This is a genomic window from Streptomyces sp. UW30, from assembly GCF_008042075.1.
Lineage (GTDB): Bacteria > Actinomycetota > Actinomycetes > Streptomycetales > Streptomycetaceae > Streptomyces.
This window is the reverse complement of record NZ_RDBN01000049.1, coordinates 68133-125535: the sequence shown is the minus strand read 5'-3', so window position 1 is coordinate 125535 and position 57403 is coordinate 68133. Positions and strand designations below refer to the sequence as shown.

Annotated in this window: 53 protein-coding genes (2 of these 53 only partly in view); 20 read left to right on the top strand and 33 right to left on the bottom strand. The window is 71.5% G+C overall.

Annotation, left to right across the window (positions count from 1 at the left end):
- Positions 1-670, bottom strand: partial view of a sigma factor-like helix-turn-helix DNA-binding protein gene (locus EAO75_RS33720; protein ID WP_147998960.1) — the 5' portion only. Its footprint begins 395 nt before the window's first position; the window shows 670 of its 1065 coding nt (coding positions 1-670); it begins with the start codon at positions 668-670; the stop codon falls past the left edge of the window.
- 209 nt (positions 671-879) lie between these two features.
- Between EAO75_RS33720 and EAO75_RS33715 the strand changes: the two genes are divergently transcribed.
- The 3 genes from EAO75_RS33715 (at position 880) to EAO75_RS33705 (ending at position 3372) form a co-directional block, all read left to right on the top strand.
- Complete coding sequence (locus EAO75_RS33715; protein ID WP_147998959.1) at positions 880-1395, top strand: SigE family RNA polymerase sigma factor; 516 nt, start codon at positions 880-882, stop codon at positions 1393-1395.
- Positions 1385-2101 carry a hypothetical protein gene (locus EAO75_RS33710; protein ID WP_147998958.1) on the top strand — a complete coding sequence of 239 codons (717 nt, stop codon included), beginning with the start codon at positions 1385-1387 and terminating at the stop codon, positions 2099-2101. Before EAO75_RS33715 ends, EAO75_RS33710 begins: the two co-directional genes overlap by 11 nt.
- 71 nt (positions 2102-2172) lie before the next feature.
- Positions 2173-3372 (top strand): cysteine desulfurase-like protein, encoded by a 1200-nt coding sequence (locus EAO75_RS33705; protein WP_147998957.1) that lies wholly within the window; start codon positions 2173-2175, stop codon positions 3370-3372.
- A 42-nt stretch (positions 3373-3414) separates the two neighbouring features.
- Here the strand turns inward: EAO75_RS33705 and EAO75_RS33700 are convergent, their stop codons facing one another.
- Positions 3415-4101, bottom strand: a complete 687-nt coding sequence (locus tag EAO75_RS33700) for a DNA alkylation repair protein (RefSeq protein ID WP_147998956.1) — start codon at positions 4099-4101, stop codon at positions 3415-3417.
- Positions 4102-4186: 85 nt separating this feature from the next.
- On the opposite strand from EAO75_RS33700, the gene EAO75_RS33695 reads away from it, so the two are divergent.
- A complete protein-coding gene (locus EAO75_RS33695) occupies positions 4187-5017 on the top strand; it encodes an alpha/beta fold hydrolase (RefSeq protein WP_147998955.1) in 831 nt (276 codons plus the stop codon).
- Between the two features lie 51 nt (positions 5018-5068).
- On the opposite strand, the gene EAO75_RS33690 is transcribed toward EAO75_RS33695, so the two are convergent.
- The 7 genes from EAO75_RS33690 to EAO75_RS33660 form a co-directional block, all read right to left on the bottom strand.
- Complete coding sequence (locus EAO75_RS33690; protein WP_147998954.1) at positions 5069-5356, bottom strand: SCO5918 family protein; 288 nt, start codon at positions 5354-5356, stop codon at positions 5069-5071.
- A 59-nt stretch (positions 5357-5415) separates the two neighbouring features.
- Positions 5416-5826 (bottom strand): CBS domain-containing protein, encoded by a 411-nt coding sequence (locus EAO75_RS33685; protein WP_187284689.1) that lies wholly within the window; start codon positions 5824-5826, stop codon positions 5416-5418.
- Between the two features lie 80 nt (positions 5827-5906).
- A complete protein-coding gene (locus tag EAO75_RS33680; RefSeq protein WP_147998953.1) occupies positions 5907-7490 on the bottom strand; it encodes a DEAD/DEAH box helicase in 1584 nt (527 codons plus the stop codon).
- 146 nt (positions 7491-7636) lie between these two features.
- Positions 7637-7840 (bottom strand): cold-shock protein, encoded by a 204-nt coding sequence (locus tag EAO75_RS33675; protein WP_007383480.1) that lies wholly within the window; start codon positions 7838-7840, stop codon positions 7637-7639.
- A gap of 230 nt (positions 7841-8070) precedes the next feature.
- Positions 8071-8409, bottom strand: coding sequence for a MerR family transcriptional regulator (locus tag EAO75_RS33670; RefSeq protein WP_147998952.1), 339 nt, complete (start codon positions 8407-8409; stop codon positions 8071-8073).
- A gap of 215 nt (positions 8410-8624) precedes the next feature.
- Entirely contained in the window at positions 8625-9059 is a 435-nt protein-coding gene (locus EAO75_RS33665) for a DUF5994 family protein (protein WP_147998951.1), read from the bottom strand.
- A 132-nt stretch (positions 9060-9191) separates the two neighbouring features.
- Positions 9192-9395 carry a cold-shock protein gene (locus EAO75_RS33660; RefSeq protein ID WP_147998950.1) on the bottom strand — a complete coding sequence of 68 codons (204 nt, stop codon included), beginning with the start codon at positions 9393-9395 and terminating at the stop codon, positions 9192-9194.
- Positions 9396-9742: 347 nt separating this feature from the next.
- Here EAO75_RS33660 and EAO75_RS33655 point away from each other — a divergent pair, with 347 nt between their 5' ends.
- Positions 9743-11080 (top strand): VanZ family protein, encoded by a 1338-nt coding sequence (locus EAO75_RS33655; protein ID WP_147998949.1) that lies wholly within the window; start codon positions 9743-9745, stop codon positions 11078-11080.
- Here EAO75_RS33655 and EAO75_RS33650 read toward each other — a convergent pair.
- On the bottom strand, positions 11074-11589 hold the full coding sequence (locus tag EAO75_RS33650; protein WP_147998948.1) for an SRPBCC family protein: 516 nt from the start codon (positions 11587-11589) through the stop codon (positions 11074-11076). The two genes, EAO75_RS33655 and EAO75_RS33650, sit on opposite strands and share 7 nt — an antisense overlap.
- A gap of 138 nt (positions 11590-11727) precedes the next feature.
- Here EAO75_RS33650 and EAO75_RS33645 point away from each other — a divergent pair, with 138 nt between their 5' ends.
- The 4 genes from EAO75_RS33645 to EAO75_RS33630 all read left to right on the top strand — a co-directional run bounded on the left by EAO75_RS33645 (position 11728) and on the right by EAO75_RS33630 (position 16205).
- Entirely contained in the window at positions 11728-12639 is a 912-nt protein-coding gene (locus tag EAO75_RS33645; RefSeq protein ID WP_147998947.1) for a helix-turn-helix domain-containing protein, read from the top strand.
- Between the two features lie 88 nt (positions 12640-12727).
- On the top strand, positions 12728-13693 hold the full coding sequence (locus EAO75_RS33640; protein WP_147998946.1) for an SMP-30/gluconolactonase/LRE family protein: 966 nt from the start codon (positions 12728-12730) through the stop codon (positions 13691-13693).
- A gap of 53 nt (positions 13694-13746) precedes the next feature.
- On the top strand, positions 13747-14652 hold the full coding sequence (locus tag EAO75_RS33635; protein ID WP_222724009.1) for an MBL fold metallo-hydrolase: 906 nt from the start codon (positions 13747-13749) through the stop codon (positions 14650-14652).
- Positions 14653-14690: 38 nt separating this feature from the next.
- Positions 14691-16205 (top strand): carboxylesterase/lipase family protein, encoded by a 1515-nt coding sequence (locus tag EAO75_RS33630; protein WP_147998945.1) that lies wholly within the window; start codon positions 14691-14693, stop codon positions 16203-16205.
- 37 nt (positions 16206-16242) lie between these two features.
- On the opposite strand, the gene EAO75_RS33625 is transcribed toward EAO75_RS33630, so the two are convergent.
- The 8 genes from EAO75_RS33625 to EAO75_RS33590 form a co-directional block, all read right to left on the bottom strand.
- Positions 16243-18204 carry a protein-arginine deiminase domain-containing protein gene (locus EAO75_RS33625; protein WP_410092507.1) on the bottom strand — a complete coding sequence of 654 codons (1962 nt, stop codon included), beginning with the start codon at positions 18202-18204 and terminating at the stop codon, positions 16243-16245.
- Positions 18205-18406: 202 nt separating this feature from the next.
- Entirely contained in the window at positions 18407-18988 is a 582-nt protein-coding gene (locus EAO75_RS33620; protein ID WP_147998983.1) for a hypothetical protein, read from the bottom strand.
- Between the two features lie 212 nt (positions 18989-19200).
- Entirely contained in the window at positions 19201-19776 is a 576-nt protein-coding gene (locus EAO75_RS33615; protein ID WP_147998944.1) for a hypothetical protein, read from the bottom strand.
- On the bottom strand, positions 19773-21164 hold the full coding sequence (locus tag EAO75_RS33610) for a hypothetical protein (protein WP_147998943.1): 1392 nt from the start codon (positions 21162-21164) through the stop codon (positions 19773-19775). Before EAO75_RS33610 ends, EAO75_RS33615 begins: the two co-directional genes overlap by 4 nt.
- Entirely contained in the window at positions 21161-21970 is an 810-nt protein-coding gene (locus EAO75_RS33605) for an ABC transporter ATP-binding protein (protein WP_187284688.1), read from the bottom strand. The genes EAO75_RS33610 and EAO75_RS33605 overlap by 4 nt, the downstream gene beginning before the upstream one ends.
- 20 nt (positions 21971-21990) lie before the next feature.
- Positions 21991-22809 carry a zf-HC2 domain-containing protein gene (locus EAO75_RS33600; protein ID WP_147998941.1) on the bottom strand — a complete coding sequence of 273 codons (819 nt, stop codon included), beginning with the start codon at positions 22807-22809 and terminating at the stop codon, positions 21991-21993.
- A complete protein-coding gene (locus EAO75_RS33595; RefSeq protein WP_147998940.1) occupies positions 22806-23366 on the bottom strand; it encodes an RNA polymerase sigma factor in 561 nt (186 codons plus the stop codon). Before EAO75_RS33595 ends, EAO75_RS33600 begins: the two co-directional genes overlap by 4 nt.
- Positions 23367-23458: 92 nt before the next feature.
- Entirely contained in the window at positions 23459-24673 is a 1215-nt protein-coding gene (locus tag EAO75_RS33590; protein ID WP_147998939.1) for an Ig-like domain-containing protein, read from the bottom strand.
- Between the two features lie 218 nt (positions 24674-24891).
- Between EAO75_RS33590 and EAO75_RS33585 the strand changes: the two genes are divergently transcribed.
- The 5 genes from EAO75_RS33585 to EAO75_RS33565 are packed head-to-tail and all read left to right on the top strand — an operon-like array spanning position 24892 to position 30545.
- Positions 24892-26103: a lipid II:glycine glycyltransferase FemX gene (locus EAO75_RS33585; protein ID WP_147998938.1), complete on the top strand. Its 1212-nt coding sequence runs from the start codon at positions 24892-24894 to the stop codon at positions 26101-26103.
- Positions 26100-27746: a murein biosynthesis integral membrane protein MurJ gene (gene murJ / locus EAO75_RS33580; RefSeq protein WP_147998937.1), complete on the top strand. Its 1647-nt coding sequence runs from the start codon at positions 26100-26102 to the stop codon at positions 27744-27746. The genes EAO75_RS33585 and murJ overlap by 4 nt, the downstream gene beginning before the upstream one ends.
- Before the next feature lie 23 nt (positions 27747-27769).
- Positions 27770-28453 carry a response regulator transcription factor gene (locus EAO75_RS33575; RefSeq protein WP_147998936.1) on the top strand — a complete coding sequence of 228 codons (684 nt, stop codon included), beginning with the start codon at positions 27770-27772 and terminating at the stop codon, positions 28451-28453.
- A complete protein-coding gene (locus tag EAO75_RS33570; protein WP_187284687.1) occupies positions 28450-29928 on the top strand; it encodes a sensor histidine kinase in 1479 nt (492 codons plus the stop codon). Before EAO75_RS33575 ends, EAO75_RS33570 begins: the two co-directional genes overlap by 4 nt.
- A complete protein-coding gene (locus EAO75_RS33565; RefSeq protein WP_261989533.1) occupies positions 29925-30545 on the top strand; it encodes a hypothetical protein in 621 nt (206 codons plus the stop codon). The genes EAO75_RS33570 and EAO75_RS33565 overlap by 4 nt, the downstream gene beginning before the upstream one ends.
- Positions 30546-30622: 77 nt before the next feature.
- Here EAO75_RS33565 and EAO75_RS33560 read toward each other — a convergent pair whose 3' ends face one another.
- A complete protein-coding gene (locus tag EAO75_RS33560) occupies positions 30623-30940 on the bottom strand; it encodes a hypothetical protein (protein ID WP_147998934.1) in 318 nt (105 codons plus the stop codon).
- A 279-nt stretch (positions 30941-31219) separates the two neighbouring features.
- Between EAO75_RS33560 and EAO75_RS33555 the strand changes: the two genes are divergently transcribed.
- Entirely contained in the window at positions 31220-34561 is a 3342-nt protein-coding gene (locus EAO75_RS33555) for a S8 family peptidase (RefSeq protein WP_147998933.1), read from the top strand.
- Positions 34562-34664: 103 nt separating this feature from the next.
- On the opposite strand, the gene EAO75_RS33550 is transcribed toward EAO75_RS33555, so the two are convergent.
- The 7 genes from EAO75_RS33550 to EAO75_RS33520 form a co-directional block, all read right to left on the bottom strand.
- Entirely contained in the window at positions 34665-35438 is a 774-nt protein-coding gene (locus EAO75_RS33550; RefSeq protein ID WP_147998932.1) for a polysaccharide deacetylase family protein, read from the bottom strand.
- Between the two features lie 556 nt (positions 35439-35994).
- Positions 35995-36216, bottom strand: coding sequence for a hypothetical protein (locus EAO75_RS33545; RefSeq protein ID WP_147998931.1), 222 nt, complete (start codon positions 36214-36216; stop codon positions 35995-35997).
- A 165-nt stretch (positions 36217-36381) separates the two neighbouring features.
- Positions 36382-37548 (bottom strand): DSD1 family PLP-dependent enzyme, encoded by a 1167-nt coding sequence (locus tag EAO75_RS33540; RefSeq protein ID WP_147998930.1) that lies wholly within the window; start codon positions 37546-37548, stop codon positions 36382-36384.
- 69 nt (positions 37549-37617) lie between these two features.
- Positions 37618-38037, bottom strand: a complete 420-nt coding sequence (locus tag EAO75_RS33535) for a RidA family protein (protein WP_147998929.1) — start codon at positions 38035-38037, stop codon at positions 37618-37620.
- Between the two features lie 10 nt (positions 38038-38047).
- Entirely contained in the window at positions 38048-38677 is a 630-nt protein-coding gene (locus EAO75_RS33530) for a transcriptional regulator (protein WP_147998928.1), read from the bottom strand.
- Positions 38678-38796: 119 nt separating this feature from the next.
- A complete protein-coding gene (locus EAO75_RS33525) occupies positions 38797-39372 on the bottom strand; it encodes an NADPH-dependent F420 reductase (RefSeq protein WP_147998927.1) in 576 nt (191 codons plus the stop codon).
- A 183-nt stretch (positions 39373-39555) separates the two neighbouring features.
- Complete coding sequence (locus EAO75_RS33520; protein WP_147998926.1) at positions 39556-40218, bottom strand: TetR/AcrR family transcriptional regulator; 663 nt, start codon at positions 40216-40218, stop codon at positions 39556-39558.
- A gap of 98 nt (positions 40219-40316) precedes the next feature.
- On the opposite strand from EAO75_RS33520, the gene EAO75_RS33515 reads away from it, so the two are divergent.
- Together EAO75_RS33515 and EAO75_RS33510 are read left to right on the top strand one after the other, a co-directional pair.
- A complete protein-coding gene (locus EAO75_RS33515; RefSeq protein WP_261989532.1) occupies positions 40317-41366 on the top strand; it encodes a medium chain dehydrogenase/reductase family protein in 1050 nt (349 codons plus the stop codon).
- Between the two features lie 57 nt (positions 41367-41423).
- Positions 41424-42077: an SRPBCC family protein gene (locus EAO75_RS33510; RefSeq protein ID WP_147998925.1), complete on the top strand. Its 654-nt coding sequence runs from the start codon at positions 41424-41426 to the stop codon at positions 42075-42077.
- Between the two features lie 23 nt (positions 42078-42100).
- Here the strand turns inward: EAO75_RS33510 and EAO75_RS33505 are convergent, their stop codons facing one another.
- From EAO75_RS33505 to EAO75_RS33495, 3 genes are all read right to left on the bottom strand, one after another.
- The gene (locus EAO75_RS33505) at positions 42101-44263 is read right to left on the bottom strand and encodes a protein kinase domain-containing protein (protein WP_147998924.1); all 2163 of its coding nucleotides are present in this window, start codon (positions 44261-44263) and stop codon (positions 42101-42103) included.
- Positions 44264-44766: 503 nt separating this feature from the next.
- Entirely contained in the window at positions 44767-45159 is a 393-nt protein-coding gene (locus tag EAO75_RS33500; RefSeq protein ID WP_147998923.1) for a nuclear transport factor 2 family protein, read from the bottom strand.
- A 42-nt stretch (positions 45160-45201) separates the two neighbouring features.
- Positions 45202-46425: an alpha/beta hydrolase family protein gene (locus EAO75_RS33495; protein ID WP_147998922.1), complete on the bottom strand. Its 1224-nt coding sequence runs from the start codon at positions 46423-46425 to the stop codon at positions 45202-45204.
- 102 nt (positions 46426-46527) lie between these two features.
- On the opposite strand from EAO75_RS33495, the gene EAO75_RS33490 reads away from it, so the two are divergent.
- The 3 genes from EAO75_RS33490 (at position 46528) to EAO75_RS33480 (ending at position 49834) form a co-directional block, all read left to right on the top strand.
- Complete coding sequence (locus tag EAO75_RS33490) at positions 46528-47121, top strand: TetR/AcrR family transcriptional regulator (protein ID WP_261989531.1); 594 nt, start codon at positions 46528-46530, stop codon at positions 47119-47121.
- A gap of 299 nt (positions 47122-47420) precedes the next feature.
- Positions 47421-49085: a serine/threonine-protein kinase gene (locus EAO75_RS33485; RefSeq protein WP_147998920.1), complete on the top strand. Its 1665-nt coding sequence runs from the start codon at positions 47421-47423 to the stop codon at positions 49083-49085.
- The gene (locus EAO75_RS33480; protein ID WP_147998919.1) at positions 49082-49834 is read left to right on the top strand and encodes a hypothetical protein; all 753 of its coding nucleotides are present in this window, start codon (positions 49082-49084) and stop codon (positions 49832-49834) included. The genes EAO75_RS33485 and EAO75_RS33480 overlap by 4 nt, the downstream gene beginning before the upstream one ends.
- A gap of 11 nt (positions 49835-49845) precedes the next feature.
- Here the strand turns inward: EAO75_RS33480 and EAO75_RS33475 are convergent, their stop codons facing one another.
- From EAO75_RS33475 to EAO75_RS33465, 4 genes are all read right to left on the bottom strand, one after another.
- On the bottom strand, positions 49846-52650 hold the full coding sequence (locus EAO75_RS33475; protein WP_261989537.1) for a SpoIIE family protein phosphatase: 2805 nt from the start codon (positions 52648-52650) through the stop codon (positions 49846-49848).
- 144 nt (positions 52651-52794) lie between these two features.
- Positions 52795-56064 carry an FG-GAP-like repeat-containing protein gene (locus EAO75_RS33470; RefSeq protein ID WP_261989530.1) on the bottom strand — a complete coding sequence of 1090 codons (3270 nt, stop codon included), beginning with the start codon at positions 56062-56064 and terminating at the stop codon, positions 52795-52797.
- A gap of 215 nt (positions 56065-56279) precedes the next feature.
- The gene (locus EAO75_RS46165; protein WP_187284686.1) at positions 56280-56642 is read right to left on the bottom strand and encodes a hypothetical protein; all 363 of its coding nucleotides are present in this window, start codon (positions 56640-56642) and stop codon (positions 56280-56282) included.
- Positions 56643-56742: 100 nt separating this feature from the next.
- Positions 56743-57403: the 3' portion of an SDR family oxidoreductase gene (locus EAO75_RS33465; protein WP_147998917.1), read on the bottom strand. It continues 107 nt past the right edge of the window; the window shows 661 of its 768 coding nt (coding positions 108-768); its start codon lies off the right edge, out of view — the gene reads right to left on this strand; its stop codon occupies positions 56743-56745.

Below are 57403 nucleotides of genomic sequence, written 5' to 3'. Positions count from 1 at the left end.
CCGGCCCGGCGCTCACCCGCTCGCCGGGCGCCACGACCCGCATCGGGCTCGCCGCCGACGACGCACGGCCCCCGGCCGCGGACGCCTCGTCCCGCTCGCCCCCGCCCCCGATCCGGTCGGCGGCGAACAGGGCGCCGGGCGTGAGCAGCGCCGCGCAGACGGCCGAGACCACGGCGACCCGGCGCCGCCGCAGCACACGGCCCCGGGCCTGGACTTCGGCCAGCGGCACCTCGGACGGCACGACGTCCAGGGCGGCGCCGGCATACACCTCGCGCAACCGCGCCGCGTCGGCGCCGGACGCCCGCAGCCCTTGCCGGACCTGGGCCCGCACCGCACCCACCGAGCAGCCCAGCACCTGGGCGATCTCCGCGTCCGTCAGTCCCTCCCAGAACCGCAGCACCAGGACGGTCCGCCGCCGCGCGGCCCGCCGTCCGCGCAGCCGGCGCAGATGGCCCCGCACCAGGCAACGCTGTACGTGGAAGTCCACGTCGTCGCGCGGAACCCGCCGCCACCACGCGCACATCCGCGCCAGCGTTCTGCGCACCAACTCCTGCGCCGCACCGGGTTCGTCGGTGAGCAGTCGCGCCGTCACGACCAGCCGGGGCCAGTGCGTGCGGGCGTAGGTGGCGAAGTCGTGGCCGGCGGGGTGTGCGTCGTGAGTCGGGGGCACGTGGGGCTGTCCTTCGGCTCGGGAACTGGGTCGGTGGTGCGGGTAGGTTGAACAGCCGAGGAGCCAACACCGTTGAGGAAAAGGGAGCCTGGAACCCCTGTGCGCCGTCTTACGGGTGGGTTGCGCTGCGCTGGATGCGACCTACGGGACCTGTACGCACGGCGGAGGTGGCCCGGTTGCACGGCAAGGGCAGGGAATCCGGTGGGGGCATGACCGAGGACGAGTTCGACGCGTTCTACGCGGCCGCGTTCCCCCGGCTGACCGGACAGCTCTACGCCTTCACCGGAGACCACGGCGAGGCCCAGGACGTCGTACAGGAAGCGTTCGTACGGGCCTGGGACCGGCGCCGGCAGTTCCTGGCGGACAGCGCACCCGAGGCGTGGATCCGCACGGTGGCCATGCGGCTGGCGGTGAGCCGCTGGCGGCGCGCGAAGCGCTGGCTGGAACTGGTACGGCGTACTCCGCCGCCCGACTCCACCCCGGGGCCGGGCCCCGAGTACACCGCGCTCGTGGCCGCCCTGCGCGAACTGCCCGAGGTTCAGCGGATGGCGATCGTCCTGCACCATTTGTGCGACCTGAGTGTCGAACAGGTAGCCTCCGAGACCGGTGCTCCCGTGGGGACCGTCAAGGCGAGGCTGTCCCGGGGGCGAGCGGAACTGGCGAAGCGTCTTGCGGGGGACGAGGCCGACGGGCCGGTCCGGAAGGAGAGCGGCCGTGTCCGATGAACTCTCCGCCGCGCTGCGCGAGTTGGCGGCAGGGCAGGCAACCGCGCCGGTCGTCGACGGCGCCGGGATCCGGGCCCGCGCGATGCGCCGCAGACGCCGTCGTCGTACGGCCGTCACCCTCGGCGCGGGGACCGTGGCCCTCGCCGTCCTGGGCTTCGCGCTGCACCTCAACCTCGGCGCAAGCCCGGATCACCCGCCCGGGAACCGGATCCCGCCCGCGACGCACTCCTCTTCCACCCCGCCGCCCACGGTCACCCCGTCGCCCGCCTCCGCCACGCTCGACCTGCCCCGGCACTCCCTCACCGTCGACGGCCGGGTCCTGCGGGTCCTGTCGGACCTCGACGGCCGCACCGGGTTCACGGGCCCGCTCACGGTCACCGCGAAGCACGCCTCACTCGTCCTGGGCGTCGAGTTGGCCTCCAAGGGCCCCGTCAAGGTGAAGGTGCCCTACGTGGTCGAGCTCCGCGACACCCGGGACCAGCCCCTCTACGTCGGTGCCCTCGTCGAGCCGCCGGCTCTGGGCAACCTGGACACCACCGGCGACTGGATCGGCCTGGAGGCCAAGGACGCCGCGTGGTTCCAGGCCCGCGTCCGGGCCGGCGAGGCCATCGCGGTGACGACCGCCATGAGACCGCCCGCGCCGCCGTCGCAGACTTCACCGGGAGCGCAGCCCTCGGTATCCGCGCCCGAGGAACTCTCTTCTTGATCCACCGCTTTACGTGTCTCGTCCGCGGATGCCAGAGTCTAGGAACTCCCGACCGAAAGCCGAGGCAGGCCATGGCCATCGACCTGACCGCCCTGCGGGCCCAGTTCCCCGCCCTCGACCAGGGCCTCGCCTTCTTCGACGGCCCGGGCGGGACCCAGACCCCGCGCCCCGTCGCCGACGCCATCGCCGCGACGATGACCCGCCCCCTCTCCAACCGGGGCACCGTCAGCCCGTCCGAGCTCAACGCCGAGCGCGCCGTGACGGACTTCCGCACCGCCTACGCCGACCTGCTCGGCATCCCCGCGAGCGGCATCGTCCACGGACGCAGCGCCACGCAGCTCACCTACGACTTCTCCCGCCACCTGGCCAAGGGCTTCGAGCTCGGCGACGAGATCGTCCTCAGCCGCCTGGACCACGACTCCAACGTCCGCCCCTGGATCCAGGCCGCCGAGCGCGCCGGGGTGACGGTCCGCTGGATCGAGATCGACGCGGAGACCACGGAGCTCGACCTCGACTCGTTCGAGCGGGCGCTGTCGCCCCGGACGCGGCTGGTCGCGGTCACGGCCGCCTCGAACGTGCTGGGCACCAAGCCGCCCGTCCGCCGCATCGCCGACGCCGCGCACGAGGTCGGCGCGCTGCTGTTCGTCGACGGAGTCCACTACGCCGCACACCACCTGGTGGACGTACGGGCCCTAGGCGCCGACCTGTTCGTCTGCTCGCCGTACAAGTTCCTCGGACCGCACTGCGGTGTGCTCGCCGGGGCGCCCGAACTCCTCGAAACGCTCCACCCGGACAAGCTCCTGCCGTCCCCCGACAACGTGCCGGAGCGCTTCGAGTTCGGCACCCTGCCCTACGAGATCCTGGCGGGCGCCACCGCGGCCGTGGACTTCCTGGCCGCTCTGGCCCCGAGCACCGCGCCGACCCGCAGGGAACGGCTCGCCCACTCCCTGGCGGCCCTGCACGAGCACGAGCGGACACTGCGCACCAGGCTGGAGGACGGCGTACGCGCACTCGGCGACGCCGTCACCGTTCACTCCAGGGCGGCCGACCGCACCCCGACCCTGCTGATGACTCTCGAAGGCCGCGACGCCCGCGAGGCCCAGGCACACCTCGCCGCCCGCGACGTGGTCGCCCCCGCCGGATCCTTCTACGCCTACGAGCCCTTCACGGCGCTGAAGCTTCAGAGCCCGGCGCTGCGGGCGGGCCTGGCGCCGTACAACACGACCGAGGACGTGGACCGTTTCCTTCAGGGCCTGTCCTCGTTCCTGTGATCCGCGTTCCTGTGATCCGCGGCGCCGCCGCCCCGGCTCGCCCTACGTGCCGTCCTGCCGGCGCACCATCTCGTTGATCCAGGCGGGAGCGAAGGGAGACGTGCAGCCCGGCGAGGTCGGATAGTCCTTGAGCACCTCCAGGCGTTCACCGATGGCGAGCGCACGGGCGCGGTACTCGGCGTGCTCGATGCCGATCTGCGCCAGGCAGTGGTTCATCGCCCACTGCAGGCGCTGCGGGGCGTCCTTCATCTCCGTCTCGATGACGTCGAGCAGTCCCGCGAGGTCGAGGCCCTCCGGCTTCTTCGCCACGCGTTCGGTGGTCAGCGCCCACCCGGCGCTCGCGACCACCGGGTCCGGATCGGCGAACCAGGTCAGGCGCAGCTTCTCGGCGTGCGGGTTCTTCTTCACCACGTAGTTCACGAGCCAGTCGTGCACCTTGGGCGTACGCGCCTCACGCACCATGGCGTCCAGCTCGTCCCGTTCGAATGCCTTGGGGCGGCAGATCAGCAGTGCCAGCAGCCGCGCCGCGGTGTCGTCCGTCTCCCAGAGCCGGCGGGCGAGTTCCTGCTGCTGCTTCAGCCGCTTCGCGAGCGCGCGGAGCTTGCCGAGGTTCACACCGTGATCGTCACCGTGCTTCTCGTTCACCGCCCGCGCCTTCGGATCCTCCAGCCCGGCCAGCTCCTCCAGCACCTCGGCCACCGTCGCCTCGGTCGGTGTCGTCCCGGCCACGTCGGCCTCCTGTCGGTCGTGTGCGCTGCGGATGTGCCGTGCACGGCCCGAGCGTAATGTGGTCCGGACGAGCGGAGGATCAGCGATGGGCACAGTCACGACCGACGACGGCACCACGATCTTCTACAAGGACTGGGGTCCCCGCGACGGGCAGCCTGTCGTCTTCCACCACGGATGGCCGCTGAGCGCCGACGACTGGGACAACCAGATGTTGTTCTTCCTGGCGCAGGGCTACCGGGTCATCGCCCATGACCGTCGTGGGCACGGCCGCTCGACCCAGACCCCGACCGGCCACGACATGGACACCTACGCCGCCGACGTGATCGCGCTCGCCGACGCGCTCGATCTGCACGGCGCCTTCCACATCGGCCACTCCACCGGCGGCGGCGAGGTCGCGCGCTACGTCGCCCGCGCCGAGCCCGGCCGGGTCGCGAAGGCGGTGCTGGTGGGCGCCGTGCCGCCGCTGATGCTCAAGACGGAGTCCAACCCGGGCGGCCTGCCCATCGAGACCTTCGACGCCTTCCGCCGGGGTGTCGCCACCAACCGCGCACAGTTCTTCATCGACGTCCCCTCGGGGCCGTTCTACGGCTTCAACCGCCCCGGTGCGAAGGTGTCGCAGGGGCTGATCGACAACTGGTGGCGGCAGGCCATGATGGGCGCCGCGAACGCCCACTACGAATGCGTCAAGGCGTTCTCCGAGACCGACTTCACCGAGGACCTGAAGCAGATCGACGTACCCGTCCTCGTCGCCCACGGAACCGACGACCAGGTCGTCCCGTACGAGGACTCGGCGCCGCTGTCGGCGGGGCTCCTCAAGAACGGCACGCTCAAGAGCTACGAGGGCCTCCCGCACGGGATGCTGTCGACGAACCCGGACGTCCTGAACCCCGACATTCTCGCGTTCCTGAAGTCCTGAGGAGCTCGCCGCGGGGACCGGCGGGCAGGCTCCGTGCCTACGCCGGCGGCGTCACCAGCCCAGCAGTCCCTCGCCGGCCCGCGCGTCCTGGACCGGCGCGGCCGGAGGGACGTCGTGGCAGGTGAAGCCGAGCCGGGTCAGCGCCCGGCGCATCTCGCCCGTGGTGAAGTCGCGGCGGTCCTGCCGGGTGAGCACCTCCCCGACCTGCATCACGGGGTAGACGCGGCGGCCGATGGTCACGGCCACTCCGGTGACGGGTTCGGGCGTGACGCCCTGCATCGACTGCTCGACCTCGCTCTTGATCAGGTCGAAGGGGAAACCGGCGATGACACAGCGCATGGATGCCTCCACAGACTCGGGGGGAAAGGACCGGAGGGGGTCGACCGCGCGAACGGCGGTCAGCAGGTGAGGGCGAGGACGCCCAGGGCGTAGCCGTGCTCGTCGATCACGGGGGACACGTCCTGGGCCCGGGCCCGTATGGCCGCTTCCGCTTCGCTGAGCACGGCCACGGACGACGTGAACGGTCCGCGGTCGAGGGGGATGTCCCGCAGCCGCGTCCGGTCGCTGTACCAGGTGCCGCCGCCGCGGTGCTCGGAGAGCTGGGCCCGGGTGACCAGTCCCGTGCATCGCCCGTCCGCGTCCTGGAGGAGCAGGTGCGGGACGCGGGCGCTGATCAGCACGGACAGAGCCACGTCGACGGTCATGTGGTCGTCGACCTGGGGCCCGGGGGCGTGCATGGCGTCGCGGGCGGTCAGGCCGGTGCCTTCGGACTGCTCGGCCTGCCGGGTGCGGTACGGAGTCGGCGTCAAGGGATGCTCCTCTTCGTGGGTGCGGTCGGGACGGGTGACGGCTTCGTCCCGACCGCTGTGAGTGAGTCCCGTTGCCTTGGCTATGGGTTGTTCCTCGGGGCGGACCGACGGGTCCGGCCGGAGCCTCGCCCGCTCCCACCGCGGCCATTGGCCCCGGCGCTGCCACCGCGGCCGTTCGCCCCTGCGCTCCCGCCGCCTGTCCGCCTCCTGGAGCCCCGGCCCGCGGACCCCGTGCGTTCGGGTTGTTCGGCGACCGGTACAGGGATGGTGACGGGCACGCCGGACGGGGGCCGGGCGCCGGTGATCCGGTGCAGTTCGTCCTCGCCGGGGCGAACCCGGGCGGTCCGCGCGGTGACGCCGGCATCGGCCATCAGGCGGTCCATCGATCGACGCTGGTGCGGCAGGACGAGGGTGACGACGGTGCCGGACTCGCCCGCGCGGGCGGTACGGCCGCCGCGGTGCAGGTAGTCCTTGTGGTCACCGGGCGGATCGACGTTCACGACGAGGTCGAGGCCGTCGACGTGGATCCCGCGGGCGGCGACGTTGGTGGCCACCAGGACCGTGACACGGCCGTCCTTGAACTGGGCGAGCGTCCGGTTGCGCTGCGGCTGGGACTTGCCGCCGTGCAGGGCCGAGGCACGCACACCCACGGACAGCAGGTGCTTGGCCAGCCGGTCCACCGCGTGCTTGGTGTCCAGGAACATGATCACCCGCCCGTCGCGGGCGGCGATCTCGGTCGCGGTGGCGTGCTTGTCGTCGTCACGCACGTGCAGCAGATGGTGCTCCATGGTGCTGACGGCGCCCGCGGACGGGTCGACGGAGTGCACCACGGGGTCGCGCAGGTAGCGGCGCACCAGGAGGTCGATGTTGCGGTCCAGGGTGGCCGAGAACAGCAACCGCTGGCCACCGGGACCGACCTGGTCGAGCAGCGCGGTGACCTGCGGCATGAAGCCCATGTCGGCCATCTGGTCGGCTTCGTCCAGGACGGTGATGGCGACCTGGTCCAGTCGGCAGTCGCCCCGCTCGATGAGGTCCTTGAGGCGGCCGGGCGTCGCCACGACGACCTCGGCGCCACCGCGCAGCGCACTGGCCTGCCGGCCGATCGCCATGCCGCCCACCACGGTGGCGAGCCGCAGACGCAGGGCGCCGGCGTAGGGGGTGAGCGCGTCGGTGACCTGCTGCGCCAGCTCGCGGGTGGGGACCAGGACGAGGGCGAGCGGCTGTCGGGGCTGGGCCCGCTGTCCGTCCAGCCGGGCCAGCACGGCCAGGCCGAAGGCGAGCGTCTTGCCCGAGCCCGTGCGCCCGCGGCCCAGGACGTCCCGGCCGGCCAGCGCGTTCGGCAGCGTGGCTGCCTGGATCGGGAAGGGGACGGTCACGTCCTCGGCGGCCAGCGCGGTCAGCAGACGTGCGGGCATGTCCAGTTCGGCGAACGTCCGGACCGCCGGCAGCGGCTCGGTAAGCGTCACGGGCAGGGCGAATTCCTGCGAACGGGTGGTGGAGCGTGCTCCAGGGCCGCTCCTTCGTCCGGCGGCCGGACGGGGGTTCTGCCCACCATTGCTCTGCGCGTGAATACGGCCGCTGCGGGGGTTGTCCGCCGAGCGCGTGGAACTTCTGTCCGCGCGAAAGCGACCCGGATTTCCGCCGGTGCGGCGGGTGCGGTTCATGGAAGGAACCTTCCTCGATGCGGCGTATCGAGGAATTCCGACCGGCGGCGCCGAGCCGCACACGGATTCACAAGAATGAGCCGAAGAAATACGAAAAGGCCCGCACCCCAAAGAGTGCGGGCCTCAGTCGAACGGTCGCGTCAGCGTCAGGCGGGAACGATGTTCTCGGCCTGCGGGCCCTTCTGACCCTGCGTGACGTCGAAGGTAACCTTCTGGCCTTCCTGAAGCTCGCGGAAGCCGCTGGTGGCGATGTTCGAGTAGTGGGCGAACACGTCAGCGCCGCCGCCGTCCTGCTCGATGAAGCCGAAGCCCTTTTCCGCGTTGAACCACTTCACGGTGCCAGATGCCATATTGAATCTCCCTAGGGGGGCAGTGCCGGAATCCGCACTTTACGGATCCGAGTCGCCGCGATGATCACCCCTCCGGAAAGATCCGGAAAGCTGTGCAAAGAAACAAGTCTCTGGCAATCAAAACTGCAACTTCTATTACGCTAACACAGGTCGGGCCGAAGTTTCATGCCTTTTTTGGGTCGGACCGAGAATCCTCGTCCGTGCCGACCCGTATTTCTGTACCGGCGGCACTAGGTATCCGTGCCGCGCTCGGCCAGCTTCCGGCGCATGTCCCGGTTCAGGCGCAGCGCGTCGTCGAGCTGGTCSWCCAGGGAGACGATGCGGCAGGCGGCCTCGATCGGGGTGCCCTGGTCGACCAGCTCGCGGGCCCGGGCGGCGATGCGCAACTGGCGGCGGGAGTAGCGCCGGTGGCCGCCCTCCGACCGCAGCGGGGTGATGAGCCGGGCTTCGCCGACGGCCCTCAGGAAGGCGGGGGTGGTACCGAGAACGTCGGCTGCTCGCCCCATGGTGTAGGCGGGGTAGTCGTCGTCGTCGAGGTTCCCCGCGACAGGGGCGTTCTCAGCGGGCATGGCACCTTCGTTCCGGGGGCGGGCGACGGGCCCGGGCGGTCGCGGCATGCGCGCTGCGAAGGACTCGGTACCGTCTGCCTCGTGCGACAACCCTAGCGCCGTCGGCCGGGAAAATGTGGCTTCGCTGCTACAGACTTTTCCCTGGCCTCCCGCGCGGGCCGAGAAGGGCCGGCGCACGGGCATCCACGAACGCGCCGGAACCGGTCATGGATCGTTCACGTGGTGGTCACGCCTGGCGGAACGGGAGGCTCCGCACCGGTGTCGAGGAGGATCTGCTCGGCCCCTTTGAGGTTGTCGGCGCGCACCGCCTGGGCCATCGCCGCCCGCGCCGCGGTGGGCGACGCGTCGCCCACCGACGAGGCGTCGAGGTGCACGACCTGGCCGTCGACGACCAGGCGCGTAGGCAGTCCGTCCCAGGCGGCGGAGTCCAGGCCGACCCGGGAGATCGGTCCGAGGTGTTCGGACAGCGTGCGAATCAGACCTGGCAGTTCGGTGGCGACGTCACGGGAGCGCGGCCACCACGCGCCGTCGAGTACTCCCGTGCGCTCCTGTGTCGTCTCCAGCCGCAGGAGGGCCGTACCGGGGCGGACGGATTCGTGTACGCCGTCCGGGAGGCGTCCCACGGCGGGTGGCGGATCGGTACCGGCCACTGTGCTCACCTCCTGCGCGTCCTGCGAGGAATTCTGGTGGCAATATGAACGGCGCGGAAAATCGTGAGAACGAGTCGGGGCCCGCACCTCATGGTGCGGGCCCCAGCTGCGAAGTACGCGTCAGCGCCGGTGTCAGGCGGGAACGATGTTCTCGGCCTGCGGGCCCTTCTGGCCCTGCACGATGTCGAACGACACCTTCTGGCCTTCCTGCAGCTCACGGAAGCCCTGGGTCGCGATGTTCGAGTAGTGGGCGAAGACGTCGGGGCCGCCGCCGTCCTGCTCGATGAAGCCGAAGCCCTTTTCGGCGTTGAACCACTTCACGGTTCCGGTGGCCATTCTGTTTCTCCTTCGGGAGACGGTGTTCGGAGCCGCCCTGTGCGGAATCCGGTCGCCGTGATGATCTCCCGTCGGAAAAATCTTCCGGGAACCACACCTGCAACTGTTACCGAGACTAGCACGGGCCGATTGACCACGCGTGTTAAACAATTCCAGCAAGTTCGCTGATCAGGGAATATTCCTCGCACGCCCCACGGAAATCCCCCGTACCGCCGTCAGGGATTGCTCCGTCGGGGCGATGCGCCGCGCCACGATCCTCGGTCCGGTCGGGCCGAGGGGTGGCCGGCGGAGGTCTATACACCACCTCTATACATCATGCGTATACGCGCTGTGTATAGTGAGGCGCCATGACGGAGACCTACCTCCTGCCGATCCGTACGGCCGCGCTGATCTTCCCCGCGCTGGCCTTCGTGATGTTCGTGCCGACGGCGATCGTCCTGTACCGGCGGCACGGTGTCATGACCCGGTGGCGGGTGCTGTCTCTGTACGGTGGCGTGTTCTACGGGCTCACCGCCTTCTGCATGACGATCGTGCCCCTGCCGAGGCGGTCGATGGACGTCTGCAAGGCCTATCCGACCTTCGCCGAACCCCAGCTCACACCGGGCGTCGCCTTCTCCGACATCTGGAAGGAGGCGCACCACCGCGTCACCCTCGACGCGCTGGTCCTGCACAACCCCGCCTTCTGGCAGACCGTGTTCAACCTGATCCTGCTGGTGCCGCTGGGAGTGTTCGTACGGACGCACTTCCGGCGCGGCCTCGCCGCGGCCACGGCGGCCGGGTTCGCGGGATCCCTGTTCTTCGAGCTGACCCAGTACACCGGGCTGTGGGGCCTGTACTCGTGCCCGTACCGCCTCTTCGCCGTCGACGACCTCATCGTCAACACGGCCGGTGCCGCCTTCGGGTGGGCGCTCGCCGGACCGCTGGTCCGCGCGCTGCCCGAGCTGTACGCCCTGGACGGCCGCGCGCTCGCCCAGCTCGCCGCCGGCCGGATCCCCTTCGGGCGCCGTCTCGTCGCGCTGCTGCTGGACGTGGTCGGCGTCGTCCTGCTGACCCTGGTCGCCGGGGTTGTCGCGCACGTGGTGACCGGCGGGGAGGGGGACCTGCTCGTGCCGCCGGCCGTCCTCGGACTGTGGTTCGTCGTCATTCCGTGGCGGACGGGTACGACGCCGGGCAAGCGCGTCCTGCTGCTGCGGCTGGCCACGCCGGACGGAGAGCGGCCGGGCCTCGCCGGGCTCGCGCTGCGTGCCCTGGCCCTGAGCCCCGTCCTGGCGCTCGCGTGCCTCGCCGCGGGCGGTGTCCTCGCCGGCGGGACGGTCACCCTTGCCATGCCGTCCGTGCTGACCGCGATCGCGGACGGCGCGGTGGACTACAGGAACGTGGCGTACCGCCTCGCGGCCGACCCGGTGCTCGGGCTCTTCCTGCTGCTGCTCCCGGTCCTCTGCCTGCTCCTGATCGGTAGCTACGTGAGGGCCGTACGGCGCCATCCGCAGGGCCTGGGCCCGCACGAGCTCCTCTCCGGCGTCCGCAACCAGGCCCTCCCGCACTCGCGAGCCAGGACCCAGCCGCAGTCGCCCGCCCCCAACGCCGCACCGCCGATCGCCACGGTCGTCGGGCCGAGCTCGGCGGCGTCCGAGGGCCCGACCGCGACCGCGCGTCGCCCCGAGTACGAGCACGCCTCTCACTGACGCCCGGAGCGCTCTTCGGTGAGCCATTCGGCGAGGGCGGTCAGGGTGGCCTCGACGCTGTCCGTCATGTACCGGCGGAGCGCGTCCAGGTCGGCGCGGGTCGTGCCCAGCACCGGGTCGAGGCGCAGCAGTTGCCAGGACTGCTGGACGACGGTGCCGCGCCCCTGGGGGCGGAAGGTCCAGCCCCAGCGCACGATGCCGTCCTCGGCGCCACCGACGACGAAGCCGAACGCGGTACCGGGGTCGGCCCGCACGACCTGGGAGCGGGTGGTCCACTCCTTGCCGTCCCTGCGGTTGCGGCCGCTGAACCAGGCGCCGACCCGGGGCCCGGCACCCTTGTCGAAGGCGACGTCGGTGGCGTGGGGACTCCAGCGGCCGATCGCGGACACGTCGCTGATCACTGCGTAGACGCGGGCCGGTGCGGCGTCGACCCATGCGCACCTGGTGAAGGCGAAGTCGGCTGCGTCCAAGGCCTCGAAGGGGTCGTGTCGGGTGCTGGTGGCGCTCAAGGCGTCCTCCTGGGTGCGTGCGGGATGCCGGATCGGCGGCCCCACTCAACCGACGGCGGGACCGGTCGGCCAGACCCGCCGTTGCCTATCCACACCTGGGTCAGGCTGTGTGTTCCCGGTCGCCGGATACTCGGATCCATGAACGGAAAATCGCAGCTCGGCGACTTCCTTCAGACGCGGCGCGGACAGCTGCGCCCGGAGGATGTCGGGGTGCCCACCTACGGGGAGCGCCGGCGTGTGCCGGGTCTTCGGCGCGAGGAACTGGCGCTGCTGGCCGGCGTGAGCGCCTCCTACTACACCCGGCTGGAACAGGGGCAGTCACTGAGCGCATCGCCCGAGGTGCTGGACGCGATCGCCGGTGCCCTGCGGCTGGACGAGTCCGAGCGGCGGTACCTGCACGACCTGGCCCGAGTGGACAGGCAGCGCAGCCGGGGCCGGCGTCCCGCGCCGGAACGGGTGACGAGGGCGACCCGCCAGTTGCTGGACGTGCTGGCGGACGTTCCCGCGATCGTGCTCGGCCGACGCAGTGATGTGCTGGCGTGGAACCGCCTGGGCCACGCCCTGTTCGCCGGTCACCTGGACCCGGACGGTCCCGACCTGCCGGCCCGGCGTCCCAACATGGCCAGACTGGTCTTCCTCGACTGCCACACCCGCGACCTGTACACGGACTGGCCGGGCAAGGCCAGGGCGGTGGTCGGGAATCTGCGCCTGGTGGCGGCCCAGCACCCGCACGACGCGGCACTGCACGCCCTCCTGGGCGAACTGTCCGCGAACAGCGCCGAGTTCGCCGCGATGTGGGCCGACCACCGGGTCAAGGCCTGCACCGTCGCAGCGTACGAGATGCGGCATCCGCTGGTCGGCCCGCTGACCGTCATCCAGCAGACCCTGAGCAACGGGTCGGGCCCCAGCGTCGTGGTCGCCACCACGGAAGCGGGCTCGCCCTCGCGGGCCGCGCTGGCCCTGCTCACCCAGGCCACCGGCCGGCCCACCACGCAGGCCGACTCCTCGGCGGCCCCGGCGCGGACGCTGCCCCGCGCAGACAAGGGCTGACCCCTCACACACACCGCCATCCCACCCACGTATCCCCACCCATGCGTCGYCGTGCCGCTGCCGCATGCCCGAAAACAGCGAAGGAACCATGTTCAAGAAGCTCAAGAGGTCCGCAGTGACGGTGGGCGTCCTGGTCGCGGCCGTTGCGGCTGCCGCGAATCCCGCTCCCGCCTCGGCCGTCTCCCCGCCGCTGAGCGGCGCCCGGATCGCCGCGCACTTCGACCTGGCCAAGGGCCGGACACCGGAGAACGTCGCCCTGGCACCGGGCGGCGCCGCGTACGTCACCTTCGCCAAGGCCCGCCAGGTCGCCGAGGTCTCGCCCAAGGGCGCTGTCCGGATCCTGGCCACCCTGCCCGAACCCCCCGACGGCGGCGTCCACACCCCGGCCCTGGGCTTCCCGCTGACCACCGGCCTGGTCCGCGCCCCCGACGGCACGCTGTACTTCCTGTACGCCACCGGCACACCCGACCTCACCGGCGTATGGCGCCTGCGCCCCGGCGGCACACCGCGGCGGATCGCCCCGCTGCCGGCCAATGGCCTCCCCAACGGCCTGGCGCTGGACCCCTGCACCGGCACCCTCTACGCAGCCGACTCCGTGCTCGGCACCATCTGGAGCGTGCCCACCACGGGCGGCGCTCCCACTGCCTGGTCCACCGCACCCGAGCTGGCCTCCGCCGGCTTTCTCGGCGCCAACGGCCTGAAGATCCACAACGGGGCGCTCTGGGCCACCAACTTCGACCAGGGCACCGTCCTGCGCATCCCCGTCCGCCGGGACGGACGCGCCGGCGATGTCCGCACCAGGGCCACCGACCTCCCGGGGATCGACGACATCGCCTTCACCGGCCGCGGCGACCAGCTGCTGGCCGCCCTCGACGGGCCGAACGAAGTCGCGCTCGTCCAGTCCGACGGCAGCCACTCCACCGTGCTGACCTCGGCCGACGGCCTGCAGAACCCGACCTCCATCGCCCTGCGCGGCGCCACCGTCCATGTGCTGAGCGCCGGCTGGCTCACCGGCAAGGACCCCAACCTGATCCGCGCCCGCCTGTCCCGGTAGGGCCGCAGGCACAAGAACCCACCCGAGAAAACCGCACCGTACGGAGAAACACCATGCAGGACGCATACGAGATCACTCTGGGCGAGGTCACCGTCACCCGGATCGAGGAGATGCACGGGCCGATCATGCCCGCGGACCAGTTCTTCCCGGACCTGCCCGAGCAGGCCTGGCGCGACCACCGCGAGACGCTCGTGCCCGACCACCTGGGCGCCGAGGACGCCATGGTCCATGTCGCCATGCAGACCTGGCTGTTGCGCAGCGGCGGCAGGACCATCCTGGTCGACACCGGTGTCGGCAACGACAAGGCCCGCCCGGCCGTCGCCGCGTGGGACCACCTGCAACTCGACTACCTCGGCAACCTCGAACGGGCCGGCGTGCGGCCCGAGGACGTCGACCTGGTGGTCAACACGCATCTGCACGTCGACCACGTCGGCTGGAACACCCGTCTCGTCGACGGCGTCTGGGTGCCCACGTTCCCCAACGCCACCTACCTGATGCCCAAGGCCGACTTCGACTTCTGGAACCCGGCGAACAACCCGGACATCGCCGGAGGCGTCAACGAGAACGTCTTCGAGGACAGCGTCGCGCCCGTGCACGCCGCGGGCCAGGTGCGGCTGTGGGAGACGAGCCACCCCATCGACGCGCACCTGCGCCTGGAAGCAGCCCCCGGCCACACTCCCGGGTCCGGCGTCGTCAAACTGCACTCCGGCCCCGACCGGGCACTGTTCGCCGGTGACCTGCTGCACACCCCGCTGCAGGTCACGCACCCGGAGCACAACAGCTGCTTCTGCGAGGACCCCGCGCAGGCCCGCTGGACCCGCCGCAGGCTGCTCGGCTGGGCCGTCGACAACACCGCCCTCGTGCTGCCCGCGCACTTCAGCGGCCACAGCGCCCTGGAAGTCGAGGACATGGGCAGCGGCTTCGCGATCAGGAAGTGGGCACCGTTCGCCCGGTACTGACACCGCCCCTGAGCCACGGCCCGTAGAAGGGAATGCTCGTGCACCACCATCGCAACCCGGTCGTCACCACCGCACAAGGAGCGGTCCGCGGCCTCGGCCGGGGCGACACCGCCGTCTTCCTGAACATCCCCTACGCCGCCCCTCCACAGGGCGCCGCCCGGTTCGCCCGGCCGCGGCCGCACGCCTCCTGGGACGGCGTACGGGACGCCACCGTGCCGGGACCCACCGCGCCGCAGACCGAGCGCAGGCTCGGCAGCGTGGACATGTCCCCCTACTTCGGCACCGGTTGGACCCGCGGGGAGGACTACCTCACCGTCAACGTCTTCACCCCGGCAGCCGCGGGCGGCGGCCTGCCCGTCATGGTGTTCGTCCACGGCGGCGGGTTCGTCGCCGGCTCGACGCGGTCCGAGATGTACGACGGCTCCGCCTTCGCCCGCGACGGCGTCGTCCTGGTCACCCTCAACTACCGCCTCGGCATCCCCGGGTTCCTCCACCTGCCCGGAGCACCCGCCAACCGCGGCCTGCTCGACGTCGTCGCGGCGCTGGCCTGGGTCCAGGAGAACATCGCCGCCTTCGGCGGCGACCCGCACCACGTCACCCTCTTCGGCCAGTCCGCCGGGGCGACCCTCGTCGGCGGCGTCCTCGCCACCCCCGGGGCCACCGGCCTCTTCCACCGCGCGATCGTCCAAAGCGGCAGCGGCCTGGGCGCGTTCACGAGCGAGCAGGCCGAGCGCGTCACCAGGGCGGCGGCCGAAGCCCTGGCCATCGAGCCACGCGTCGACGCCTTCGCGGAGGTCTCCGACGAGCGCCTGCTCGATGCCGCGTCCCGGCTCGCGGGCATCGACCTGCGGACCGAGACGCACAGCGACCCACTGGCCGGGCTCAGCCCCTTCGGCCTGTGCCTCGACACACAGCCCGCCCGATCCGTGGCCGCCGGCCTCGGCGCCGGCATCGACCTGCTCATCGGGACCAACACCGAGGAGGGCAACCTCTACCTGGTCCCCCTGGGCAGGTACTCCACCTCGACCGCCGCCGACGTCGACGCCGAGGCAGCGCGCTCGCACCCGGATCCGGGCCGGCTCGTCCGGGCGTACAGGAAGGAGCGTCCCGAGGCGTCCTTCGGCGAGCTGCGCTCCGCCGTCATGGGCGACGCCCTGTTCGGCGCGGGCAGTTGGGCCCTGGCCGAAGCACATGCCGCCCACCCGGAGTCCGCCACCTTCTGCTACGAGTTCGCGTGGCGCTCCCACGCCCTGGACGGACAACTCGGCGCGGCCCACACGATGGAGCTCCCCTTCGTCTTCGACCTGGCCCATCTGCCCCGGCTGCACGGACCCGCCGGCCTGCTCGGCCCCGACGAGCCTCCCGCGGACCTCGCCGCCCGCATGCACCGGACGTGGGTCCGGTTCGCCAGGACGGGCAACCCCGGCTGGGACCCGTACGACAAGGAGCGCCGGGCCACGATGCGGATCAACGCCGAATGGACCCAGCTCGACGACCCACGCGCCCGGGAACGGCTGGCGTGGGCCGGGGCCGGCCGGACCGGCCGTACGTGACGGCCGGTCCGGCCCATGGACGGACCGGAGTCATCGGCTACCGGTTACCGGCTTCCGGCTGGCGGAGCCGCCACCACGCGGCCGACGCGTCGCGCAGGGTGTTGGTGCCGCAGTGCACCTCGCCCATGCCGAGGTGGTACGTGTACCAGTCGTCGATGTACGACACCTTCAGGCCGACCTTCCGGTACACGGCGGTCACCGCTTCAGTGAAGAGGTCCTTGCCGCCCACGACAGGGCCCCACTGACGCGGAGCGAGGTAGCGGTCGCGGCCCAGGAGCACGCCGTTGACGGCGCCGGGGACGTATGCGCTGGTCATGACCGTCGCGGGAGCCGCCGCGCGCGGGGCGGCCGGGTTCTCGGCGAGCCACTTCTGCTGGCCGCGGTCCTCAAGGGTGTCCACGAGGGGGGAGCCGGCGCCCATGCGCGTCAGGCGCGGCACGGGGATGGCCTGTCCGCCGTCGGTCGGTGCCTCCGACTCGCGGGTGTACAGGGCCGGAACCCGCACGATCTCGTCGTCGGTGACGCCGGTCTCGCGCTTGAGGATCTCCAGGTTGGCGGTGATGCGCCGCGCCGCCATCTCGTTGTCTGCGACGAGGTGCCGGGAGGCTAGCGCCTGGTCGATGGTCTCCTTCGGGGCCGGGGCGCCGGCGCGGCCCGGGACGGAGAACATCTTCGTCCTGCCATGCCCGTCGCGTGCGGCGTCGCGCAGCAGCCGCAGTCCGGCCTGCGGGTCGGCGACGCCGATACGCCAGCCACGCGGGGTGTTCGCGGGCAGGAACTGCACGAACTCGTCGACGTGCCCGACGCCCAGCCAGGAGGTGTCCAGCAGCAGCGGGTCCTGGAGCCCCTGCGACGTGAGCAGCGTGCGCATCACCTTGGACGGGCGGGCCCCGCCGTCCCCCCGCTCGCCCATGATGACGCGTCCGGCCGGGAAGGAGCGCCCGCCGTGCGCGTAGGGCGGGATGGTCTCCAGGTTGCCCATGGAGTTGAGCGACCAGTCGTCCGGCTGAACGGAGTCGGTGACCTGTACGACGCCGACGTCCCGCCCGCGTACCTTCTCGAACAGCTCCCGGCCCGCCTCCCGGTCCGGCTGGGCGGAGCGCAGCATCACGCGCATCACCTGCCGGTGGCCGCCCGGTCCGGTCATGCTGACGTAGGCAGGCTCGACGAAGTCCTGGGCCCAGGGGTCGCCGTACTTGTCGAAGGTGACCAGCGGCTTGGTGACACCGGCCGCCTTGACCTCCTTGTCCAGGTCCTTGACGAACTTCCGCTGCAGGCGCCCGTACTCTCCGCCGCCGCGGACCTTGGTGACCATCACCTGCTGGGTGTTCTGGAGGTGATGCTGGGTCAGCAGCGGTGCGACGCGCAGGGTGACCGAGTCGGACGTGGTCCCCTGGGCGGAGTCCACGGTCAGACGGATCACCGCACGCCCGTCCCACTTGGCGCTGTCCCGGACGACGTCGGTCGCCTCGACGCCGAGCTCCGCACCCGAGCGCAACTCGGCGGCGGTCAGCCGGGTCCGGGACGTCACCGGCAGCCACTCGCCGGCGCGCTTGAGGAAGAGGTGGGTGTGCTTGCCTCCGGTGGTGACCTGCAGGCTGCCCTTGGCGTCGGCGGGCAGGCCGGGCAGGGGCACGGACCGGATCCGGGCGAGGTCGGCGGCGTCCGCGCTGCCGTTGACCACGGTGTCGGAGGCGTCGTTGCAGGCGGCCAGCTTGGCGTCGGACAGCGGTCTGCCGCCGGGACCGGTGACCGGGCAGCGCTTGGTGTCGTCGTCGATGTTGGGCAGGGTGAGCGCACCGCGACCGACGGACCAGCCGTCCTCACCGGTCGCGTCGGTGTCGCCGGTGACGTCGACCCGCCCGTCGCGGTTCACATCGGCGCGCAGATCGGCGTGGCCGGACGGTCCGGTGGCGGGGGCCGACCAGGCCGGGCCCGCCAGCGCGGATCCCGCGGCGGCGAGCGCCAGCACCAGGGAGCCGGCGGGGTACAGGCGTATGCGTGCCCGAGCACGCGTAGGTGTACGTGAACGCACGGCGCGTTCCTCTCGGTTGGGGGGTGTCGCCGTGCAAGAGGAGGAACTGTGCGTGGTGCGTTCACTGTGAGGCGGGACTTACCACCTGGGTCTGACGACGTCAGGCGCAACGGCGGCACGGACCGGACGGTCGGGGGATTGACGCCGGCGCGGCGCGGGGTGCGGTTCAGTGGTCGTCGCGGATGGTGGTCGCGATGCCGTTGCTGATGACCACCTCGGCGCTGAAGCCCTTCTTGGCGGCCGTCTCCAGTTCGGCCTCGGTGCACTCGGTGCCGCCCTGGCCGCCCTCGCCGGTGTTCGCGTCACCGCAGATGTCGCCGTAGCCCCAGATCTTCGTGTCCTCGGCGAGAAGGAACTGCTGCTCGACGCCCTTCATGTCGGAGACCGTGTACTTGCCCGGCGCCAGGTAGGAGACGTTGCCGAACCAGGTTCCGTTGACGCCCTTGCCCTTGTTGATGCCTTCGACGACGGTCTCGCCGGAGCCGGAGCCGGTGTCCTGCTGGGGGGCATTGGACGAGCCGTTGACGCCCTCGGAGCCCTCGGAGCTCTCAGAGTTCTCGGAGTTCTTGGAGCTCTCGGAGTTCTTGGAGTTCTTGGAGTCCGGCGTCTTCTCCGCGACCGCTGTCGCGCCGCCCGTTCCGCTCTTGTCGGCCGAGCCGGCTTCGGTGCCGCTCTGGCACGCCGTCATCAGCAGCCCGGCGGTGATCGCGGCGGTGGCGAGGACGGCCTTGCGCAGGTGGCGGTGCATCACGGGAGGTTCCTTCCGAAGCGGCGGTAGTGGGAAGCCGGCGGCCTTCTCCGCCGGTTTCCCGCTCTGTGCTGACTAGGAGGAACCCCAGAGCCCTCAGGTCACGCCTGTCCTTCGTTCAGGACACCGCCGTGGCGCGGCCGTGACACGGCAACACATCGGCACTGGACGGTGGTTCGCCGTCGCGCCGCCTTGCGCCGCACCCGGTCCTGCTACCGCCTCGGCCCCGTGAAGGCGTAGGTCGTGGTGCCGGCGATCGTGAGGGCCAGGGCCGTCCAGGTGGCCGCCGGCGTGCCGGGCGGCAGCAGCATCCAGGTCGCCACCTGCGTCGGCGTACTCGTGGCGGGCGGGGCGAAGAACGACAGCGAGAGCCAGGCGAACGGCAGCGTCCATGCGTACTGGCCGCCCGAGAGCGCCGCGCCCAGGGCGGCCAGTCCCATCAGGCCCGCGCTGTCCCGGACGACGAACGCGGTGGTGCCCATGTCCGCGCCCATGGCCCGCACGGCGAGCAGCATCGCGCCGACGACGGCGGCGGCGAGCAGCACGTGCGCCGCTCTGCGGGGCACCCAGCGGATCGCGGCCGTCCGGTCCAGCGCGACGTCCTGTCCGCCGAGCCCGATCGAGGCCGCCATCGCCCCCATGGCGAGGACGAGCACGGGCAGCCGCGGATCACCGGGCCCCTCGCCGCCGTCCCGGGCGAGTGCCGCCACCGCCACCGTGCTGATCACCAGCGCGGCGAGCGACGCGGGCACCTGACGCGAGCGCGCGTACAGCGTCAGCCATCTCACCGGGACGCACCGCCGGACAGTACGTCGAACGCGTCGCCCTTGCAGGAGAGCGCGGTGGCGTGCGCGGCGTTGATCCGCGAGAGCTGCTCGGCCCGCGGGAGCGCCTTGAGTTCCTTCCACGCCGGGCGGGCCAGGGCGATCTGCGCACCCGAAGCGGGGCCGGGGTCGCCGAGCGGCTCGAGGTCGCCGAGGACCCAGGCCGCCGCGACGACCTGCGCGGCGTCGTCGCCGCCCGTGCCGCTCCAGCCGGCGGGGGAGCACCCGGGCACCAGGCCCTTGGCGACCAGGGCACGGGTCAGCTCCTTGTCCTTCGCGGCGGCGATGATGTCGTCGTCGAAGTCGAAGAGCACGGTCTCGCGGGACCACTGCGGCGTGGCGCCGTAGGGAAGTAGGGCGGTGTTCTCCCGCATCGAGACCGGCGCCCGGTCGCCCAGGGCGTCGTGCAGCAGACGCAGCGCTTCCTTGCCGGGACCCGCCAGGTCGGCGAGTCGCTCCTTGTGCGCCTTGGTCACGCACACCGGGCCGTCGCACACCGGCGCCGCGGCGGCCTCGTCGACGACGTACATCCGGCGCGGGTCGGAGGGAAGGACGAGCAGGGCGAGCGCAGCGCCCGCCAGGACGGGCGTCAGGGCGACCAGCCGGGTGCGCGGGGTCGCGGCGACCAGCAGCGCGAAGCCGGTCGCGGCCATGCCGAGCAGCCAGATCGTCTGCCCGAGGTGCACGGAGGCGGAGACGGTGACGAACACGTCGCGCACCTCCTGCACCTCCGGTGACAGCAGCGAGACCAGGTTCGGCTCCGAGTTCGTGATCCCCTCCGCCGTGGTCGTCCGCGTCCGGCCCAACGACATGTGCATCAGGGCCGTGAACGCGAAAGCGCCCATGGCCAGCGCGGGCGGGGTGAGCACGGACGGCAGGGCCCGCCCGGCCCCCATCCCCAGCACGGCACCCGCGACGAGGAACAGTGCCCCCACCAGCGAGATCGGCAGCCACCCGAGGTGTGTGTAGTCGGTGTTGGCGAACACCTGGACGCCGCCCACGAGGACGAGGAGCGCGTAGGCCGAGGCCAGCGTGATCGCCGTCGCGCCCGCCAGTGCGGCCGCGCGGTGCCGGGCCGGCCTCGGTGTGCTCGTCAGCAGCTCGGGCATCTTCGAGCGGCGGTCGCGCAGGCCCTGCAGCGCCCCGAGCCCCACGGCGAGCGGCCACAGGTAGAACAGCAGGGAGCGGGTCCACATGGCCAGGGACGTCCACTGGGCCGTCCACGCCGTCGTGCCCCGCCACCACCCGGCGTTCAGCAGGTACAGGAACGCCAGCGCGCTCGTCAGGACCACGGCGCCGGCCCACGGGGCGACGGAGCGCTTCAGCTCGATGCGCAGAACGCGGATGTTCACCAAGTCCCCTTTCCCTGGTTCGGGTTGAGCAGCATGGCCGAATAGCCGCGCTCCAGCGGACTGTCACCCACGTGCTCGGGGCCGCCCACCGAGGCCAGTTCGTCCGGAGGCCCCTGGAAGACCAGCCGCCCCTCGGCGAAGAGCACCACGTCGGTGCAGGCGGCGGCGACGTCCTCGACCAGGTGGGTCGAGACGACCACGCAGGTGTCCGTGCCCAACTCCTGCAGCAGCTCGCGAAAGCGCAGCCGCTGCGCCGGGTCGAGGCCGACCGTCGGCTCGTCCAGCAGCAGGATCGTCGGATCGTTGACGATGGCCTGGGCGATGCCCACCCGCCGCACCATGCCGCCCGACAGCGTCTTCATCCGTGAGTCGGCGCGGTCCGCCAGACCCACCCGCTCCACGGCACGCTGCACCGCCGCCGGTATGTCCGCCTTGGGCACCTCTTTCAGCCACGCCATGTACTCGACGAACTCGCGCACGGTGAAGCGCTTGTAGTAGCCGAACTCCTGCGGCAGATAACCGATCCTCCGGCGCAGCGCACGGTGTTCGCCCCGGCCGCCCACGGACTCGCCGAGCAGCTCCAGGGTGCCCTCGGTGGGCCGCAGTACGGTGGCCAGCGTCCGGATGAGGGTGGTCTTGCCCGCCCCGTTGGGGCCGAGGACGCCGTGCACACCGGTGCCCAGCGACAGGTCGAGCCCGTCGACGGCCATCCGCTTCCTGCCGACCCTGACCTTCAGCCCGGTGGCCCGGATCTCCCAGGCGTAGGCCGTCGGTGCGATGTCGGCCGCGCTCACCGCGGGCATCATGTGGTGTTCCTTTCCGGTGGTCAACGGTGGGTTCCCAGCACGGAGTACGCGCCCCTGCGGGCGATCACGACACCGATGCCGAGCGTGAGGATCAGCCCCCACACGGGCAGGCCGACCGCCTGCAGGGCGAAGGTCGTACGGCTGGTGGCCAGGGTCGGCGCCACGACCACGGCGGCCCATACGGCGGCCAGCACGACCGCGGCGCGGGTCACACCGACGACACCGCCGAGCGCCAGGGTCGTGGAGGTGAAGGCCAGACAGGGCAGCAGCCATTGAGCGGCCGTCACCCCCGTCACCCAGCCGGCCACCAGCAGCGCGGGAACGACCACGGCGAGCACGGACGCTGTGCGCCGCAGCACCAGCTGGAGCCCGGCCCTGGGCACCGACGCCGTCAGCTCGTACGCCGGGTCGAGACCGCGCGACCACGATGCCGCGACGCCGAGCACCGGCAGGACCGGGGCGAACAGCAGCACCAGCGACACCTCGCCGGAGTCGATGTCGACCAGGTCGAGCAGCAGCGCGAGCAGTGTCACGCTCACGACCATGCCCAGCCACGGCACCATCGTGGGCGTCAGCCAGCTCGACAGCCGCGCCGACCGGTGCCGTCGGCGCGACACCGGTGTGCCGGCGGCCAGTTGGGGTTCGAGGCCGGACCACACGGTGTCGACCAGTGCCGTGACGGCCGGCGTCTGCGCCGCGACGGCGGCCGACAGCCGGTCCCGGCAGACCCGGCACACCTCCAGATGGGCCTCGACGGCCCACACCTCGTCGGCGGCGAGGTCCGTGCCGCCGCGCGCGTAACCGTCGATGATCCGCATCGACGCGTGCTCCACGCTCATGTCAGCGCCCTCCGCATCGCGATCCGGGCCCGGCGGGCACGGGTCTTGACCGTGCCCTCGGGCAGCCCGAGCAGGAGAGCGGTCTCCCGGACGGACAGCCCGTCGAGGACCATGGCCTGCAGTACCTGCCTGAGTTCCGGTGCCAGATGCCGCAGCGCGTCACCGACGTCCCCGCCGACGGTCACCGCGAGCGCCTCGTCCTCGGCGGCGGGCGCCGCGTCGGCGAGGGCGGCGGCCGGCGGCGGCTCGGCATGGTGGGCCCTGCGCCGGAAGGCGTCGACGAGGCGGCGCGCCGCGATCGTCCACAGCCACCCGACGGCCGTCCCGCCCACCGAGGCCCCCGCGAACGCGCCCGCCGCGCGCCACACCGCCAGATACGTCTCCTGCATGACCTCGGCGACGATCTGCTCGTCGGCACAGCGCCGGCGCAGCCGCACCGCCATCCACGGCGCGGTGCGCCGGTACAGCTCCTCGAACGCCGCGCGGTCACCCGTGGCAACGAGCTGGACGAGACGCTCCTCGTCGAGCTCGCCCGGTGCCTTCCTGACTGATCTCACACCCGCTAGACGCCGGGCCCGGACCGCCGGTTTTCCCCTTTACGTGATCCCCGTCACATGTCTCGGCGTCACATGTCTCGGCGTCACATGGCTCAGCGCAGCGCGCTCTTCTGCTGCCACTCGCTCCACGAGACATTCCACGCCCCGAACCCGTTCCCGGGCGCGACCACGCCCTTGGTGTCCTTGCCGGTGATCTCGAACGGGTCGCCCGGCCGCACCTGCCCGTAGAACCAGGCCGCGTTCGCGTCGCTCATCCCTATGCATCCGGAACTGTGGTTGGTGTTGCCGAAGTAGCGGGCGTTCCACGGGGCGGCGTGCGCGTACATGCCCGACCAGGTCAGCCGCATCGAGTAGTCGACCATCTTGTCGTAGGCGTCGGCCAGGCCCACGGTCTCGGAGTTCATGTTGATCGTGCCCTCCTTGGCCATGAGGACGGCGGTTCCGCGCCAGGAGCGCTTGTCGCCGCCGGGCGTGCCGCCGGAGACCGGTATGCGCCGGACCGTCTCGCCGTCACGGACGAGGGCGAGCTGGTGGCTGTCGAGGTCCACCTTGACGATCTGCCGGGCGCCGATGGTGAAGGTGGTCGTGTAGTCGCGTACGAACCAGCCGCCGTCCGCGCCCGAGTCGGTGCCGTTCAACTCGGCCTTCAGCGTGACCTTGGTTCCGGGCTTCCAGTACGTCCTGGGCCGCCAGTCCACCCGGTCCAGGCCCGACCAGTCGCGCATCCAGCCCCAGGAGCCCTCGGTGTCGTTCGAGGTGGTGATCTTGAGCTGCTTCTCGACCTCGGCCTTGTTCTTGACCGGATGGTCGAAGACCAGGGAGATCGGCTGGGCGACGCCGACGGTGGCGCCGGCGCCCGGTCGCCAGTCGACCTTGTTGACCTTGGCTGCCTCAGCCGTGGAGAAGGCGGCCTTGCTGGTCCCGGCGGCTGCGCCCGCGGTCCGGGTCGCCGCCGTCACCTCGTACGACGCGCCGGGTACGGTCTTGCGGTCGGAGACCCACGAGCGCCCGTCGGCGGCGACCTTGCCGGTGAGCCGGTGGCCCTCGGTGTCGGTGACGGTCACCGAGGTGAGTGTGCCGCCCGCGGCCGTGACCTTCACAGGCTCGCCCGCCGGAACCCGTTCTCCGCTGGGCGAGACGGTGACCGTGACAGGGCGGTCGTCGGCGCTCGGCTTCACCTTGTTGTCCGGTGCGCTGGGGGAGCCGCTCGACGAGCAGGCGGCGAGCGGCGCCAGCAGGGCGGCCGTGGCGGCGGTCACGACGACGGCCCGGACGCGGGCATGGGCGAGTACACGTGTGCGCGACAACGGGACCTCCGGGAAGGGCGACTGCGGGGTGGGTGAGTCGGCGATGTCGTGACTGTAGAGCCGGAAAACCCGAGGTCAGCCGCTCCGGAGCGATGTGACGGCGACTGGTGAGGAACGGTCATGGTCCGGTCACATTCGCCGGACGGAGCGGTCATGGGCCGCTGTGAATCTCCTTTGTGTCCCCGCGACAGGCCCGGGGAGAAGGAGAGGCTCAGACTGTGTCAGCGCTGCTCGTGCCGCCCAGCCGCGTGCCCCAGGCACGGAACCGGGACGTGGCCCTGCGAACCATCACCGCTCAGACCTACCGCGCCTTCCTCGCGACCCCCGCCGGTGCGGCTCTCGGCGCCGGATTCCTTCAGTGCCCGTCCTGGGCAGAGGTCAAGGAGGGCTGGCGCTCCCAACTGCTCGGCTGGGGGCCGGATCCCGAGGCAGGCCGGCTGACGGGCGTGGCCCTGGTGCTGCTGCGGCAGTTCCCCGGCACCCGCAAGTACTTCGCCTACCTCCCCGAAGGGCCCGTCGCCGACTGGAGCGACCCCGACGTCGACGGCTGGCTCGGTCCGCTGCTGGAACACCTGCGGCGCGCGGGCGCCTTCGCCGTACGCATAGGCCCGTCGCCCGCCTACCGGCGCTGGGACGCCGCCCTGCTCAAGCCGCTCACCGGCCCGGGCCGACGCCTGGGTGACGTCCTCGCCAGTGAGGTCGACCCGCTCGGCACCGCCGTCGCCGAGCGGCTGCGGGCCCGGGGCTGGCACCGCTGCGGTGGTGACGGAGCCGGAGGGGAGGGGACAGGAGGGGACGGGGACGCCCAGCCCCGCCACGTCTTCCACGTGCCGCTCGCCGGACGCACCACCGAGGACCTGTGGTCCGGGCTCAACCAGGAGTGGCGACGCAATGTCCGCCGATCCCAGAAGGAGGGCGTGGAGGTGGTGGTGGGCAGCGCGGCCGAACTCCCGGAGTTCTACCGGCTGCTCGGCATCACCGAGCGACGCGACGGGTTCCGGCTCGGCCGTTCCCTCGCCTACTACGAGCGTCAGTACGCGGCGCTCAACGCCGAGGAACCGGGCCGGATGAAGCTGTACCTCGCCCGGCACCGAGGAGAGATCCTCGCCGCCCACACGATGATCACGGTGGGCCGCCGGGCCTGGTACCAGACCGGCGCCTCGGCCGACCACCGCCGCGAGGTCCGCCCCTCCAACGCCCTGCAGTGGCGGATGTTGCAGGACGCCCACGCGCTCGGCGCCGACGTGTACGACATGCGCGGGGTACCCTCCACACTCGATCCAGACGAACGTGCGTACGGACTGCTGCGGTGGAAGCTCGGCACCGGGGGACAGGTCGTCGAGACGTTGGGGGAATGGGAGAAACCCTTGGGCGGCAGCGCCAACCACACGCTTTACCGCGCCTTCCAGGCGTACTTGAACCGCCGATGAAGCAGACGACGCCGGCGACACCGACCAAGCCGGCCGGCACGGACAGCCCGAAAGCGACGAACGCTGCCCGCGGCAGTGCCGTCATGGCCGCCGGATCCATTGTCTCCAGGGCCACCGGTTTCGCCCGCTCCGCCGTGGTCGCGGCAGCGCTGGGCACCATCGGGCCGACCGCCGACGGCTACGCGGTCGGCAACGCCCTGCCCACCATCGTCTACGTGCTGCTCCTCGGCGGCGCGCTGAACGCCGTCTTCGTGCCCGAGCTGGTCAAGGCCGCCAAGGAGCACGACGACGGCGGCGCCGCGTACACCGACCGGCTCGTCACCGTCTGCGTCGTCGCCCTGCTGGCGATCACCGCGACCGCGGTGTGGGCGGCCCCCTCGATCGTCGACGCGTACACCGACTACACCGGCGAACAGGCGGCCATGACGACCGCGTTCGCCCGCTACTGCCTGCCGCAGATCTTCTTCCTCGGACTGTTCACGCTGCTCGGGCAGGTGCTCAACGCCCGTGGCCGGTTCGGCGCGATGATGTGGGCGCCCGTCCTCAACAACCTCGTCGTCATGACCGTCTTCGGCCTGTACCTGGCGCTGGCCATGGGCGGCGGGGACACGCTCACCGCGACCGAGACCGCCGTGCTCGGCTGGGGCACGACCGCCGGTATCGCCGCCCAGGCACTCGCCCTCGTCCCCGCGCTGCGCGCGGCCCGCTTCCGCTGGCGGCCCCGCTTCGACTGGCGCGGCAGCGGACTGACCCGCCCGCTGCGCGCGGCCGGCTGGCTGGTGCTGCTGGTCCTGGCCAACCAGGCCGCCTACTGGGTCACCACCCGGCTGGCCACCACCGCGGGCCTCGACGGCGGCCCCGGATACGGCGCGTACAACAACGCCTATGCCCTGTGGGTCGTACCGCACGGCATCATCACGGTCTCCGTGGTGACCGCGCTGATGCCCCGGATGAGCGCGGCCGCCGCCGACGGGGACACCGCGGCCGTGCGGCGCGACGTCTCCCACGCCCTGCGCGTCAGCGCCTCGGCCGTCGTACCCGCCGCCTGCGCGCTGTTCGCCCTGGCCCAGCCGGTGATGACCCTCGTCTTCGGATACGGCAGGACCAGCGCCGACGACACGGCCGCCATGGCCGGGATCCTGATGGCCTTCGCGCCGGGACTCATCGCCCTGTCCGGCCAGTACGTCCTGTCCCGCGCCTTCTACGCGCTCTCCGACACCCGTACGCCGTTCCTGCTCAACCTCGTGATCGTCGCCCTCAACGCGGGACTGTCCCTGGCCGCCGCGCACCTGCTGCCGGCCCGTTGGGCCGTGACGGGCATGGCGGCGGCGTACTCGCTGGCGCTGTGCGCGGGCTGGGCGCTGACCGGCCTGGTGCTGAGCCGCCGGCTCGCCGTCGAACGCCCCCTGCGCTCGTCCGCGGTCGGCGCCCATGTGCGGCTGGTGGTGGCCGCCGTCCCGGCCACCGTGCTGGGCCACTTCGCGGTCCTGGGAACCGCACCGGCGGGGGCGGTGGTCTCCACGGTTGCCGGCGCCATCGCCGTCATCGTCACCTTCGCCCTGCTCGCCCGTCCGCTGCGGCTCGCCGAACTCGACGCGCTGCTCTCCGGAGTACGCCGGCGATGGACCCGGACCCGGACCTGACCATCATCGAGGGAGAACCACCGATGCCCCGCGTGCTCCTCATCGAGGACGACCCCTCCGTACGCGAGGGGGTCGAACTCGGTCTGCGCCGCCGCGGCCACGAGGTACGGGCGGCCGCGACCGGCGAGGCCGGCCTGGCCGCGATGGCCGAGTTCCGCCCCGATCTGATGCTGTTGGACCTGATGCTGCCCGGAATGAACGGCGTGCAGGTCTGCCGCCAGGTCCGCGAGCACAGCCAGCTGCCGATCATCATGCTCACCGCGCGCGGCGACGACTTCGACGTGGTCATCGGCCTCGAAGCGGGCGCCGACGACTACATCGTCAAGCCCGCCCGCACCGAGGTGATCGAGGCCCGGATCCGGGCCGTACTGCGCCGCCTGGACGACGGCGGCGCGGGCCGACAGGCCATCGAGTTCCACGGCGAACTCGCCATCGACCGGGTCGGACTGACCGTCACCAAAGCCGGCCGCCCGCTCGCGCTCGCCCCCTCGGAGCTCAAGCTCCTGCTGCATCTCTCCGGCGCCCCTGAGCAGGTGTTCAGCAGGCAGCAACTGCTGGAGCACGTCTGGGATCACAGCTACCACGCCGACGCCCGGCTGGTCGACGCGTGCGTCGCCCGTCTGCGCGGCAAGATCGAGGACGAGGTCGGCAGCCCCCGCTACGTCCAGACCTTGCGGGGCTTCGGCTACCGCTTCGGGCCGCTGTGACCGCCGGTTCCCAACGGTCGCGCTTCAGGGCGTTCGGGCTGCGTACGCGATTGTTGTTCGCCTTCCTGCTGGTCGCCGCCGTCAGCGCCGGCACCACGGCCGCGCTGACCTACCGTGAGGCCCGCACCGCGCTGCTGGAGACGGCCCAGGACACGGCGGTCACGTCGTTCCGTGACCAGGTGCAGCAGACAGCCTTCGGGCTGCCCGTGCAGGGAGGGGAGGACCTGGAGTCGGTCCTGCGTGACATCGCCCGCAAGGGCAAGCCGCATCCCTGGGTGGTGTTCGCCGAGTACGGCTCCGTCCGCGCCTCCTCGGGCGAGAACCCCGTCTCCACCGTCATCACACCCGAACTGCGCCGGGCCGCACGGGCCAACCCCCACGGCAGCTTCGAACGGGTCGTCAAGGACGGCGTTCCCTACCTGACCATCGCCATGCCCATGGTCTTCAAGACCAGCCCCGACAGCGTGCTGCCGAGCGGGCTCGTCCTGTACGCCGTCATGCGGATGACCGACGAGCAGGTCAACGTCGACGCCCTCCTCATGGCCGGCCGGGACGGCGCCCTGCCCGGCCTCGCCATCGCGCTGATACCCGGCCTGATCGCCGCACGCAGCGTGCTGCGCCCGGTGCGGGAACTGCGCCAGGCGGCCCGGAGCATGGGCAGCGGCAGACTCGACACCCGGATCGCGGTGCGCGGCAGCGACGAACTGGCGGACCTGGCACGTACCTTCAACGAATCCGCGGGCCAACTCGAACAGTCCGTACGGGAACTGCGCGAGGCCGAGGCCCGCGCCCGCCGCTTCGCCTCCGACGTCTCGCACGAACTGCGCACCCCCCTCGCCGGAATGCTCGCCGTCACCGAGGTCCTCGACGAGGACGCGGATCACCTGGACGCCGACACCGCCCGCGCGGTCCGGCTGGTCAGCGCGGAGACTGGCAAGCTCGCCGTGCTCGTCGAGGACCTGATCGAGATCTCCCGCTTCGACGCCCGCGCGGCCGAACTGAACGCCGACGAGGTGGACGTGGCCGAGGCCATTCGCAAGACGCTGCAGAATCGGCACTGGACCGACAGCCGGGTCCGTGTCGAACTCCCCGACGGCATCCGCGCCCGGCTCGACCCGCGCCGCTTCGACATCGTGATCGCCAACCTCGTCGGCAACGCCCTGCGCCACGGCAGCGAGCCGGTCACGGTACGCCTGCGCACCGAGGCCCGCTCCCCGGCCACCCCCAGCCTGCTGATCACGGAGGTCGCGGACAACGGCCCCGGAATTCAGCCCGCCGTGCTCCCGCACATCTTCGATCGCTTCTACAAGGCCGACGCGGCCCGCACCCGCTCGGCGGGCAGTGGCCTGGGACTGGCGATCACCCTGGAGAACGTGAAGCTGCACGGCGGGACGATCCGCGCGGGGAACCTGCCCGGGGGCGGCGCCGTCTTCACCGTCGAGATACCGCTCCATGCGGAGGAGGCCGGCGGATGAGCGTTGCGCGGACGCGCCGACGTGCGGCGGCCGTCGCCCTCACCGTCGCGGCGACGGCACCGCTCCTCGGCGGCTGCGGTATCCAGGAGACCGACGTCATCGAGGCGGGCGGTCCCGCCAGCTTCCAGGCCTTCCTCAACCGCGACTACGACATGCTGCTCTTCTTCCGTTCCCCCGACGCAGGGCTGAGCGCCGTGATCCGGACGACCGAGCCCTCGAACGGGTCCGCCGACACGGCCGGCCCGGTGCCGACGGAGAAGGTCGTCCTGGCGTTGCTCGCCGGCCCGGGGAAGGAAGACCGAGCCGCCGGCCTGAGCACTGCCCTCCCCGCCGCCCGCCCCGGTGGAACCGTCAAGGTCGAGCCCTCCTCGAACGGCAGGGTCACGACCCGCCTGCCCCTCGCCCTGAAGGGGCTGGACAGCACGGCTCTACGTCAGCTGACCTGCACGATCGCCTACAGTCAGGACGCCGACGGCAAGGTCGTCGTGCAGCTGACGGGCCAGGACGGAGCATCGAGGTCCGACACCTGCCCACTCGCCCCCGGCAGCACCGGTAACGCATCCGCGGAACCCGAGGTCCGCACACGGACCACACCGCCGCCCGGCACGAGCGGCTGAGACGGCATCACCTCCCACCGTCCGAACGAGCCATGGCCGACTCGCCGGCCCGTCTCCACCTTGTGCGACCTGACGCTTTAGTAGAGCGACGGTTTGACCCTGGGCTTCAGCGGGCCGGTCATGAAATCGAGCAGCTCTTCTGCACTCGGAGGCCATCGACTCGGAATGGAATGTGGTTTGACTTTGACCTTCAGTTTGTATCCGTCCCGAACTGCCCTGCGAAGCAGGATCCCACTCAACGTGAGGCATGCTGCAACTATTTTCGAAAGAGTTGGATCGGGAATGAACCCCGCTGCTACGCCTGTCATGTTCGTGGCGTCCGCGATATCCAGCGTTTCTTTGGTGGTGAACTTTATCGTCCAGCCATCCAAATGACTTCCCTTGACTTGAGCCAATTCCCCTCCCGATATCCCGTGCGGCCTGCAACTCTGGGCCTACCCGGATGCCCATTCATGGACACGTTGCTACGCGCGCATTTGAGCTGTGACCTCTGAAGTACCTGCGTCTCACACGTTGAGCGGATAGAAGGTGCCGGGAGAGCCCGGAGGGGATTGTTCCGGGCGGACCGGATTGAAAATGAACGATGTCGACGCTTTCGCCGAGAACCGAACGCCTCCCACGTGCGTGATACCGGAGAAACGTGTTGGCATGCACACGAGGGCGGGGGAACGCGAGTGGGATCCACAGCACGCGCGAGAACGGCGGCATTGGCCGCCGTGATGGCAGGGGCGCTGGTCACGGGAGCGGTATCGGCCGGGGGGCAGCCGGCGCAAGCCGCCGGCGCCGCCGCGGATGGCGGGGCGAAGGCCCCGGCGAAGGCGAAGCCGACCGCGACCGTCACGCTGATCAGCGGCGACCGCGTGGTCGTCGGCTCCGACGGTCGGGTGGTTCGGCTCGTGCGCGGCAAGAGCCGCGAGGGGATCGGCTTCTCGGTGCGGCGCGAGGCCGGCCACACATACGTCGTCCCGCAGGACGCCCTGCGCCTGGTCGTCGACGGCGTGCTCGACCGGCAGCTCTTCGACGTCGCACAGTTGGTCAAGGACGGGTACGACGACGCGCACCGCACCACGCTGCCGCTGATCGTCGGATACCGGCAAGACGGCACCGGAGCAAGGGACTTCACCGCCGCCGGCGACCCGTTCGCGGGCGTGCCCGTCCGGGAGCGCCGTACGCTGCCCGCGGTCGGCGGCGAGGCCTTCGAGGCGCCCAAGGCCGGTGTGCCGGCACTGTGGGCGGCCGTCACAGGTCGCTCTTCGGCCCGCACGTCAGGCGGGCCGGTCGCCCATGTCTGGCTGGACGCGAAGGTCCGGGCCACCCTGGCCGAGAGCGTGCCGCAGATCGGCGCGCCCGCCATGTGGAGGTCGGGCTACACCGGCAAGGGCATCAAGGTCGCGGTCCTGGACACGGGCGTGGACGAGACCCACCCGGACCTCAAGGGCGTCGAGACGGCGCAGAAGAACTTCAGCGAGTCCCCCGTCGTCAAGGACCGCTTCGGGCACGGTACGCACGTGGCGTCCATCCTCGCCGGGAGCGGTGCGAAGTCCGGCGGCCGCTTCAAGGGGGTGGCGCCCGACGTGAAGCTGCTGGACGGCAAGGTCCTGGGCGATGACGGCTTCGGAGGCATCTCGAACATCGTCGCCGGCATGCAGTGGGCCGTCGACCAGGGCGCGCAGGTCGTCAACATGAGTCTGGGCTCGCCCGACACGCCGGGTGTCGACCCGATGGAGGCGGCCATCGCCCGGCTCTCCGGCAAGGCCCTGTTCGTGGTGGCCGCGGGCAACGAGGGCGACGGGCCCCGCACGATCGGCTCGCCTGGCAGCGCCCCCGCGGCCCTCACCGTCGGCGCCGTGGACAAGCACAACGCCATCGCCGACTTCTCCAGCCGCGGCCCGAACCTCGACGGCACGCCCAAGCCGGACATCACCGGCCCCGGCGTGGACATCACCGCCGCCCTGACCACGCAGAGCGAGGAGCCTTCGGGCGAGGACTACATCGCGCAGTCCGGCACGTCGATGGCCTCCCCGCACGTCGCGGGCGCCGCCGCCCTGGTGCTCCAGCAGCACCCGGACTGGAGCGGAGCCCGGCTGAAGGCGCTCCTGACCGGTTCGGCCAAGCCGAACCCGCTGCTGAACGCCCATCAGCAGGGCGCCGGCCGGGTGGACCTGGAGCGCGCCGCCACGGCGACGGTCGTCTCCGAGCCCGGCTCCCTCGGCTTCGGCTTGCATGCCTGGCCGCACGCCGACGACAAGCCGGCCGCCAAGACCCTCACCTACCGCAACTACGGCACCCAGGCCGTCACGCTGCGGCTGAGCGCCTCCGGGGTCGACCCCGCGGGCCGCCCGGCCCCGGCCGGCATGTTCACCGTCAAGGACGCCCAGCTCACCGTTCCGGCCGGCGGCACCGCGAAGACCACCGTCACCGCCGACACGCGCGAGGGCACCGTCGACGGCGTCTTCGGCGGCACCGTCCTGGCGTCGGGAGACGGCCAGGAGGTGCGCACCGGTCTGGTGGTCGAGCGGGAGGCGGAGTCGTACGACGTCACGGTGCGGCACATCGACGCCGACGGGGCGAACCCGCCCGCCTACGCGACGACGATCAACCCCGCGGACGTGGGCGGGAAGTACGTCGAGCTCCCGTACAGCGCGAACGGCACGGTGGTCCAGCGGCTGCGCAAGGGCTCCTACCAGCTGGAGAGCCTGGTCTTCGCCGAGGACAACGAAGTGGGCTTCTTCGTCCAGCCGGTTCTGAGGGTGACCGGGAACGTCACGGTCACCCTCGACTCCCGCAAGGCGAAGCCGTTCGCCGTGAAGGCCCCGGATCCGGCCGCCAAGCTCGTCACCTCGACCGTCGGTTACTACGACGAGGCCCTGGGCGTGAGCAACACCTGGTCCACCAACGGCGTGCCGCCGATGCGCACCGCCGCCCTCGGCCCGGCCTCCGACACGATGCGGGCCCAGTTCAGCGGGGTGTGGAAGACGCCCGGCGCGGCCGGCAGGAACGTCGACTACCGGCTCGCCTTCAACCGCAAGGGGAGCTTCTTCACCGGCCTGACCCGCACCCTCACCCGGGCCGATGTGGCAGAGGTGAAGCTCGGGTTCGGCGCGTCCGTCACCGGGGCCAAGGGACAGGTCGCCATCAGGCCGATGGACGAACGCGGGATGACCATCGACGCATCGGAGCCGCAGGAGCAGAAGCTGCCGCAGGCCACCACGCACTACCTCAGCACGGCCGGCGTGCGCTGGTCCTGGACGGCCGCGCAGCTCAACGCCGGCAGTGAGGTACGCATGCTGTACACAAAGGAGTTGGTGACCTACAAGCCGGGCTCCAGCCACACGCTGAGGTTCAACACCGGTGTGGTCGGCCCCGATCTCGCGGCGGGGAGCCCGCAGGAGCAGGGCGCCGAGCGGACCGGCGACTACATCAGCGCCAGGATCCCGCTGTTCAACGACGGCAGCGGCAACCCGGGTTCCTCGATCGTCACCGGCGGCTTCGCCCGGCTGGAATCCGGCGGGCGGATCCTCGCCGAGGGCCCGGCCACGGACTGGGTGGGCGCCGAGGTTCCCGCCGCGTCAGCCGCGTACCGCCTGACGGTCGAGGCGAGCCGCTCCGCCGAGGACACCTCCACCAGCACGAAGGTGGCAGGGGTGTGGACGTTCAGCTCGGCCCGGCCGGCGTCGGACGGCACGGCCAGGCTGCCCCTGTCCACGGTGCGACTCGCGCCGAAGCTGAGCCTGCAGGGGACGGCTCCGGCGGGCAGCACGCTCACGGTGCCGCTGAAGCTGAGCGGCGCGGCCGCCGCGGCCGGGCAGGTCGCCGCGCTGACCGTGAAGGTCTCCTACGACGGCGGCCGGACCTGGAAGCCGCTCACCGTGACGACCGACGCGAAGGGGGCGCGCTCGGTGAGCGTGAAGCACCCGGCGACCGCCAGGGCCGCGACCTTCCGGGTGGACCTGAAGGACAGAGGCGGCAACACGGTGCGCGAGACGATCACGAACGCCTACCGGCTCGCCCCGTGAGGTGACCCCACGACGGTGACCGCCACCCGGCGCCGCCACAACACACCGGCCTGGTCCCCGCACTTGCGGGAACCAGGCCGGATCCGCGTCCGCTCGCGTCGGCTCAACGCACCGGGAAGCCGCAGGAGTAGCCCTGCTCCTTGAGCCGGGGCAGGATCCGGCGCAGGGCCTCGACGGTCTGGGAACGGTCGCCGCCCGCGTCGTGGAAGAGGAGCGTCGGCCCGTTCGGCAGCTCCCGCTCGACGGTGGCGACGATGGCGTCCGTGCCCGGCCGCTCGAAGTCCTTGGTGTCCACGTTCCAGCCCAGCGGGCGCATCCCGCGGGAAGCGGCGAGCTTGCGGCTGTAAGGGGTGAAGGCCCCGCCGGGCGCCCGGTAGTACACCGGCCGTACGCCCCCGGACGCCTCGGTGATCATGCGTTCGGCGTCGAGTATCTGCTGGGACTGGTAGGCCTCGGACTGCTTGTCCATGGTGGTGTCGTGCGACACCGAGTGGTTGCACAGCAGGTGCCCGGCCGCGACCACCTTCTTCACGAGGTCCGGGTGGGCCTGCGCCTGCGTCCCCACCATGCAGAACGTGGCCTTCACCCCGTACTCCCGCAGCACGTCGAGGACTTGAGGGGTCCACACGGGGTCGGGGCCGTCGTCGATGGTGATGTTGACGCCGCGCGTCCCCTTGTCCGAGGCGTGCACGATGGTTTCTGCGACCGCCTTGACGTCACTGGCCGGCTTGGCCGACGCGGTCGCCTTCGGCGACGAGTCGCCCGCGAGACTGGCCTGCGCGGTCCACACCGAGGCACCGGTGGCGAGCACCGTCACCCCGAGCGCCGCCCCGATCAGCTTGCCGTACCAGCCCCGCCCGCCACCGTGCCGTGCCATGTCCGCCCCCGCTTCCGCGCAGTTCCTCGCCGGTCCCCGGTCGCCTCGCGACCATCTGGCAGGACGAGGAACGGCGGCCACGGGATCCGTCCGTTACCGATCACGGACAATCTCGGGGGCGTTCGCGGACAACTCGGCCGACACCGGCCACGGTTCGGGGTGACGAGGGCCTCGGGCATCGAAGGCCGGGCGCGCACGGTGCCGGCTGAGGGCAGGCGGACGCCTCCAACTGTGTTGGTGGGTGGCCTGCTTACGGGAAGGTCAGGCACAAGGCGCCGGCTGTCGAAACCACCGGGACTGCTGGGAGCTAGGCCGCCTCGGGGCGCGCCGCACGCATGCCCGAGGTGGGCTCCTGCGCGTCGTCGAGCGGGAAGGTCTCGTCCTCCCCGAAGTCCGGAGCCTGGAAGGGGTTCGTCGCCGGAGGCGGCGATGCCGCGGTGGAGCTGCGGGTTTGCCCTTCCAGGGCGGAGAACAGCGACGTCAGATCGATGAGAGTCTCTCTTTCACTACAGGTCCCTGAAGGGGACCTGGTGTGCCGTGACCGGGCACAGCGGTCCTACAGCTTGGTCATCTTGGAGTACGGGCTCAGGATCCGCATCTGCGACGAGCCGAAATCCACGAGTGCCGCGATTCCGTCCTCGATGCCGATGACCCGGCCGAGACCGTACATGTCGTGTGTGACCTGGTCGCCCACGGCGAAGTGCTTGGGAGCCGGGGTGACCGGGGCCTTGAAGGGGCTGGTAGGCAGATGGCGCTTCGGAGCAGCTGGCTTTGTCATTGCCCCCAGTATGCGCCAAGGGCGGTCCCGTTCGCTGTGGTCGTCGGCACAGATCCGAACTGCAACAACCGCTTTGCGAGATCGGTCCGGAAGCGAGACCTGATCCCTCTGGACAGAGAGAAAGGCCCAGGTCTCTGACCTGGGCCTTCTGCGGTCCGTGCCTGATCACCAGCCGCTGACCCGGCCCCAGACGGCCTGGACGGCGGGCGCGTCGTGCGCCGGCCGGGTGCTGTCGATGACGTGGTAGCCCCGGTGCTGGGCCGCGGTCGCGCACGCGTGGTTGGGCAGGATGCGCAGGCGGGTGCCGACGGGCAGGTCGGGCAGGACGGCGCCGTCGCGCACGGTGAGAGTGCCGTGTTCCTGGCTCGCGGCGCTCATCACCAGGCCCTCGACGAGATTCCCGCGCAGGTCGGTGACCAGGCCGTAGCCCTGGTCCTGGGGCTGGCCCGCGGTGCCGCGGTCACGGGACATGGCCATCCAGCCGCCGTCGGTGAGGATCCAGCCGTACTCGGGGCGGTGGCCGATGACGGTGACGACGACCGACAGAGCGAGGTCGTCGATCCGGCAGACGCCCAGTCCGGCCATGACCAGGTCGAAGAAGACGTAGTTGCCGGCGCGCAGCTCGGTGACGCCGGTGAGGTCCTCGACGGCGTGCGCGGTGGGGGTCGAGCCGACGCTGACGGTGTGCACCGGCAGTCCGGCCGCGCGCAGCTTCCCGGCGGCAGCGACGGCGGTGTCGCGTTCGTTCCGCGCGGCCAGCCGCTGCTCTTCGGGGGTGTGGGCGAAGTAGGACTCGCCCGCGTGGACCAGGACGCCGTCCAGGCAGCCGGCGTCGTGCAGGGTGCGGCCGATGTCGACGAGTGCGGGGGCGTCGGTCCTGACGCCGCCGCGGTGGCCGTCGCAGTCGATCTCGATCTGGGTGGGGATGCCGAGGCCGGCCGCGCGGGCGGCTTCCGCGACGCATGCCGCCTGCTCGGTGCTGTCCAGGATGATGCGCAGGGTGACCCCGCGGCGCAGGAGGGCGATCACGCGGGGCAGCTTGTGGGGGTCGATGCCGACGGCGTACGTGATGTCGGTGTAGCCGCCGTCGGCGAACGCCTCGGCCTCGGCGAGGGTGGAGACGGTGACGGGGCAGGGTGTGCCGCCGTGCAGGAGGGCGGCGACGTCGAGGCTCTTGGCCGTCTTGACGTGCGGGCGCAGGGCGACGCCGAGCCGGTCGGCCCTGACCGCGAGGCGCTCGATGTTGCGCCGGGCCTTGTGTACGTCGACGACGGCGAACGGGGTGTCGGGATCGGCCAGGGTCCGTGCGGGGGCGGGCGGGGTGCTGTTCACAGGGCGACTTCCGTGTTCTTGAGAGAGGCCGGGCCGAGGCCGATGTGCGGGAGGTACGACGTGCGGGGGTCAGTCGACGGCGGCAACGGCGTGCACCTCCACGGCCGATCCGTAGTGCAGCTCCTTCACGCCGGCCACCGCGCGCTGGGGGCGGTGAGATCCCAGCCACTGCGCGTAGAGGCGATCGAACGCGGGCCAGTCCCCGATGTCGGTCACGTACACGGTGACGGACACCAGCCGGTCGCGGCTGGTGCCGGCGCCGGCCAGACAGGCGTCGATGTTGCGCAGCACCTGCTCGGCCTGGACGGCGAACGGCTCCCGGGTGAGCTTGTCGCCGTCGGGTGTGACGGGCAGCTGGCCGGAGATGTGGGCGAGACCGCGGTGCACGGCGATGTGCGAGTAGTGGCCGGCCGGCGCTGTCAGCTCCGCACTGTCGATCAGGGCCGGCGCCGCGGGAACGGGATCAGTGGTCGAACCGGCGGTGGTCATGAAGACCCTTTCACTTCGTGTAGTTGTAGACGGTCGCCCGGGACACGCCGAGCAGGTCCGCGATGGCCTGCGCGGCGTCGCGCGAGTCGAAGTAGCCGTCCTGGTGCAGCTGCCGTACGAGCGCCTTCTTGCCCTCCCGGCTCAGCGACCTCGGCGTGCCTCCGCGTTCCGCGGCCAGCGCCTCGACCGTCCGGCGCAGCTCGCGCGCGTTGCGGTTGCGCAGGGTCTCCAGGGGCTGGTCGCGGTGCTCGGTGTCGGTGGCGACCAGGTTGGACAGGGCGAGTGTCACCGGTGACAGCACGGAGACGTCGAGGTTCAGGCACAGGGCCGCGATGTATTCGCCCGCCGCGTTCTTGATGCCGATGGAGGTGCTCTTCGCGGGGCGGCCGTCGGGGAACCGGCCCGGGTAGTTCTGGATGACGCTCGGGTACTGCGGGTCGGCGATGCGGGCGAGTCCCAGCTCGGTCGCGGAATCCCCGACCTGGCGGCCGGAGAGGTTGTTCTCGATCGCCCGGATCGCATGCTGCGGGTCACGCAGATCGTGCAGGACCACTTCGCACAGGCCGGGGAACATCCGGCCCAGGGCCACGGCGATCTTCTCGGCCTCCCGGATGAAGTGCTCGTCCGTGCCGTGGTCCATGGATCCTCTTCCGCTGTGGGCACCCAGGCTGCCTGGGGAACAGGAACGATATCCACGGCTGGCTCAACTGTCCAGATTTGGATTCACAGTCCAAAGTCATCCACGGTCCAAAGTCTGGGTCAGGAGACGACGCCGAACCCGCCGGTCCACGAGATCTTCTCGGCGGCCGCGAGGCTGATCTGCAGGAACGCCATCGCCTCCAGCTCACGGGCTCGCTTCAGCCCGCCGGCGTCCACGGCCCGCAGGCCGGCCGCGCCGACCACGTCGGCCAGCAGTGCCTTGGCGTCCGCGTCCTCGCCCGCGATGAGCACCGTGGTGGGCTGCCCCCCGACGGTGCCGGCGGCGAGGGTGGCCGCGAAGTTGGTGTTGAACGCCTTGAGGACCCGCGCCTCGGGCAGCGCCGCCGCGATCTCGGCGGCGGCCGAGCTGTCGGCCGCAACGGTCAGCCCGTCGAACGTCGCGGAGTCGATCGGGTTCGTGATGTCCACGACCACCTTGCCGACGAGTTGATCACCACGTTCGGCGACGATGTCGGCGACGGCCGGATACGGGACCGCGAGCACCACGATGTCGCCGGTCACCGGCTTGTCACCGGCGGAGGTGTTGAGCTGCTCGACGGTGTGGCCGCCCTTGGCGGCGAGGCCGGCGATCGCCTGGCCCATCTTGCCGGTGCCGATGATGCTGATGTGCGCCACGGTGACCTCCTGTGCTTGTCCGGGCAGCGCCGGATGCCGACAGGTCGGACCTCGGCGAACACGCGCTGCTCGACGACGCGGCCGCCCCGCAATTCAGTGTTGTCCGGATCGGTGAGGGTCACCAGCGGTGGGGTAGTGGGGCGGTGGGGCGGTGGCCTGCGGCGGTCGCCCTGCCTGTCGGCGTCACCCGGGGGAGGGCGCGCCGGTGACCAGGTCGTCCAGCTCGGCGGCGAAGAGCAGTGCGGGGTCGATTCCCATACCGGTGAACTGGCCGGCGAGTTCCAGGGACAGAACGCCGTGCAGCCGGGTCCAGAAACTCAGGGCCCGGTGGAGCGCCGCGGGCGGAGCGGGATGGTCGCCCGCCCAGTCCCGGTGGTCCTCGAGGTGCGCGTCGAACGGTGTCGCCGGTCCGCCCAAGGGCAGCGCGGCACAGGCGTTCAGCAGGGTTGCCATGATCTCCGCCGAGATCGCGGTGGTGTCGTCGGGCGCCTGGTAGCCGGGGACCGGCGTGCCGTAGATGAGGAAGTAACGCTGGGGGTCCTGCAGGGCCCATCCCCGCAAGGCGTGCGCCAGCCCGGCCGCATCCGCTCCGGCCTGCGCGGCCGCGCTGAAGGTGTCGGCGAGGCTTCGGTACGCGTCCCTGACGAGCTCGGTGATCAGATCGTCGCGGCCGCCGAAGTACCGGTACAGAGCGGGTCCGCTCATGCCCATCTGCTTGGCGATCGCGTTGAGGGAGAGTGCGGACGCGCCCGCCGTGGCGATCTGTTCCCACGCGCGCTGCTTGATCTCCGTACGCACCTGGGCGCGGTAGCGCTCACGCGGGGTCTTCGCTTCCGAGTTCACCATAGTTAGAGGTTATCACTGAAGCTATTGACTCTCCCGAATCTGAGTTATAGCTTCTAACTAACGCGAAGCCGAGTAACTCAGACTCTGTGGAGGTCGCCATGAATGCCATGAACGCCGCGAACGCCGAAGGACTCGTCGAGGTCGTTCTGCCGGGCAAGGTCGAGCCCGAAGGGCTTCGGATCCGGCAGGGAGCCGTACCCGCCGCGGGCCCTGGTCAGGTCGTGATCCGGATGGAGGCGACCGGCGTCTCCTTCGCCGAGCAGCAGATGCGGCGCGGCCGCTACTACGACCAGCCCCCCTTCCCGTTCGTCCCCGGCTACGACCTCGTGGGTACGGTGCTGGCGACCGGCGAGGGCGTCGAGCCCGGCCTGGCCGGCACTCGGGTCGCCGCGCTGGTCAAGGTCGGCGGCTGGGCCAGCCATGTGCTCGTCGACGCGGCGGACGTGGTGCCGGTGCCCGACGGGATCGGCGCGGCGGAGGCGGAGACCCTCGTCGTCAACGGCATCACCGCCTGGCAGATGCTGCACCGCAAGGCCCGCGTCCGTGCGGGGCACACCGTCGTGGTGCACGGCGCGAACGGCGGTGTCGGTTCGGTCCTGGTCCAGCTCGCCCAGGCCGCGGGCGCCCGGGTGATCGGCACGGCGTCCGAGCGCCACCACGACGCCCTGAGGGAACGGGGAGTCGCCCCGGTCGACTACCGCGCCGCCGACGTCGCCGCCCGGATCCGCGAACTCGCCCCGCAGGGGGTGGACGCCGTCTTCGACCACATCGGCGGCCGCGGCATCGTCGACTCCTGGCGACTCCTCGCCCCCGGCGGCACGCTCGTCTCGTACGGCAGCGCCTCGACCAGGGACGACGAGGGCTCCAAGCAGTGGCCCGTGCTCAAGCTGCTCGGCCGGGTGTGGCTGTGGAACGCCCTGCCGGGCCGCCGCCGCGCGTACTTCTTCAATGTCTGGGCCGGCCGGGCCCTGGCCAAGAACCGCTTCCGCGCCCGTCTGCGCAGCGACCTCACGCAGGTCTTCGCCGCCCTCCAGCGCGGCGAGGTCACGGCCCAGATCGCCGCGCAACTGCCGCTCACCCGCATCGCCGACGCCCTGCGCCTGGCCGAGTCGGGCACCGTCGCCGGAAAGGTCGTACTGAACCCCTAGCAAGCACCGCACCCGAGTGGCCCGACCCGATCACCGCAACGAATCGAGAGGAACCCCATGTTCAGCACCGGCCCGTCGAAGTCACCCCGCGCGGGTAAGGCCGCGGTCACGACCGCGCTTGCCGTCGCCGCCGTTCTCGCGAGCACCATCCCGACCGCCCAGGCCACACCTCATGGCGGTACGTCGTCCCGGTGCGGCGGGCGAGGCGTCGACTCCGACGCCCTCATCCGCTACGAGTCCGACGTCCTGATCAAGGCGCCACTGAGCACGGTCTGGAAGCTGCAGACCGACGTCGAACGCTGGCCGTCCTGGCAGCCGCCCGTCACCACCGCCGAACGTCTCGACTCCGGCCGTCTGAAGCCGGGTTCGCGGTTCCGGTGGACGACCCCCGCGCCCGCCACCCCCACGACGCCCGCCACCACACTCGCCATCACCTCCACCGTCCAGGAACTGAGGCGCCACGACTGCATCCTGTGGAGCGGACCCGCGATCGGTGAGGGGCTGCGTATCGACGAGGGCGTCCATCTGTGGACCTTCAAGAAGGTCAAGGGCGGCGTGCGCGTCCACACCGAGGAAACCTGGACCGGCGACCAGGTCGAAGCAGACGTGCCCACCGCGACCGCGGCCCTCGCCGGGGGCCTCGAAGCGTGGCTTGACGACCTGAGGACCACCGCCGAGGCCGACGCCGGCGAGCACCCGCGTTCCCACTGACCGGATCGGGCGGCACCGTCCGGTCAGGTGGACCCGTCGGGGCTACGGGAGAAGGCCGTGTCGCCGGCCGTCGCCACGATCGCGTCCTTGACGAGCAGCACGCGCGGCGGGGTGCCCTGAGCCTTGTCCCCAGGGTCGTCCAGCGCGGAGGTGCGCCACACCTCCGCTCCGGTGCGGCTGTCCAGTGCCAGCAGACGGCCGAAGCGGTTGGAGAAATAGACCCGCTTGTACGTCGCCGACACCACGGGCGCGGACAGACTCTCCATGTCCGTCGTCTTCTGCCAGAGTTGCCTGCCGCTGTCCGCCGACACCGCGGTGACCGACCCGTTGGACCGGACGAAGTAGACGACGCCGTCCACCAGCGTGGCCGCGCCGGTCAGCGGACGTGCCAGCGGTATCCGTCTGACCTGCCGGGTCTCCGGGTCCACTCGCAGCAGCGCGTTGTACGGCCGTTCGTACCCGGATTCGTAGACGTCCTTCGCGGTCTGGGGGGCGAGGAACAGGGGTTGCCCGCCCACAGCGCCGAGCGCTTGCGCCTTCCGGGGCAGTGCGGCGGTTTCCGTCAGGCTGCCGGGTTCGAGCTTCATCAGGTCGACCGGGGCCTGGCCGGGCTCGGTGCCGGCCGAGCACAGGGCGTAAGGGGTGCCTCCCAGCACCGACGTGGTGCAGTACTCGTCCAACGAGGGCGCCCGCCACAGTTCCTTGCCGGAAGGACCGTAGGCGACGAACCACGCGTGGTCGTCGGACAGGGTCAGCAGTCCTCCGTCGTACAGGATCGCGTCCTCGGACCCGCTGATGTCGCGTTGCCACCGCCGGTGTCCGGTACCGGCATCGAGGGCCACCAGGCGCCTGGTCGTATCGTCCGGATCCTCGTAGACGTAGACCAATCCGTCGCGGACGCCGATCGGTTGCACCCCCTGAGGGCGGGTGCCGGCTCGCCACAGGGTGCGGCCGGAGGCCGCGTCGATCCTGGCGGCCGTGAAGCCCGTACCGCCGCAGAACAGGGCCGTTCCGTCCGCCACGCATCCGGGGGCCTGGTAGTCGAGAGGGACACCCGGCACGTCGTACCGAAGGGCCGTGCGCCACGGTCGCCAGCCGTCGGGCAGCGACGCGGCACGAGCGGTGGCCGTGGCGGCGGCGTTGTCGGAGGGGGTGGTCGTGTCCCGGCCCGAGACGAAGACGCCCGCCGCGACGGTCAACCCCGCGACGGCAAGCGCCGTGCCGAGGCCGGCCAGCAGCATCCGGGTCCGGCGTCCCTTGCCGGCTCCGGATCCGGTGCGGGTCGCGGCGTGCGCGGAGGCGGTGGCCGCGCCCCAAGGGGCGGGGCGGGGCCGGGGTTTCGCGGACTCTCTGACCCTCTGGGGCGCGGTGGCGTCGGATTCCGGCAGCGCCCGCAGCATGCGATGCAGATCCGCCGGTTCCGGCCGTGCGGCCGGGTCCTTGTCGAGGCAGCGCTCGACGATGCGCAGGAGCGCTTCGGGCACCCCGTCGAGGTCCGGGGATTCGTGCATCACCTGATAGCCGGTCATATAGGGGCTGTCGGCGTCGAACGGCCCTGTGCCGACGGCCGCGAACACCAGCAGTGACCCCAGCGAGAAGACGTCCGAGGCCGGGGTGACCTCTCGGGGAGAGGCCAGCTGTTCCGGCGACATGAAGGGCGGAGTGCCGATGATGCGCCCGGTCACGGTGAGGCTCTGGTTGTCGGAAGCGCGCGATATGCCGAAGTCGATGACGCGCGGCCCGTCCTCGGTCATCAGGACGTTGCCCGGTTTGAGGTCCCGGTGCACCAGGCCCGCCCGGTGGATGTCGCCCAGCGCCTCGGTGAGCCCGAGCCCCAGCGCGCGCAGTTTCCGCCCGCTCAGCGGACCTTCCTTCGCCACGACTTCGGCAAGCGTGGGCCCCGGCACATGGAGCGTCGCCATCCACGGCCGGTCGGCGTCCGGGTCGGCGTCCACGACAGGCGCGGTGAAGGCGCCGCTCACTCTGCGCGCCGCCGCGATCTCCTGCCGGAAGCGTGTGCGGAACTCTTCCTCCTGGGCGTACGACCCGCGCACGAGCTTGACCGCGACCTGCCGTCCCGAGGCGGAGACTCCCAGATAGACGACTCCCATGCCGCCCACCCCGAGCCGACCGAGAAGGGTGTACCCGCCTATGGACTCCGGGTCCCCGGTGCTCAGGGGCGTCATCGCCGATCATCCTTCCCAGCGCCTGCCTGCCTCACGGGGATCAGCGTAGGGCCTGCCGCCCCGGGGGCGGAGCGGCGCCTGTCACGGATCTGCGTCACTGTGCCCCTGAGCCGAGCGAGGGGCATCCGTCCTGTTGGGGGCTCAACTCGGGGCACCAGACGGGTTTCCGCCCCGGCCCCGGCACGCGGTCGAAGAGGTCGTACAGCGGCGCCGGTGACACCAGGCGGTCGCCGTGCAGGCGCCGACGCCAGAACACGCCGGCCGGCCGGGTGCGATGCGGCGGCGGGAGGGAGAGAACGTGCGGCTGCCCCAGACAGGCCGCGTCCCCGTGCGGCTGCCCCAGACAGGCCGCGTCCCCGTGCGGCTGCCACCGCCTGCTGGTGCCGGGCGGCACGAGCCGGATCAGCCGGCCCCGGTCGGGGTCCTCGACGACCGGTCCGCGATGACGGTCGGGTTCTGCGCGACGGTGTTCGCGGCGAAGGCGTTCCGCGGCGTGGGTGGGGTCAGCGGGCGCTGCCGATGGTGCGGTCGGCGTCGGAGCCCTTGAGCATGAGGGTGGTTTCCTCGATGCGCTGGAAGCGGCCGTCGGGGGCGAGGTCGGCGAAGACGTAGACCTCCATCGTGACGGTGGTGCCGTCCTTCTTGGTGATGTGGCAGGTGTGCCGGTCGGCGTACTTGTCGCCGTCGTAGAGCTCTTCGTGGACCTCGACCTCGCCGTCGGCGACGAGCGTGCGCAGGTGGCTGATGTGGTCGAGGAACTGGGCGCGGTCGGCCCACTCGCCGTCGGTGCGCTGGCGGTAGTCGGGGGTGAAGTGGCGGTCGGCGGCCTCGGTCAGGGTGATGTCGTCGTCGAGGAGAAGGTCGGTGAGGGCGGCCTTGATGCCGGTGCGGGTCATGAGAGGTCCTTCGAGGAGATGCGGACGGGAGGGATGCGTGGCTCAGGCGCCGGTGGTGGTGAGGGTGGTGTCGAGCCAGTCGTAGATGCGGGCAAGGCAGAGGCGCATGCCGCCGGTGTGGCAGTGGGCGCCGGCGCCTTCTTCGGCGGTGAACACCATCAGGGTCTTGGGGCAGGTGAGGTGGTCGTAGAGCTGCTCCGGCTGGCCCTTGAAGAACTCGTCCTCGGCGGCGTCGCAGACGAGGGTGGGGCACTGGATCTTCTCGGCGATGCCGCCGCCGAGGGTGTAGTCGAGGTAGGAGGCGCTGAAGGCTCGGGGGGTGTCGACGCCCATGACGTACATGCCGTGGTTGATCGCCCACCGCGCCGTCGCGTCGGTGGCCATGATCCGCTCCATCGCGTCGTCGAGTTCGGGGGCGGAGTCGGCGCGCAGGAGGCGTTCGGCTGCCTCACGGTCGCCGGGGATGTTGCGGACGGATACCTGGCCGAGGTCGTAGACGCCGTCGACGGCTATCAGCGCGGCCAGGCGGTGTTCGAAGGCCGCGGCCCTGGGGGCGAGTACGCCGCCCATGCTGCAACCGAGGAGTGCGATGCGGCTGTTGTCGACCTCGGGGAGGGTTTCGGCGAAGTCGATCACCGGGGTGATGACGTTCTCCCAGTCGGGGCGGAAGACCAGGTCCTGGTGGTGGCGCGGTCCGGGCTGACCGGGGCCGTCGAAGACCAGCACGGTGTAGCCGCGCTCGACGCCGGCCAGTGCCCCGAAGAAGTGCATCTCCTCGGCCGTGCCGTCGAAGCCGTTGTGCATGATCAGGGTCGGCCGCGGCTCTCCTGTGGTGTCGGCCCGGTAGAGGTAGCCGGGCAGGGTGGTGTCCTCGTACGGAATCCCGACCGGTTCGATGACCGGGGTGTACAGCGCCGCCGCCGAGCGGAAGCAGGCCACGGAGCGGTCGTAGGCGTGGTCGTGGCGGGGGTCGCAGGGGTGGCCGTGCAGGAAGAACTCCGCCGAGCGGTAGTAGTTCGACGCCCGCAGGAATCCGTCCCGGGCGCTGATCGTGTGGCCGGCGTCCAGGGCCTTCTGCGCTTCGGCCGACACCCGGTCGGCGGTGGCCAGCCACTCCTTGTGCCAGCTGTCGTAGTCGCCCTCGACGATGCGCTCGCTGGTGGAGACGACCTCGCCGAAGTCGGCGCCGCCGTAGGCGATGTGGCTCATCGAGCGCAGGGTCTCGTACCAGAACTGGGTGTTGTTCGGGAACAGCAGCTGCTTCATGGCGCCCTCCTCGGAACCGCCGCAAGCACGGATCTGTGCTTGCGGAGATGACAGTAGACCCATGAGCGCCGCGAAGCAAACATCTGTGCTTACGATGTGGGGGTGACTTCGAAACAACCGGCCGCCCGCATCCGCAAGAGCTCCGAGCAGGTCCGCTCAGCCGTCCACCAGGCGGTCATCGACCTGCTGTCCGACTCCGAGGGCGCGGACCTCACCATCCCCGCGATCGCTCAACGCGCCGGGGTCAACCACACCAGCATTTACCGGCGTTGGGGTAGTCGTGAGGCTCTCCTGGCCGACGTGGTCACCGCCCGCCTCGAACGGGACTGGCCGCTGAACGACACCGGCACCCTGCGCGGGGACCTCACCGCCTGGGTGGAAGCGGGGGTGGAGAGCATCCGCACCCCCGAAGGCCGGCTACTCGTGCGAGCCGTCGTCCTGTCCATGCCGAGCAGCGCCCACACGCAGGCGGAACGCGCACAGCAATTCCGGCGCCGGCTCGACTCCATCGAGCGCATCCGCGAGCGGGCCGCGGCCCGTGGCGAAACCCCGCCGCCCGTGGAGGAGATCCTCGACCAGCTCATCGCACCGCTCTACCTGCGGGCGATCTTCGGCATCGACCTGCCGGCCTCCGGCTACGCGGAACTCCTCGTGGACAGACTCCTTGCCAACACGGCTGCGCCGGGCTCGGCGTAAGCGTGGCGCGTCCGGTGCGATGCCGCGGCCGTCGGCACAGAAGTAGGCGCGGCAGACCTTGAGGACCAGGTGCATCTCCCGGATACTTCCGGCCACGGCGTGCAAGTCGGGCCCCACCGGCCCGGCAGCGCCATCGCTCCGTGCCGCCCAGCGCCTGCCGCGTCGGCCGGTGCCCGGAGCGGGAACCCGCGGACGCCGCACCGCAACCGCTGTGGCCGAAAATGTGTCTCTCTTCGCGCGTGGCCCGGTCGTTCGGGAGCGGGTGAGGTTGCGGTGGCGCGCAGGCCTGGGGGGATGGAATGAACGCATGGGCAGTGCCCGGATACGCCGAATCACTGGAGCTCGGGTCCGGGGCGAGCGGACGGGTCGTCCTGGCCGTACATGAGGAGACCGGCGTTCCGGTCGCGGTGAAGTACCTCAGCGAGTCACTGCGCACCCGGCCGGGCTTCGTGCACGATTTCAGGGCGGAGGCGCGGCTGCTCGGCGGACTTGAGAGCCCGTACGTCACCGGCTTGTACGAGTACGTGGAGAGCCCGCACGGCGCCGCCATCGTGATGGAGCTGGTGGACGGTGTCTCGTTGCGGACGCTGCTGACCGGACAGGGCCCGCTCACCCCCGAGGCCGCGCTCGTCGTCCTCAAGGGATCACTGCTCGGCCTGGCCGACGCGCACCGCGTCGGCGTCGTCCACCGCGACTACAAGCCGGCGAACGTCCTGGTCGTCCCGGACGGATCGTCCAAGCTCGTCGACTTCGGGATCGCGGTGGACGCGGGCACCAGCGCCGGTGTGGCGGGAACCCCGTCCTACATGGCCCCGGAGCAGTGGACGGGCGCGCCTGCCTCACCCGCCGCCGACGTGTACGCGGCCACGGCCACGTTCTTCGAGTGCCTGACGGGCCACAAGCCGTACGCGGGTGACAATCTCGCCGAACTCGCCCTGCAGCACGTCGACGCACCGATCCCCGTGGACGAGGTCCCCGAACCGATCCGGGATCTGGTACGGCGTGGTCTGGCCAAGGACCCTGAGGAACGGCCCACGCAGGCCGAGGCGTTCGTCACGGAACTGGAGGCGGCGGCCGACGGCGCCTACGGGCCCGACTGGGAGGAACGCGGTCGCGGCCGGCTCGCCGCGCTGGTGGCACTGCTGCCGCTGCTGCTGCCCTCGGCCCGTAGCACGCCCCGGACCACCACGGACACCGCACGCACGGTCCTGAGCCGGGAGGCGGGGCACGGCTCGGCGCGGTCGTGGCTGCCCGGCCGGCCCGGAATGCTCGTCTCAGGTGCCGCCGTGCTCCTGGGTGTTCTCCTGACCTACTCAATCCAGTACACCCCAGGGGCTGACCAGCAGCAGGCGGCGCAGTCCCTGGCCACCACCAGCGCGCAGCCGGGCGCGCAGCCCGCAGCGTCCACCGCTCCCACCGGGTCGGCCTCCACGTCCTCGTCCCCGACGCCCACCGCGTCGGCCGACCTGTCTGCGTCACCCGGTCTGTCGCCGTCAGGAGCGGCGCCCACCGGGACGGGGGGACCCTCGGCCTCTGCCACCTCCGCCACCTCGGCCGGGGGCCAGGAGACGACCACGCCCGCAGGTGCGACCACCACGGCGACGCCGACGACCGCTTCCCCCGCCTCGCCTGCCGCTCCCGCCGTCAAGGACGTCGCGGTGTCGGCCTTCCGGCAGACGGGCCCCACGACCGCCACGGCAACCATCGACGTCACCACGGACGGCACCGGTCCGGTCTCCCTCACCATCGCGTGGTTCAGAGGCGACACCGCGGGACAGCTCGGCGCCCCCGACGGTGCGCCCCAGACCTTCGAGCGCAGCGGCGCGACGCAGTACACGATCACCGTCGACCACGCCTTCCCACGCGATGGCTGCTACTGGGCGGTTCAGGCCACGACCACCCCGGCCGCTGCCGACGGTGGCGCCTCGCAGCAGCTCCTGACCAGGCAGTGTGAGATCCGATGACCGCTCAGAACGGCCGAACTCCCGCGCCCGCCGAAGACCACGAGCCGACCGAGGTGCTGGTACCCGCGGACGAGCACGCCTCCACTCTCCACCTCGGCCCCACCGACGACCGCCCCCCGAGCGGCGAACCCGGCCCCGCCGACGCCGAGTACAGCGCCACCGTGCTGGCCAGCCACTGGATCCAGAGACCTGCGTCGGGCGACACCCTCATCGAAGAGCCCTCGGCGGAGACGGGGCCGACGCTGCCCGACCGCGTCGAAGGCACCGTGCTGCGTTTCGGCCCGGGTGTGACCGCCGACGTCGCGCACCGCACCCACCGCACTCTGCCCGCCGTGCCGCCGCCTCGCACGCCCCCGCGCAGACACCTGCGCAGACACGCCCTGCCCGCGCTGGTGCTGCTCTGTGTCCTCGCGTTCCTTGCCTGGCAGCGCCTCGGTCCGTCCGCCGCGGTGAGCGCGGTGGCGGTCACCGCCCGGCCGACGGTTCTGGGGTGCGACGGCACCGCGGACATCGTCGGCCTCGTCACGACGAACGGCCGTCCGGGCAGAATCTCCTACCGCTGGATCCGAAGCGACGGCACCACCTCGGGCGTTCTGAGTGAAGTGGTGGTCCGGGGCCAGCGACAGGCGCGTCTTCACCTGCTGTGGACGTTCCAGGGCGAGGGCCACCGCTCGGCACAGGCCGAGCTGCGCATCCTCTCCCCGACCCCGCGCGGGGTCACCGCTCACTTCACGTACGACTGCCCCTGACGGGCCCACCCCTAGGTCTGTGCCAGGCCCGTGGTGGGTGCGGGCGGGGCGGCGGGCAGCGGCTGCTCGGTCCAGATGCACTTGCCGTCGAGCGTGTAGCGGACACCCCAGCGCTGGCTGAGCGCGGCGACCAGCTGCAGTCCGCGCCCGCCTTCGTCGGTGTCCAGGGCACGGCGGACGCGGGGGGTCGTGAGGCTTCCGTCGGAGACCTCGCAGATGAGGGTGCGGCTGCGAACGAGGCGCAGTTGAAGAGGTCCCCTGGCGTGGCGCACGACGTTGCCCACCAGCTCGCTGGCGAGCAGTTCCGTCGTCATCACCAGCTCGTCGAGCTGCCATTCGGCGAGTCGGCTGCGGATGTGGGAGCGGGCCTGACCGGCCGCGACCGGGCTGTCCGGGAGCGTCCAGACAGCTATGTCCTCGGGGCGCAGAGCGTGCACCCGGGCGACGAGCACGGCCGCGTCGTCGCCGGTCTGCTCGCCCTCCGGCAGCAGGGCCGCGGTGAGCGAGGCGCACAGTCGGTCCAGGCGGCCGGCCTCGTCCGTCCGCTCCTTGACATGGGACGGCGCCCACGGTCCGGTCGCACGGGCAGGGGGCGCGGCGTCCGCCACCGTGGCGAGGGCGGTGGCCAGTTGCACGATGCCGGTGTCGATGTCGCGGCGGGCGGACTCGATGAACCCGTCGGTGTAGAGGACCAGGAGGCTCCCCTCGGGCAGCACCAGCTGGGTCGTCTCGAAGGGCGGGTCGGCCGCGCCGAGGGGTGGGTCGGCCGTCACGTCGAGGAGGCGGACCGTGCCGTCGGGGCTGACCACGGCCGGCGGCGGGTGCCCGGCGCTGGAGACGGTGCAGTTGCCGGTGGCCGGGTCGTACACGGCGTACAGACAGGTGGCGTAGAAGTCATCGCCGAGATCACTGACCAGGTCGTTGAGGTGCGCGAACAATTCGTCGGGGGGCAGTTCGAGGCCGGCGAGGGTGTGTACGGCGGTGCGCAGCCGCCCCATGGTCGCCGCCTCGGACAGGCCGTGGCCCATGACGTCGCCGATCACCAGCGCGACCCGGTCGCCGGACAGCGGGATGACGTCGTACCAGTCGCCGCCCAGCATGCCCTCGCTGGCCGGGAGGTAACGGGCGGCGGTGGTGACGGCGGGCAGCAACGGCAGTACGCGCGGCAGCAGACCGCGCTGCAACTCCTGTGCGCGGTGATGCTCGGCGTCGTACAGCCGGGCCCGCTCCAGCGTCTGCGCGATCAGCCCGCTCAGCGCGATCAGCAGTCCGCGCTCGGTGTCCTCGAGGTGGCGCGGCGTGTCGAAGGAGATGACGCAGCCGCCCACCACGTGCCCGGAGACCATCAGCGGGAGGAAGGCCCAGGAGTGTTTTCCGCCGAGGGACGCGAAGTCGGCGAGCCCGGGATATCGGGTCTCCAGTTCCTGTGGGGAGCCGATGAACCGCGGCACACCGTCGCGAAGTGCCTGGTCGAAAGGGTTGTTCTCGGGCCGGTCCGGGAGCCGGTCGATGTACGAGCGGGGGTAGCCGACGGATTGGATCGTCGGGGCGGCGCCGGGACCGGAGGCCTGCACGATCAGCCCCGAAGCCCCGACGAGCGGCAGCATCCGCTCCGCCACGGCGTTGATCACGTCCTGCACGGTGAGCGCCTCGGCGAGTGCCCTGGTCAGGCCCCCGATACGGGTGGTGCGCTCGGCGGCCGCGCGCTCCTCGGCGGCCCGTCTGGCCTGCGTCTCCCGCTTGTCGGTGACATCGGTCAGATAGACCGTCAGCCCGTCGGGCACCGGGATGATCCGCAGGTGGTAGGAGCGCCGGTCCGTCGGCGACGTCACGTCGAGACCGGTGGCGACGCGGTCCGCCATGGCACTGCGACACCGTGATGCGAGGGCGGGCACGGCGACCGCCGACAGTTCCCACAGCACTCGGCCGATGAGATCGTCCGAGGGACCGAGCAGCATCTGGGCCCGCTCGTTGACGTACATGACCCGCCCGTCGGAGTCGACGGCGAGGAAACCGTCGCTCATGTGCTGCAAGGCACGGCCGACCGAGTCCATGGCTGCCCGGGTCTCGGTGGTCTCCCACAGACGGCCCACCATACGGGCCGGAAGCCCGTCGTCACCCTCGGTGATCCGCCCCCTGGCCTCCACCCACCCGACGGTGCCGTCGGGGCGGAGCACCCGGTGCCTGACGCTGTACTCCCCGCCCTTGCGCAGGGACTGCTCCGCCTTGGTCACCACGGCCGGCAGATCCTCGGGATGGACCAGTGCGCGCCAGGTCTCGATCCGTCCGTCGAAGTAGTCCGGGGGCAGGCCGAGCACGAGCGCCATCTCGTCGTCCCAGATGATGTCGCCGGTGCGGATGTTCCAGTCCCACGCGCCGACCGGCACGGCCTCCCGTGCCGCCCGGAAGTCCGACCCGGTGTGCCGGTCCGCGGAGCCGGCACCCAGCAGGTCGGCGATCCACCGTGCGGCCACGTCGAGAAGGTCGCGCTCGGCGGCGGTGGGCGGCCCGGGCCGCCTGGTCACGACCGACAGTGCCCCGAGGGTGCCCCCCTCGTGGGACAGCGGAACGCCCACCACGCCGGTGTGCGGGGCGGGGGTCCGGCCGGGGGAGGCCGGCAGCCACACCACCGCGCGCTCTTGGATCGCCCGGGCGGCTGCCGCCCCGGTCTCGGCCCCGACCTGCTCCTGGCTGAGGCGGAGGCCTTCCGGCATTGCGCTGGTCAGCGCGGGTTGCAGGCGAAGACTGCCACCGGGCCCGTCGCACAGGTACACCATGCCGATCAGGGCGTCGGCGGCTGTCACCGTCTGCCGCACCGCCGATCGCAGCGGAGCGTTTTCGGTATTTTCGCCCACTTTATTATCTTCGCACCGGGCGGGGGGTGCAGCGGCGGGGTTCACGCCCCCACGGGGCGCCCGAGCCGATGGGCTCGGCAGCGGGCGCCCCGAGGTCGATACCCCCTATACGACGGCCTTGTACCCCTGCCAGCCCGTCGCGATCCTCGTACGACCGCCGAACGACCCCTTACCGTCACCACTGTTGCGGTACAGGTTGCCGCTGGTGTCGCGCGAGACGAGGTCCGCCTTGCCGTCGCCGGTGATGTCTCCCACTCCGACGACCGCGTTGTAGGAAGCGCCCCAGTTCGAGAACACCTTCACGCGGGCCTTGAATGTGCCCCTGCCGGTGCCGTCGTACCGGTACAGGTTGTTCGACGTGTCCTGGGCCAGGAGGTCGCCGATGCCGTCGCCGTTCAGGTCACCGGCACCCACGACCTTCTTGTACGTCTTCCAGTTGTCGTACAGCTTCACGCGCGCCGACAGCGTGCCCGTGCCGGTGCCCTTGTACAGGTAGACCGTGCCGGTCGAGGCGTTGCGGGCGATCAGGTCCGGGCGGCCGTCACCGCTCACATCCCCCGGCGAGGTCAGCACGTCGTACTGGCCCCAGCCCGAGGTACCGAGTGAGGTGTACGGCGTCGAGGGCGTCGCCGCCTTGCCGCAACCCGGGCGGTAGGCGCGCAGGGCGCCGCTGCTCAGCCGGACCAGGACGTCGTTGCACCGGTCGCCGCTGAGGTCGCCGAACGGCACGAACCTCGAGGTGGTCGGCCAGCCTGCGCCGGAGACCTTGCTGCCCAGCGTGCCCGTGCCGGTGCCGCGCTGGATGGTGAGGGTGCCGGAGGAGTTGAGGGTGAGGACGTCGCCGACGCCGTCGTTGCCCGCGTAGTCGCGCGGTGCCGCCGCTCCGGCCGTCACCGTGGTGGTGCCGGAGAGGGTGAGGGCGGCGCCCTGGCCGTCGGCGGGCTGGGCGGTGAGCGTCCAGGTGTAGGCACCGTTGGCGACGAGGCGGCCCGCGGAGTCCTTTCCGTCCCAGGCGGCCTTGAGCAGACCGCGGGCGGCGGAGCCGGACACGGTACGCACGCTGACGTCGGACGCCTTGTGGCGGACGGTCGCCTTCCAGGAGGCGGCGGGCTTCGACAGCCACCAGGTGCCGGACCAGCTCGCGGCCCCGGACGTGACCGTGGAGTCGATGGCCGACAGCGCGGATGCCGGAACGCCGGTCGGCAGCAGGTGGACGCGCTGCTCGCGGTCGGCGTAGGCGACGCCGCCGCCGAAGCGGTCCACGGTCCAGGTGGTGCCCACCCCGAGGTTGTCCCGGCCGAGGTCGGTCCAGCCGGCGAGCTTGCGGCTCGGCAGGTCCGTGTGATTTCCGCTGGCCGGCAGTCCGTTGTGCAGATCGATGAGGATCAGCCCGCTGCCCGACTGGATGCCGCCGACGCGCTCGACGAGGTAGCCGTCGCCGAGCAGGACCCTGCCGGCCGGGGCGGTGGCGGTGCGCTTGGCCACACGGTCGTAGACGCCCGAGCCCTGGACGTCGCCCCAGGCGTCCTCACAGGTCCAGTACACCCAGCGGCCCACGGCCTGGAGGTCGGACGGAGTGCAGCCGTTGCGGGTGGTGAAGGACTCCACGGCGGTGCCGGACGGAAGCCGGGTGGCCGTGACCTTGCCTCCCGTGGCCGCGCCGCTCCACAGGGTGTTGCCCCAGACGGCCGCGGCGACGCGGTCGCGCTCCTGCATGACCTTGCCCGCCGAACCGTCGGGGAACTCGCCGATGTACTGATCGCCGGAGGAGGCGCCGTCGACGACCGCGTACCGTCCGGAGAGGTCTTTGAGCTGCGGGCTGTCGTCGCCCGTGTCGAGGGTGGGGCCCCAGGTGGTGGCGCCGTTGGCGCGCAGCATGGTCAGGCCGGACTCGGTGGCGTCGCGGCGGCCGTGGTGGCCGGTGCCGTCGGCGAACATCCGGATGCAGCGGGTGGCGCCGGCGGTGCAGTCGCCGTCCCGCCCGCTGACCAGTCCGTCCACGGTGGTCTTGGTGACGCCCGGGGTGCCGCTCGTGGTGAGCCAGGTGCTGCGATAGGCGCCGATGATCGTGCCGGGCTCGTACAGCGTGCTGTTGTCGGCCGTGGTGAGGATGCCGTTGCCGAGCGAGAGGCCGTTGATCTGCGCGGGCATCGGCTGCACGGCGGCCAGGCGGCTGCGGGTGACCGAGCCGTCGGCGGTACGGGCGATCCGGTACATGCCCCAGTCGAGGTCGCCCCGCTCGACGTACTGCTCGGCGCCCGCCACGAGGACGGAGCCGTCCGGCGCCTGGACGATCCCATGGGCGGCCGGGTCCATGACCTTGGTCAGGTCGGTGTCCGTGCCGTCGGACGTGAGCGCCCACAGCGGCTGGCCCCGGTACCTGTTGTCACCGGGCGCCACCGGTTCGAGGCCGAGCAGCTTGTCACCGACGATCCCGTACGCAGCCTGGTAGGTCAGGGCGCCCGTGTCGAAGGTACGGGGCGAGGCGGACAGGTCGTCGCGGTCGTACAGGTCCGCCTTGCCGCGCCCGCTGCGCAGCCGCAGCACCGAGTCGGCGCCCAGCCGGAAGCCGGTCACCTCCCAGCCGTCCTCCGGGTTGATCCGGTCGGGCAGTGCGCTGAACTCGCCGGTGGCGAGGTCGACGATGCCCCAGTGGCCCCAGCTGTCGTCGTCGGTGTCGTAGCGCAGGATGACGGACCGGGCGTCACCGTCCTCGACGACGATGTTGCCCGCACCGTCCGGCAGCCCGGTCACGGGCGTCTGCCCGGCCCCGCCCCCGTCCTCGACGCGCCACAGCTGGTAGGCGTTCGGGTTCCCGTTGAAGCCGCTGGTGCTGGTGAGGACCGTGTTGCCGAAGGTGCCCCGGTAGGCGTGGTACTCGGGCACCGGCACCACGGTGGTGCCGCCCGAGGTGCCCGCGCCCTGGAGGAGGGTGACCTGCGAGTCCTCCTCCGAGTAGAGGGCCACGGTGTCGGAACCGTCCCCGTAGTAGCCGGGTTGGAAGGACGCGGCCTCACGGAAGTAGCCGCTGTCGATGTCGTACTGCACCGGGACGTCCAGCCGCTGCTCCAGTGCGGTCGTGGTGCCGGTGGCGTAGTCCGTCCACAGGAGCCGGTCGTCGCCCTCCTGGGCCCAAAGGAAGCCGCTGGTCCCCGCGTTGAGGATCTGCGTGGCCCTGGGGACGGCACGCGGGGCGGCGGGCAGTACGAACTCTCCTGCCGCGGCGGCCGACTGCGGCGCAGCTGCCGCCGAGGACGGGACGCCGGCGAGCGGAAGGCTGAGAGTCAGCGCCGTCGCCAGGACGGCCGCGGTACGTGCTGAGCGTGAACCAAGAGCCGGTCTGTGTCTGTGTCCGGGTCGGCCGAGTCGGGCCACCGTTCCTCCTGAAAGGCAAGAAGAAGGCATGGCGGGACACACGGCAACGCCCTGGCAATTCCCCCGGCCCCCCGGCCGCTCCCCCCACGCGCGTGACGGGAGCCTAACAGCATGTTCATGACTGGCTGCAGTGACTTACCTGCACCGTACGGCCGTTGACACCTGCGACCGCGCCCCCGATGCGGGGGTGAACCGGGGGCGCGGAGTACGGCGTTTCAGGCGTGGAGCAGGAGGCTGAGCTCCTGCGGGAGCCCGAGGGGACCGCCCGGCTTCGGCTGGAGTGCTTCGTCCAGCTCGAAGGCCCAGCGATCGGACGGCGCGCAGCCGAACGTCTTCGCCGCGAGCGCCGGCAGGGACCGTGCGGCGGAGGCCGCGCTGTCCCACAGCAGGGCCAGGCCCTGCCGGTCGGCGGTCGGATCGGTGAGCCAGCGGCTCGTTCTCAGGCCTGGGAACTCGCCGGCGGAGGAGGAATCGGGGCCGATGCCGGAGGTTTCCGGTCGGCCTGCGGATTCCTTGCTGTCCGCGTGTGGGGTTCCGGCGGAGCGAGTTCCGTCCCACCAGGCGATGACGACATGCATGGGGTCTCCAGCTGCAGAGTGTCGTGCGTGATGATGCGGTGTCCCCGTTGACACCCTTGCGTGGCGCAGGCCCATGGCGCGAGCCGTGGTTCAGATCAGATCAGAGCTGCGAGCCCCCGGTGGCGTCGATGACCTGCCCCGTCACCCAACGGGCGTCGTCCGAGGCCAGGAAGGCCACGACGTCGGCCACATCGTCGGGGCGGCCCACGCGGCCGAGTGCCGAGAGCTCCCCGGCGGACTGTTCGGCGGCTTCGTTGCCCCGGAGCCAGGACGCGTTCATGTCGGTGTCGATGATGCCGGGCGCGACCGAGTTGACGGTGATGCCGCGGTTTCCGAGGGCCTTGGCGAGCGTGAGGCTGAAGGTGTCGATGGCGCCCTTGGTCATGCCGTACGCGATGATGTCGGTCAGCGCGATGCGGGTCGCCCCCGACGAGAGGTTGATGATGCGGCCGCCGTCCCGCAGCCGCTTGAGCCCCTGCTGCACCAGAAAGAACGGGGCCCGCACGTTGACGGCGAACACCTCGTCGAAGGCCTCGGGTGTGGTCTCCTCGATGTGGCCGCGGGGCGTGATGCCGGCGTTGTTCACCAGGATGTCGAGACCGGCGTGGTCGCCGTGCTCGAGGACCTGGCGGTCGAACTCGGCCCACAGGGCCTCCACGTCACCACCCGCGCCCAGCTCGGCCCGTACGGCGAACCCCGTGCCGCCCGCGGCCCGGATCGCCCCCACCGCCTCTTCGGCGGCAGCGGTGTTGCGTCCGTAG

Bases quoted from the DNA above. Each gene is read 5' to 3' on its own strand.
- EAO75_RS33715 (WP_147998959.1), top strand. From the start codon at position 880: ATGACCGAGGACGAGTTCGACGCGTTCTACGCGGCCGCGTTCCCCCGG.
- EAO75_RS33705 (WP_147998957.1), top strand. From the start codon at position 2,173: ATGGCCATCGACCTGACCGCCCTGCGGGCCCAGTTCCCCGCCCTCGAC.
- EAO75_RS33695 (WP_147998955.1), top strand. From the start codon at position 4,187: ATGGGCACAGTCACGACCGACGACGGCACCACGATCTTCTACAAGGAC.
- EAO75_RS33690 (WP_147998954.1), bottom strand. From the start codon at position 5,356: ATGCGCTGTGTCATCGCCGGTTTCCCCTTCGACCTGATCAAGAGCGAG.
- EAO75_RS33680 (WP_147998953.1), bottom strand. From the start codon at position 7,490: ATGAACCGCACCCGCCGCACCGGCGGAAATCCGGGTCGCTTTCGCGCG.
- EAO75_RS33675 (WP_007383480.1), bottom strand. From the start codon at position 7,840: ATGGCATCTGGCACCGTGAAGTGGTTCAACGCGGAAAAGGGCTTCGGC.
- EAO75_RS33660 (WP_147998950.1), bottom strand. From the start codon at position 9,395: ATGGCCACCGGAACCGTGAAGTGGTTCAACGCCGAAAAGGGCTTCGGC.
- EAO75_RS33655 (WP_147998949.1), top strand. From the start codon at position 9,743: ATGACGGAGACCTACCTCCTGCCGATCCGTACGGCCGCGCTGATCTTC.
- EAO75_RS33645 (WP_147998947.1), top strand. From the start codon at position 11,728: ATGAACGGAAAATCGCAGCTCGGCGACTTCCTTCAGACGCGGCGCGGA.
- EAO75_RS33640 (WP_147998946.1), top strand. From the start codon at position 12,728: ATGTTCAAGAAGCTCAAGAGGTCCGCAGTGACGGTGGGCGTCCTGGTC.
- EAO75_RS33635 (WP_222724009.1), top strand. From the start codon at position 13,747: ATGCAGGACGCATACGAGATCACTCTGGGCGAGGTCACCGTCACCCGG.
- EAO75_RS33620 (WP_147998983.1), bottom strand. From the start codon at position 18,988: ATGCACCGCCACCTGCGCAAGGCCGTCCTCGCCACCGCCGCGATCACC.
- EAO75_RS33605 (WP_187284688.1), bottom strand. From the start codon at position 21,970: ATGATGCCCGCGGTGAGCGCGGCCGACATCGCACCGACGGCCTACGCC.
- EAO75_RS33600 (WP_147998941.1), bottom strand. From the start codon at position 22,809: ATGAGCGTGGAGCACGCGTCGATGCGGATCATCGACGGTTACGCGCGC.
- murJ (WP_147998937.1), top strand. From the start codon at position 26,100: ATGAAGCAGACGACGCCGGCGACACCGACCAAGCCGGCCGGCACGGAC.
- EAO75_RS33575 (WP_147998936.1), top strand. From the start codon at position 27,770: ATGCCCCGCGTGCTCCTCATCGAGGACGACCCCTCCGTACGCGAGGGG.
- EAO75_RS33565 (WP_261989533.1), top strand. From the start codon at position 29,925: ATGAGCGTTGCGCGGACGCGCCGACGTGCGGCGGCCGTCGCCCTCACC.
- EAO75_RS33550 (WP_147998932.1), bottom strand. From the start codon at position 35,438: ATGGCACGGCACGGTGGCGGGCGGGGCTGGTACGGCAAGCTGATCGGG.
- EAO75_RS33545 (WP_147998931.1), bottom strand. From the start codon at position 36,216: ATGACAAAGCCAGCTGCTCCGAAGCGCCATCTGCCTACCAGCCCCTTC.
- EAO75_RS33535 (WP_147998929.1), bottom strand. From the start codon at position 38,037: ATGACCACCGCCGGTTCGACCACTGATCCCGTTCCCGCGGCGCCGGCC.
- EAO75_RS33530 (WP_147998928.1), bottom strand. From the start codon at position 38,677: ATGGACCACGGCACGGACGAGCACTTCATCCGGGAGGCCGAGAAGATC.
- EAO75_RS33520 (WP_147998926.1), bottom strand. From the start codon at position 40,218: ATGGTGAACTCGGAAGCGAAGACCCCGCGTGAGCGCTACCGCGCCCAG.
- EAO75_RS33515 (WP_261989532.1), top strand. From the start codon at position 40,317: ATGAATGCCATGAACGCCGCGAACGCCGAAGGACTCGTCGAGGTCGTT.
- EAO75_RS33510 (WP_147998925.1), top strand. From the start codon at position 41,424: ATGTTCAGCACCGGCCCGTCGAAGTCACCCCGCGCGGGTAAGGCCGCG.
- EAO75_RS33505 (WP_147998924.1), bottom strand. From the start codon at position 44,263: ATGACGCCCCTGAGCACCGGGGACCCGGAGTCCATAGGCGGGTACACC.
- EAO75_RS33500 (WP_147998923.1), bottom strand. From the start codon at position 45,159: ATGACCCGCACCGGCATCAAGGCCGCCCTCACCGACCTTCTCCTCGAC.
- EAO75_RS33495 (WP_147998922.1), bottom strand. From the start codon at position 46,425: ATGAAGCAGCTGCTGTTCCCGAACAACACCCAGTTCTGGTACGAGACC.
- EAO75_RS33485 (WP_147998920.1), top strand. From the start codon at position 47,421: ATGAACGCATGGGCAGTGCCCGGATACGCCGAATCACTGGAGCTCGGG.
- EAO75_RS33480 (WP_147998919.1), top strand. From the start codon at position 49,082: ATGACCGCTCAGAACGGCCGAACTCCCGCGCCCGCCGAAGACCACGAG.
- EAO75_RS46165 (WP_187284686.1), bottom strand. From the start codon at position 56,642: ATGCATGTCGTCATCGCCTGGTGGGACGGAACTCGCTCCGCCGGAACC.